A 57671-nucleotide genomic window follows, 5' to 3' on the forward strand; every position below is an offset into this window, starting at 1 on the left:
TGCAATTTCCAGCACGCCGATCACCGCGCCTTGGGAAGCGATGGGATCGAGCGAATAGGGCTCGGCGTTGGCGGCGATGCTCTCGATCGTCGAATCAGGGGCGATGAAGATCAGGTCGAGCGGAATGACCGTGTTCTTCATCCAGAAGCTGCGCGGCGCGGGCGGTGCGCCCGGGCTCATCACCTCGTTCGGGAAGATCATACCCTCGTTCGGCCCAAGCGACTGGCGGAACATCAGCCCCTTCATCTCGGACTTGGCGTCAGTGGTATATTCGACGTCGAAAAGAATGTCCTTGCCCCCGCTGGTGATGGTGAGGGGCACGACCGGGAGGCCGGAAACCGGGTGGATGACAGATGCCTCGGCCTCAGCCGCGCTGGTGGCGGGCGCTTCGGCCTGGGTGCAGGCGGATGCGCCAAGCCCCAGCAGCATCGAGCCGGCCACAGCCAGCGGGAAAGCACCCGTTTTCAATGAGATCACGTCCAGTATTCCTCGTCAGGCTCTTGCGGGCGCATTTCCTCGGCCCACTCCAGCGCAATTTCCTGGCTGGCGGCATTGACCAATTCGCGCGCACTGTCCAGTGCATGTCCGGCGCGCAACATGGATGCGATCTGCTTTTCGCGCAAAGCCCGCTCGGCAGGCGGCTCGCCCGATGCGGCGAATGGTCCGAAACCCTTTTTCTGCGCCATGCGAAGCGCGGCGCTGCGTGCTTCGAATTCGCCGATTTCGCGTCGGTCATCCCAATCCACGCCCGCCTGGTCGAGTGCGGCATTGATCCGCCGCTCGCCATACCCGCGGCGCAAAAGGCCGCCGGTCCTGGCCCGCGCGAACACGGCATCATTCACATAGCCATGCTCGACAAAGCGGGCGACCAGCGCGTCGATGTCCGGCAAAGCCTCACCTTCGGCCCATTCGTGTTCGCGGATTTTGCGCCGGCAATAGCGTTCCAGCGCCTTTGCCGTGGTGGCGAAACGCGCGACGTAATTCAGCGCCATCTCCTCCAACGAAGCCGAATCGAGCGGCTTTCGCCCCCTTGCGCGGCGATTTGTTCGTGGATAATGGCCCTCATCCGCTGTCATGACGCCTTAATCGTGCCACACTCCGGTAACAATGGGAACGACCCCGGAAGAATAAGCCGATAGATCGTTAATGGCGGCAATGCTTCACGGGTTGCAAAACAAGGGGAGTGAGCCAATGCCTCTCATCCTGCGCAGATCTACCCGTGGGGAGACGGACCGAAACCTGTCCTGCCCGAATGTATCGCCTCGTATTTCTTGCCGTGTCTTCACGCGGCGTTCAGCGGGCGATGGGCTAGGCAGCGCGCTTCATGGCCGGTCATGGATCGGACCGTGCACTGAAACGCATGTCTGGAATTTGGGCGGTCCCCCTGTGGATCGCCGGAACTGAAGTTTGAACGGGAAAAGCGACAGTATCATGACCGAGACCCCCCAGCGGGCCGAGGAAGCCCTCGCTGCCACCGAGATTCGGCCTACCCCCAATGCGGACGCGCTGCCGCGCCGTTTTGCCGATTTCGAGACCTTTGCCGACGCGCTCGATTATGCCGCGACCGGACAGCGTGGGCTGAATTTCCACGATGCGCGCGGCCGGCTCGTGCGCCCCTATCCCTTTTCCGAACTGCGCACCGATGCGCTGGATACGGCGCGCCGCCTGATCGACCATGGCGTAAAGCCAGGTGATCGCATCGCGCTGATCGCCGAAACCGGGACCGAATTCGCGGCCCTGTTCTGCGGCGCGGTCTATGCCGGCGCGTGGCCGGTGCCGCTGCCGCTGCCCACCAGCTTTGGCGGCAAGGAAAGCTATATCGACCAGCTCGCGGTCCAGCTTTCCAGCTCCGATCCGAAAATGCTGTTCTTCCCCGGTGAGATTTCGACGATGGCCGAAGCCGCCTGCGAACGTCAGGGCTGCGAGGCGCTGGACTGGGACGCATTTGGCGAGCGCGAAGTGTCTGATTGCGAACTGCCGAAGCTGTCGGGCGATGATATCTGCTATCTGCAGTATTCCTCCGGCTCGACCCGTTTCCCGCATGGCGTCGCGGTTACGCATACCGCGCTGCTGTCGAACCTTGCCGCGCACTCGCACGGCATGCAGCTCAAGGACCAGGACCGCTGCATCAGCTGGCTGCCTTGGTATCATGACATGGGCCTTGTCGGCTGCTTCCTGTCGCTGATCGCGAACCAGGTCTCGGGCGACTATCTCAAGACCGAGGATTTCGCCCGCCGCCCGCTCGCATGGCTCGACCTGATCAGCCGCAACGAGGGGGATTCGATCTCCTACTCGCCGACCTTCGGCTATGACATTTGCGCACGCCGCATCTCCAGCCAGTCGAACGTTTCGGAACGCTTCGACCTCGCGCGGTGGCGGCTTGCGGGCAATGGCGCAGACATGATCCGCCCCGATGTCATGCAGAATTTCGTCGACGCATTCGCCGATGCGGGTTTCAAGGCCAATGCCTTCACCCCCAGCTACGGCCTTGCCGAAGCGACGCTGGCTGTCACCATCATGCCGCCGGGCGAAGGGATCAGGGTCGAACTGGTCGAGGAAGAGCGCCTGTCGGGCGTGCCGCGCGACCTGTCGCGTCCGGCCCGCTATCGCGCCATCGTCAATTGCGGCAAGCCCGTGCGCGACATGGATGTCGAGATCCGGGGCGAGGACGGGCATGTCCTGTCCGACCACATGATCGGCAAGGTCTGGTGCGCGGGCCCCAGCGTCATGCACTCCTATTTCCGCGATCCCGAATCGACCGAGGCGTGCCTTGTCGGCGGATGGCTGGATACAGGCGACATGGGCTATATGGCCGATGGCTATCTGTTCATCGTCGGCCGTGCGAAGGACATGATCATCATCAATGGCAAGAACCATTGGCCGCAGGATATCGAGTGGGCCGTCGAACAGCTTCCCGGTTTCCACCAGGGCGACATTGCCGCCTTTGCCGTGCAGTCGGATAATGGCGAGGAAGTCCCGGCCGTGCTGGTCCATTGCCGCATTTCCGATCCGGTGGAGCGCGTGAAGCTGCACGACCAGATCCGCGACAAGGTGCGTTCGATCACCGGCATGAACTGCGTCGTCGAACTGGTCCCGCCGCGCACGCTGCCGCGCACTTCGTCGGGCAAATTGAGCCGCGCGAAGGCGAAGAAGCTCTATCTCGCAGGCGAGATCGAGCCTTACCGCATTGCTGCCTGATACTGGGCGGACTGAAACCGGGCGGCCTGAAACCGGGCTGCTTAGATCATAGCGCGACCGCTTTGCCAGCCAGTCGCCGCACCTCTTCGGGGTTGTGGCTGACATAAAGCATCGGCAGGGCAAAGCGGTCGCGTATCCGCTCTATCACCTGCAAGATCCCCTCGCGGCGGTCATCGTCCAGCGAGGCCAGCGGCTCGTCCAGCAAAAGGAACCGCGGCCCGCGCAGCAAAGCCCGCCCAATGGCGATGCGCCGCGTCTCACCACCCGACAACGCACGCGGCCGCCGCGCCAGCAAATGCGCGATGCCAAGCAGGTCCGCGCATTCCGCCAGCGTCGTCAGCGCCTCCCCTTCCGCATGGCGCAGGCCGAAGGTCAGGTTCTGTTCGACCGTCAGATGCGGAAACAGGCGGCTGTCCTGAAACACATAGCCGCAGCCGCGCTCCTCGGGTTTCAGGTCGATGCCCGATGCCCGATCGAACAAAACGCGCCCGGCGACCGCGATGCGTCCCTCCAGCGGGCGCAGCAATCCCGCGATCGCGTCCAGAACGCTGGTCTTGCCGATGCCAGACGGGCCGGTGATGGCGACCACGGATTCATCTGCCTGCAGCGACAAAGCGATCCGCCTGCCGGGCCGTTTCACCGTGATGTCGATATCGAAAACGCTCACAGCACATGGCCCTTTCGCTCACCCGCAGCGCCCCGCCGCGCCAGCCATTCCGACACCACCAGCGCGCCCAGCGACAACGCCACCGACACCAGCGCCAGCCGCGTGACCTGCGTCTCGCCGCCCGGCACTTGCAGTGCGGTGTAGATGCCCAGCGGCAGGGTGCGCGTTTCGCCCGGAATATTCGCGGCAAAGGTGATCGTCGCGCCGAACTCGCCAATGGATCGCGCGAACCCCAGCACCAGCGCGGCCAGCACTCCCGGCGCGGCCAAAGGCAGGGTCACGCGGCGAAACGCCTCCCACGGCCCTGCGCCCAATGTGCGCGCCGCGCTTTCCAGCCGCGTGTCGATCGCCTCTATCGACAAGCGGATCGCCCGCACCATCAAAGGCAGCGCCATGACCGCCGCCGCCAGCGCCGCCCCTGTCCAGTGGAACGAGAACGCCAGCCCGAAAGCATCATTCAACAGCCGCCCCACCGGTCCCCTCGGCCCGAACGAAAGCAGCAGCAGCCAGCCCGTGACCACCGGCGGCAGCACCAGCGGCAAATGCACCAGCGCATCGAGCAGCAGCATGCCGGGAAAGCGTTTCCGGGCCAGCACCCATGCCAGGGCGAACGCCAGCGGCAGCACGCAGGCGATCGCCACCACGCTGACCTTCAGCGAAAGCGCGACGATCTGCCATTCGGTCGGCGAAAGCATCAGTCGTGCGCAGCCTGCTCAGCCGGGCCGAAGCCATGGCCGGCCAGCACGGCCTGCCCGGCATCCGACAGCAGGTAATCGCGGAAATCCGCCGCCTCCGCCGCTTTCGACGTCGCCACCATGGCCACCGGATAGCGGATGGCAGGATGGCTGTGCGCCGGGAACGTGCCGACAACGCGCACCCTGGGTTCGGATGCGGCATCGGTCGCATAGGTCACGCCCAAAGGCGCGGCCCCGCGCGCGACCAGCAGCAGCGCGGCACGCACATTCTCGGCAGGAGCCAGCCTGTCTTTCACGCTGTCCCAGACACCCAGCTGGCTCAACGCAGCCTTTGCATAGCGGCCTGCGGGCACGCTCTCGGTTTCCGCCACGGCCAGTCGTCCACCATGCAGCGCATCGGCCAGATCGAACCCCGATACAGGATCGAGCGTCAACGAGCCATCGGACGGCCCGATCAGCACCAGCGCATTGGTCGCCATCACCGCGCGGCTGCCATCCCGGATGAAACCGCCCTCCTCCAACTCGTCCATCCATGCCTCGTCGGCAGACACGAACATATCCGCGGGCGCTCCCGCCTCGATCTGGCGGGCCATGGCCGAACTTGCCGCAAAGGAGAGGACGGGCCGCGCATGCCCCTGGCCTGCCCATTCATCCGCGGCCTCTTCCAGCGCGTCATGCATGGATGCTGCCGCCAGCACGACGGGCCCCCCATGTTTACCGTCATCGCTGGCACCGCCCGAACAGGCCAGCAGGGGAACCGCGAACAAAAGGGCCAGGAAGCGGCGCAACGAGAGGGAAAGGATCATGGAAAAAGCGCCTAGCCTGCCCGGCCCGTCAAGAAAAGCGCACATGCAGCGCGCCGGGGCTGGCACCACCGAATGAGAGCCGCTAGACCGCCAGCGACGACAGGCCAACAGGAGCAAAGATGCCGCAGGACGGACCGAATGTGGATGTAGAGATCGACCCCGCGCATTTCCGCGATGTGCTGGGCAATTATCCCACCGGAGTCTGCGTCATCACCGCCAGCCATGCCAGCAACGGCGCGGTGGGCATCGTCGTCGGCTCGTTCGGCTCGGTCTCGCTGGATCCGCCGCTGGTCGCGTTCTATATCGGCAAGGGTTCGGGCAGCTGGCCACAGGTGCGCGAATGCGGGCAGTTTTGCGTCAACGTATTGGGCGAGGACCAGCTGGACCTGTGCGGCCGCATCGCCAGCCGGCGTGAGGACAAGTTCCACGATGTTGCCCATCGGCTTACGGAAAACGGCATGCCGGTGCTGGATGACGTGGTCGCCTATATCGAATGCGCCATCGACGCAGAGATCGATGCGGGCGATCATTTCATCGTGCTGGGCCGCGTGATCAACCTGACGACCGAACGTGACGTCGGGCCACTGCTTTTCTTCCGCGGCGGCTATGGTCGTTTCAAAGAGCTGGATGAATAGTTCGCGCCGTTTCAAAAGCTTGCTCGGTTAATGCTTTTGCGACCTTTGTCTATGCCCTGAAATAGGCCGATTTCACCGCCTTTGGCTGGAAATATTTCGCACTTGCAGCTAAGGCAGCGGGCATGACGGCCTCGACCCAACAGCGCACGCGCCATTTTTGTGATACTTGCGCCATCCGCAATCGGGCGATTTGCGCCGATCTCGAAAATCAGGAAATCGACCTTCTCAACACCATCGGTCGCCGCCGTACGCTGGCACCGGGCGAACAGCTATTGTGGGAAGGCGATGAAGCGGTTTTGGTCGCCAATGTGATTGATGGCGTGCTCAAGCTCTCGACCCAGACGTCCGACGGGCGCGAACAGATTTTGGGTCTGACCTATCCGTCCGATTTCCTTGGCCGCCCCTTTGGCGAGACCACGCCTTATGGCGTGGAGGCGCTGACCGAGGCGCAGGTCTGCGTGTTCGAGCGCCGCGATTTCGACCGTTTCGCCCGCGAACATCCGCGGCTCGAACATCGCCTGCTCGAACGCACGCTGGCAGAGCTTGATCGCACGCGCCGCTGGATGCTGCTGCTTGGCCGCATGAACGCGGAGCAGAAGCTGGCCGCCTTCCTGCTTGAAATGGTCGACCGACTGGGCGTGAACAGTGCCACTGACAATGGCGCGGCCCTGACCCTGCCGCTCTCGCGCCAGCAGATCGCCGATGTGCTGGGCCTGACGATCGAGACGGTGAGCCGCCAGTTCACCCGTATGAAGAACGAAGGGCTGATAGACCTTCCCTCGCGCCGCGAAGTCGTGATTCTCGACCGCGGCGCGCTAGAGGACCGCGCCGCCTGACGGTGCTGACCCGCCGCGCAGCATTGGGCGCGGCCCTTGTCGGGGGCGCATTGGCGCTGCCGATCCCTGCGCTGCCGCGCGCAAATCCGGCAAAACCCCTGCCCCTAAAACCCCTGCCCCTGCGCCCCGGCGATGTGGTGGGCGTGATCGAACCGGCCAGCCATCTCGACGATCCCGCCGGGATCGAGCGGGTGCTTTACACCATTCGCGGCATGGGACTGGTGCCAAAGGTCGGCGCCAATGTGGAAGCGCGGCACGGCTATCTGGCGGGAACCGATGCGCAGCGCGCCGCCGATTACAACGCCATGGTCGCCGACCCGCAAGTACGCGCCATCTTCGCCGTGCGCGGCGGCTGGGGCAGCGCGCGCATGCTGCCGCTGGTGGATTGGGAAGCGGTGCGCGCCCATCCCAAGCTGCTGATCGGCTTTTCCGACATCACCGCCCTGCACCTTGCCATTGCGAGGCGGGCAGGATTTGCCACGCTGCACGCCCCCAATGGCGCATCGAGCTGGCCCAATCCCAGTTGGGAAAGCTTCTGGCGCCTGGCCTTTGCCGCAGAAACCCCGACCATCGCGCTAAAGCGCGAAGGAAGCGCGCCGCCTGTCACGCTGTCGCCGGGCAAGGCCCGCGGGCGACTGCTGGGCGGCAATCTGACGGTGCTATCGACATTGATGGGCACCAAATGGCTGCCCGATTTCACCGGTGCGATCCTGTTTCTGGAGGATGTGGGCGAGGACGAATACCGCATCGACCGCATGCTGACGCAGCTGGCGCTGGCAGGCGTGCTGGGGCAGGTGTCGGGCGTAATCTTTGGCCAGTGCACCAATTGCCGCGCCGATGTCGAAGGCTATACCGGCCTGACCCTGCCGCAGATCTATGCCGAACATCTGGGCAGCCTTGGCGTGCCGGTCGTGACGGGCGCGAATATCGGTCATGTCCGCGCGCAAGTGTCCCTGCCCAGCGGCGGCATGGTCGAACTGGATGCCGATGCGGCAGTCCTGCGCCTGACAGAGCCGATTACCGCTGCCCGTGAATGGTAGGCTAAGCCTCGCGCCCCGGCACGATCAGGTTCAGCACCACCGCGATCACGGCAGCGGGCAGCACTCCCGATCCCAGCAGCACGCCCCATGTCTCTCCCGCATGGGACAGCGCCGCAGGCTCAAGCTGCAAGCCCAGCGACACCGACAGCGCAATGCCGAAGATGAGCATGTTGCGCTGGCTCCAAGTCACCGATTGCAGGATCGACAGCGCCGCAGAGGCGACCATGCCGAACATCACGATGACCCCGCCGCCCAGCACCTCGATCGGGATGGTGGTAACGAGCGCGCCGATCTTCGGCACGAAGCCCGCAATGATCAGGAACACCGCGCCCACGGTGACGACATGGCGGCTCATCACCCCGGTAATCGCGATAAGGCCGACGTTCTGGCTGAAGCTGGTATTGGGCAATGCCCCGAAAATCGCGGCGAGGGCCGTGCCGAAGCCATCGGCCATGGTCGCGCCTGAAAGCTCCTTGTCAGTTGCCTCGCGCCCCGCACCGCCTTCGCAAATGCCGGAAACGTCGCCCACCGTTTCGATGGCCGAAACGACTCCCATCAGGCAGAAACCGAGGATGGCCGACGCCGAAATGGCAAAGCCGAAACGAAACGGATCGGGCAACGCCACCCAGCCGACCTGCGCCACGGGATCGAGCGACACCCGGCCAAGTAATGCCGCCACGCCATAGCCCGCGATCAACCCGATCAGCACCGCCGCCGTCGCCCAGATGCCGCGCGCGAAAAAGCACAGGCCCAGCGTCACGAAGGCCACCGTCCCTGCCAGCATCCAGCCGATCCCCGCGCCATAATCAGGCCGGTCCGCCGGCAGTCCGCCAGCAGCATATTGCACCCCCACCCGCATCAGCGAGAGGCCGATCATCAGCACCACCAACCCCGTCACCAAGGGCGGCAGCGCAAAGCGTATCTTCCCGACCACCAATGACAGCGACATGTGGAAGAGCCCGCCAAACAATGCCCCCGTAGTCAGCGCCGCCATGCCCGCCACGCCCTGCCCCGCGACAATGGGGATCATGATGGGCAGGAAGGCAAAGCTCGTCCCTTGCACGATCGGCAGGCGCGCGCCCATTGGCCCTGCGCCGATCGTCTGGAACAGCGTGGCGATCCCTGCGAACAGCATTGCCATCTGGATCATGTAGATCATCGGCGATGGATCGTCCGACCCGTACCCGAACCCTGCCGCACCCGCGACAATGATCGCAGGCGCAAGGTTTGACACGAACATCGCCAACACATGCTGGATGCCCAGCGGCACCGCGATGGCGAGGCCGGGGAAATATTCGGGATCGCGCGCCTGTTCGGGCGACATTATGCCGCGATAATCCTTGGCCGAGGGCGGGGTGCCGCCCTCCTCCAGCGTCTGGGCGAAATCGCTCATTCAGAACATCTCCATCAGGCGGGCGCGGGATCTGTTGGCGGCTTTCACAATGGCCTCTGCGTCCACCTGCGCCAGATGACCGGAGCGGACCGTCCAGCGCCCCTCCACCATGACGTCGCGCGCCTTTGGCGGCGGGCAGAGGGCGAGCGCGGCGATCGGGTCCCATGCGCCTGCCGTATCGACGCCGCCCATGTCCCAGACGGCGAGATCGGCACGCTTGCCGACCTCCAGCGATCCGCAGTCATAGCGTCCCAGAACCTGCGCCCCGCCGCGTGTCGCCAGCCACAGCGCCTCTCGCGGGTCGAAGCGGTCGGCACCATTCTCCACGCGCTGCAACAGCATGGCCTGCCGCGCCTCTTGCAGCAGATTGCCGCTGTCATTGCTGGCGCTGCCATCGACGCCTAAACCCACCGGCACACCCGCATCGCACATCGCCCGCACCGGCGCGATCCCGGAGCCAAGGCGGCAATTGGAACACGGACAATGCGCCACGCCGGTTTTCGTGCGGGCGAACAGGGCGATTTCGTCAGCGTCCAGTTGCACGCAATGGGCGTGCCAGACATCATCGCCTGTCCAGCCCAGCTCTTGGGCATATTCACCCGGACGGCAGCCGAATTTTTCAATCGAGTAGCGAACATCATCCGCGTCCTCGGCCAGATGGGTGTGCAGCATCACGCCCTTGTCACGCGCCAGCAGGGCGGATTCGCGCATCAGCTCGCGCGTCACCGAAAACGGCGAACAGGGCGCGACCGCGACGCGCAGCATGGCCCCATCGGACCCGTCGTGAAACCGGTCGATCACGCGGATCGTGTCGGCAAGGATCGCGTCCTCGTCCTCCACCACGGAATCGGGCGGCAGGCCGCCGTCGCTCTCGCCCAAGCTCATCGAACCGCGTGTGGCGTGAAAGCGCATGCCGGTCCCGGCGGCGGCATGGATCGTGTCGTCCAGCGTCACCCCGTCGGCGTAGATATAATGATGGTCGCTGCTCATCGTGCAGCCCGACAGGGCGAGTTCGGCCAGGCCCAGTTGCACGGCTGCGAACACGTCATCGGGCGTATAGGCCGCCCAGATCGGATAGAGACGCTTGAGCCAGCCGAACAGCGATGCGCTTTCGGCACCCGGCACGGCGCGCGTCAGGCTCTGGTAGAGATGGTGGTGCGTGTTGACGAGGCCGGGGGTGACGACACAGCCCGAAGCCTCGATCACCTCGTCCGCGCTCGCGATCTCTTTGGCGAAATCATCCGCGCCGCCAACGCCCGCGATCACGCCATCGCGCACCAGCAGCACGCCATCCGCGATCTCCCGGCGGGCATCGTCCATGCAGGCCAGCGTCGCCCCGCGAATGATCGTCAGCGGCACGCGGTCCCCCTCAGGGCGTGTTCTCGGCGTAATGGTCCCAATCGGAAAGGATCGTATCGACCACTTTCGAGCCGACGATATACAGGCTCTCGACCGATGCCTTCAGCCCGGCATAGCCCTCGTTTTCACCCAGCAGGTAGGTCGCGGCATCCACGCCCGGCGGGGGCATGGTGAAATTGCTGCCTGCGCGCAGCACCAGCATGCGGTCCTTGTCGGCACGGCCAACGCGATCGAGGTAAGTCATCGCGGTCATCACGCCTGTATCCTCCATCGCGGAGGTCACGAATTCACCCTTCCCTTCGGTCCAGTAATCGACCCACTCATTGGCCCAGTCGGTCATCAGCTTGCCGTGCCAGAAGGTCATGGCGGCAAGCTGCTCGCCCTCCAGCACGAAAGGCGGCTTCTGCGCATTGGGATAGCCGGTGTAGTGGGAGCGCTCTTCGGCGATGGCCTCGTCGTCGGGAAGCTCGATGTCCTTGGTCAGCTCATAGGCCCAAGCGACGAGCGAAGGGTTCACCTGGAACATCTCTCCACCCGAAGGATCGACAGGTGTGGTGCGGTCATTGGGCCCCTTGGTGTGGCGCGGGAAATAGCCGAACTTCCAGTCGGCCGGAATTTCACGCGGATCGATTTCGTGTGCGAGGTCGCCATCGACCAGATAGCGCGCCCATGCGGCGCTGCCGATGGATGCGTCTTCGGGGTCGATCCCGGCGATGCCGGCGACCAGCCAATAGCTTTGCGTCAGGTCGAAACGGTCATCGAGGCCCAGCGCCATGGTGGCGGAGGTGGAGCGCGCGGTGCCGATGCCGGTCACCATGCCCAGCACCTGCGTTTCGGGATTATAGTAGAGGTCGTGGAACGACTGCGGGAAAGGAATGCGCGTATCGAGCCCGCGGCGTTCCCGCCACAGCTGGAACTCGCCCGCGACATCGCCTTCGTCATCGCCGATCTCGAACAGCGAGACGATGACCATCTTCACCGGCAGCGGCGTTTCGCACGGGGCGGCGGGCTGGCAGGTTTCGAGCACCTTGGCCACGTCCTCTTCGGGCGTGGCATAGGCGGGCGTCGTAAGGGCGAAGAGGGCCGCGGCGGCGGCGATGGCGCGGGTAAGCCGCTTCATGAGCGCATCCTTGGGAAAGCTGGTGATGCGAAGAGCGGGCGGGCCCTTCGCATCGAAAGCGGGCGCCGAAGCCGTGATGGCCCCGGCGCCCGGATCAACATCAGAACTTGAAGACGAGCGATGCCTGATAGCTGCGGGGCTTTTCAGGCAGGGCGATCGTCGAGCCGAACAGCTCGGTGAAGTTCGCGCGGAAGTAATCCTCGTTCGTTGCGTTCTTCACGACGACGCGGAACAGCCACGGGCCGGTTTCATAGGTCGCGCCCACGTCCACCAGCGTATAGCCCGGCAGCTTCACCGCGCGCGACTGGCCCGAATAGACCGAATCGACGAAGGAAGCGGCGGCGTTCAGGGCCAGGCCGAAGTCGAACTTGTACGTGCCGGTGAGCGAGTACAGGTTCGTCGGGATACCGGCGCGGCGGCTTTCGGCCTTCGAGCTGATCGGGACGAGGCCGATCGGCTGACCGCCCAGATACAGCGTCGGATCCGACACGTTCACGAGGTCTTCGATACCGAAGAAGCTGAACAACACGCCATCGTTGAGACCGGTGAGGTTGAACACCTTGGTCCGCGTATAGGCGCCGGTCAGCAGCAGGTTGTCGGTGGGCGAGTAACGGAATTCCGCTTCGAGGCCCTTGGTCTCGACGGCCTGGTTCACCGTGATCGACTGCGAGGAGTAGTCGGTACGCTCCTGCTTGTAGACTGAGACGGCGGCATAGAGCGTGTCGCCCAGCCAGCTGCCCTTTACGCCGCCTTCATACAGCTTCGAGGCCGACAGCCAGGTACCGGCAACGAGGTTGTCGGGGTCAAGCTCTGCGCCCTGGCCCGCGATCACGACCGACTGACGCGCGGCGGTGACATAGGGGATCAGGCCGAAGGGCAGCTTGTACGACGCGCTGGCCGACCACGACCAGTCGCCGTCCTTGTCCTTGGCGCCCGCATAGCCCGGGTCCGATTCCATCTTGGGGATGTTGTAATAGGATTCCCCGTCCAGCCAGTCGTAACGCGCGCCCAGCGTGATGTTGAGCCCGAAGTCGAAATCGAAATCGGCAAGGCCGGCCAGCGCGTAATCGGTGTAATTGCCCGACACATAGCTGGTGTAATTGCAGTCGCATTCGAGCGAGAGCAGGCGATCCGACAGCGGAGTATAGCCCGTGGTCAGGTCGACGCGGTGGAAATATTCGTAGTTGAAATCCTCGCCATGCTTGAAATCCGTGTAACGGATCGAAGGCGAGAACTGGAACGAGAACGTCCCCATGTCCGTCATCAGCTTCTTCGCGACGACGAGCTTGTTTTCAAAGACATAGCTGTCGTGAAACTGCGAGAAGCCGTAGGCGTTGGTATTGTAGTTCTCGTAGCTGTCATAGAACATCTGGTTCTTGATCTCGAGGTCGGCCGGACCTTCCCAGATGAAATCGGCATAGAGCGTGGTCGAGCGGTTATCGAGCCGGTCGTCCGTGCCGGTCAGCGTGTTCCGGCGGCTGAGCTTCGTCGTGCCGGTGTCGGTCAGCGCCAGTGCCGGATAGGTCGAGGTGAAGCACTCATCGGTGAACGCGGTTGCGAACGGGCTGAAATTGCCGCAGCCAAAGCCGCCGAAGATCGACAGGCCGCCATCGATCACCGCATTGATCTCACCCTGCGAAAGCTGGCCGTCGCCATCCATGTCGATGGGCTGCGCCGAACCGGTGATATAGGTGCCGTTGTCGACGAGGTCCTGCGTCAGGCGGTTCCAGCCACCGTTCTGCTGGCCCTTGTAGTTCTGGTACATGCCGCCGAATTCAAGGCGCAGGTCAGGCGTGATGTCGGTATCGAACGAGCCCTGCAGAATGGTCTGCTTGGTGCTCATGTTGCGATAATACGAACCCGAATCCTCGACTTCAGCATAAAGGCTGTAGCCGAACTCCTGGGCGCCGATGCTGCCCGGACCGCGAAGATTGGCCGACAGGACCATCTTTTCCCAGCTGCCGGTCGTGACCGAGACTTCGCCCTCGGGGCTGGAGAGGTACGAGCCGCCCTGCGCGCGGCCCGATTTGGGCACGAAGTTCATGTAGCCGCCGGTCTTCGACGGACCGAAGATCGGCGAGGCGGGGCCGCGCACGATGTCGATGCGCTCTGCCGCGGCGATCGGGGTGGGATAGTTGCCGGGGTTGTCGAGACGACGCACGCCGCGGAAATAGACTTCGCCCGGAGTGCCGCGAATGTCGAGCGCGCCGCCGACGCCGAAGAACGAGTTGGTGAAGGTGCCGGGCGTCTGCGCCATCAGGTCATAGATGTCGGTGATGCCGAAACGCTCCATCTGCTCGGAGCTGATCGACGAGGCCGAACGCGGCGTTTCCACCAGCGTCTTGTCGAAACCGAAGACCGAGCCGACGTCCTGCACCGGAAGAGCGCCCAAAGCGCCGGTCACGACGATTTCGCCGGTTTCCTCTTCCTCTTCCGCGTCCTGCGCCATGGCCGGCACGGTCAGCGCGGTGCAGGCCAGCAATGCGCCCGCAGCTGCCAGCATGCGGCTGCCCCGACGCTTATTCCCTTCAAATTCGATCGCAGTGAAATTCATTTTGGGGTCCCCCATGAAACCGGCAGGGGGAAGTCTTTTCCCTTGCTGCCGGGCCTGATGTCCGTTGCCCGATTGTGCAGGCCCCCTCCCCGGGACGTGCTCGCACCTGCGATACATTGCCGCGATGCGTTCTCTGGTATTTCCGGCAGCCTAGTCCCCGGCCGCCTCTTTCTACTCCGACCCGGCTTCGTATGCTGCGCCGGCAAAGCGCGCAGACGACCGTTCGAATTCCTCGAATTCTTGCTCCAATGCGAGTTGAAGGCGAGCCTTCTCGCTATTTGCTAATGCTGTTTTGCACATGCGAGATACGAATGTTGCGCTGCACGCGTCGATTGGCGTCCCTACGTTGCCGTCGCGCCACAGGCTGGTACCGGGCAGGAAAGCGTATTCCAACCCATTGCGCGAAACTTGCTTCATCGCGGCATAATCGAATCCGTGTTCTGTGACCGCGCGCTCGTATTCGCCGGTGAGATCGGTGCGCAATATGCCCTGATCGTCAGTTGAAAGCGTCACCGGCACGCCAAAGCTGCGATAAAGATCGATGGGATGTTCATCCCCCTCGACCCCAAGGATGACGGCATTGCTGGTCAGGTTCACCTCGACCGCAATGCCCTCGCTCGCCATTCGGGCCAGAGTCGCGGGTGCGTCAGCCTCATAGGCGATGCCGGTGCCATGGCCGATACGCTCGGCGCCGCTGGCGATAGCCTTGGCCATATGGTCTTTCATCGCGGCAGGCGGGACCAGCCCGAACGCCAGCTCTCCGGCGTGCATGGTGACATGCACATCGGGGTAGCGTTCCTCCAGCAGGCGGAACATCGCCATGTGGAGGTCATAGTCGCGCATCGCCACGGCCCAGTCCTCGGGCATGACGATATTCACGCCAACGAAACGCGGATCGGCATCGGACAGGGCAAAGGAGAACAGCAGCGAGCGAAACACCTGCTGCGGCGGCAAGGCGCGAAGTGCACTGCCCAGATAGCGGATGGCGACATCGCAGGCCGCCTCGGCACCCTCCGTGCCGCAGCCCAGCCCCGTGCGCGTCTCCGCTTCCTCGGCATCCAGTTCGCTGCGCGCGGCGGCGATGTGGGGTGCGATTGCCGGGATCTCACGGTCGAGCCATGCCGCCAGATCCGCTTCCCCCAGCGGATCGGCGGAAGCGCCCATGACATAGGGCCCCATCACGACCGGATTATGCATCAGTTCGAGATAGGTGAGATTGTCGCCCGCCGCCGTGCGCAGCGCGACCATCATCATTGGCGCGACGTTGTCACGCGCGACCATGCCGAACAGGTCGAAGCTCTTGAAGAACTGCGTGTGCCCGGTAACCTCATCGCTATCCACCCCGGCCTGCCAGCCGCGGGTCGAAAGCCGGTCGATGAGCCGGGCATAGAGGAAGGGCCGCTCCGCCGCGATGCGCCCGATCTTGTCCGCGCCCTCGCAAGGAGCGGGGACGAGACCGAGCGTAGCGGGATCGGCGCAATAGCCTTCTGCCGCAGCCCAGCCGAGGTAGTCTTCCGCCGATGGCGTGCCGGAAAGGTGATTGTGCAGGTCCGCACCCTTGGGCATCGCCTGCAGGAACATGCGCAGCATCTGCGGTTCTTCGCGGATGGTGTCGAAGACTTTCGCCGCCTCGGCCTCGCTCGCGCTGTCGGCCATGGCGGCACTGGGCACGGCAAGCATCGCGCTGGTCATAAGGGCGGCAATGGCACGCCTCACTGCGTCTGGCCGGTCGTGTCGGAAATAAAGGATGCCGTGACCAGGGAGATCATGGAAATCGGACAAAGCGCGACTGCCGCGGGTAATACCCGCTGGCCAGCATCAGTCCCTGCTATCGCGCTCAAAGCCCGAACCCCCATGATAAGTCCCATCTGCAGCGCGTCCCCCGCTGCGAAACCTGTAATCCCTGGTCACGGCAAGCACCCGGCATCAGAGAGGGAGCGATGCCGAAGGCCGCGGCGTTCCTAGGGCACTTGACTCTACCCGCGCAAATGCAATGAATCCCACGCATCGTTGCAAAAATGAGCGCACCCCCTTTTTCGGATCGGAGCACCACCCCATGCCCGCCTTTTCCCGTTTCCTGCGCTATTTCCTCGCAGTCGGTCGCCTCGGTTCGATCCGCAAGGCAGCCGATGAGCTGAACGTCTCCGCCTCTGCCATCGACCGGCAGATCCTGAATGTCGAGGCAGAGCTTGGCACCAAGCTGTTCGAACGGCTCCCCACCGGGCTGAAGCTGACCGCGGCGGGCGAGATGATGATGCCATCGGGCATCGGCTGGCAGCAGGGGATGAGCAGCCTGCGCGCCCGGATCGAGGATCTGAAGGGCCTCAAACGCGGTCATGTCGAAATCGCGATCATCGATGCGCTGGCCAAGGGTTACATCCCTGAGACCATCCACCAGATCCAGCAGCGCTATCCCGGCGTCACCGTGGGCGTGCGGGTGCTGGGCAATGATGACGTGCGCCGCGCCATATCCGATGGCGATGTCGATTTCGGCATTTTGTTCGAACCCAATTCCTATCGCGACCTGACCGTGCGCGCCTTTGTCGACGTCGAACTGGGTTTCATCACTCCGCGCGGCCACCGTTTCGACGGATTGGCAGAGGCGCGCTTCTCCACCTGCGTCGGCGAGCCGGTGATCGCCCCGTCGCAGCCGCTGGCCGTATGGCAGCAGGTCGCCGTGCTGGAAGCGGCGACCAATGTCGCGCTGGAAAGGAAAGCCACGTCGGATAATATCCAGTTCATCACCTCCATGGTGCTTCAGGGCGCAGGCGTGGGCATATTGACGTCGCTGGATGTGATGACCGAACTTCAGCGCGGCCTCCTTGCCTTCACCCGCATTTCCGATCCGCTGCTCAGGCCGATGACATTGGCGCTGTGCACCGCCTCTGCCCGCACCCCGTCGTACGCCGGGGCGATGGTGCTGGGCGAGATCGAGAACGGGTTTAGCCGCCTCGCCTATCCGCCCGCCCCATTGCCAGAGTGAGCGATGGGCAAAACCGCAGCCCGGCAAATTGCCCCCGCCAGCCGCAGCCGATACTCTGCGAGGCGAATCTGATCACGCCGCCAGCAGGAGCGACAATCGCATGAGCGACACGTCCACAACGGAGACGGGCGAACCGCAACTCCACTACCTCGAATATTACGAGGACTTCCTCGCCAAGGTGCGCGAATTGTCGCGGCAGGTGGCAGACGGCGACTGGAAGCCCGATTTCATCATCGGCGTGGGGCGCGGCGGGCTGGTGCCTGCGGTCTATATCTCGCATCAGCTGGAACTACCGATGCTTTCCATCGACCATTCGTCGAAAGTGCCCGGTTTCGCCGACGAACTGCTGGCCAGGGTGGCGAGCATGACCGCCGAGGGCACCAAGATGCTCTTTGTCGACGACATCAACGATTCAGGCGGCACCATAGCCTATATCCGCGAGCGGCTTGGCGAAGGCGGCTGCGAGACGGCGAACATGCGCTACGCCGTGGTCATCAACAACCAGTCCTCCAGCGTAAGCGTCGACATGTGGGCGGACATGATCGACCGGGCCGAAGACAAGCGCTGGTTCGTCTTCCCGTGGGAATCGGTCGGCACGCGCGAAGCCATTATCGAGGAAGCGCAATCGGTCCCCGAACGACTTTCCTGATACCCTCCCTCCCCTCCCTCTCGCGAAAGTAATCCTCCCCATGAGAATTTGCGTCTACCTCGGCTCCTCGCCGGGCCGCCTTCCTGTGTATTCGGAAATCGCCCATGAATTCGGCACGCTGCTGGCCAAGCGCGGCATCGGGCTCGTCTATGGCGGGGGCAAGGTCGGGCTGATGGGCGTGATCGCCGATGCGGTCTGCGGTGCCGGCGGCGAAGTCATCGGCGTCATCCCCGAAGCTTTGCGCGCCCGCGAGCGCGACCACCAGGGCATCACCGAGCTGCATGTCGTGAAGACCATGCACGAGCGCAAGGCGATGATGGCGAACCTCGCCGATGGTTTCGTCACCCTGCCCGGCGGCATCGGCACGTTCGAGGAAATGTTCGAGGCATGGTGCTGGTCGCAGCTGGGCTATCACGACAAGCCGGTAGGTCTGCTGGACGTGGGCGACATCTTCGATGGCCTCAAAACACTGATCGACAAGGTGGTGGAGGAAGGCTTCCTCCAGCCCAAGCACCGTTCCATGCTGCTGGTGGAAAAGGACCCCGAAGTCCTCCTCGACCGCATCATCAGCTATATCCCGCCCGCGAACGAGCACTGGCTCGGCAAGTCGGACGTCTGACCATGGCCCGGCGCCTCGCCCTCGCGACCTTGCTGGTGCGCGATTACGACGAGGCGCTGGCCTTTTACGTCGGCACTCTGGGGTTCACGCTGGTCGAGGATACAAGGCTTTCGGCGGAGAAACGCTGGGTCGTGGTATCGCCGGGGACAGGCGCTTCGCTGCTGCTGGCACGGGCGTCGGGCGAAGAACAGGTAGCGCAAATCGGCCATCAGGCGGGCGGCCGCGTCGGCTTTTTCCTTGAGACCGACGATATCGCCCGCGACCTCGCCGACTGGCGCGCCAAGGGTTTGCGCGTGCTGCGCGAACCGGCAGAGCAACCATATGGCACGGTCGCGGTATTCGCCGATCTTTACGGCAACAAGTGGGACCTCATCCAGCCTGCGGGGTGAAACCGGCAGTAGCCAGCAACCGCCCCAGCACCGCGTCGCTCTTTGCGGACAAAGCGGCCAGCGCCGCATAGGGATCACCCTCGACCCCCAGCACCTGCGCGAATGCAGGCTCGGTCTTTGCCCCCGTCTGCCGGGTAGCCATCACCGCGGCATGAAAGCGATCACCGCCCAGTTCCAGCAATCGCTGCTCGACAGTGAAATGCAGCCAGCCTTCCTGGCTTTCCACCGGACGCGGATCGCCGAATATTTCGAAGGGCAGATCATCAATGGTGAAGCTGGCGATCACGGCCCGCGTGCCGCCTGTCCATTGCCGCATGGTGAAATCGGGGTAGCCGCTGGCAACACCCCACAACAAGCGCGCAAACGCATCGCCATCGGGCGCATGACAGAGCAGATCGATATCGCTACTCCGCAGGTCCAGACCCAGCGGGAAAGTGCCCGCCACATGCGGATCGTGATCTCGCAAGGCGTCCAGCAAAGCCGAACCGGCCAATACCGCCCGCCAGCGCATTAGCGAGCCGCCGTATTACCTTCGGCCATGGCTTCCACCATCATCGCTTCCAGCTTTTGCGCATCGATGGCGCGCACGACATGCGCCTTTTGCTCGCCCAGCCCCGGCTGGTAATGTTCGCGCCAGCTCAGCGTATCGCCATAGCCCGGCCCGAACTGGGTGTTGTAATCGACATAAAGATCGTCGCCCTCGGTCTCCAGCGACGGGTCGAGGACATAGGCGGCGGCGATCTCGTCCCACATCGGAAAGCCAGTCTCCATGCCGGAGATGAATTCGGCGACCTCTGGCGTGGCGACCTTTGCCATGCGCGCGATCAGTTCGGGCGTGAGCTGCGCGCCGGTCGACGGATCGGACGGGATCATCACCAGTTTCGGCCATGGCGCGCGTGAGACGATGCTGGCGGCCTCGGGATCGAAACGGGCGTTGAATTCGCGGCGCGGCGAATTGACGAATTCGCGCGCGAATTCATCGGCGGAGACATTGTCCAGCACCTGCCGCGGATTGAGCGAGCCGCCCATATAGACCAGCTCCTTCACCAGCGACGCGAATTCAGGGTCCAGCCTTTGCGCCAGCGCCAGATTGGTCAGCGGACCGCAAGCAACGATGGTGATCTGGTGCGGGTTTTCGCGCACCATGCGGATCAGGAAATTGGCCGCGATCTCGTCCGATTTTTTCAATTTCGCATTGCCGCCGGGCAGCTCCACCGGATCATGCGGGCCGTAATAGGCGGGCGTCGACTGCACCGTCGGCTCGACCCATTCCTTCATCCACGCGCCCTTCCAGGTGAGCTTGCCGTACAGCGCTTCCCACCGGTCGGTCATCGCCTCTGTATTGACGAGGGGGAAGGTCGCGCCTTCGGCGACGGGGATCTCTTCGTCCTGCGTGATCTCAAGGCCTTTCAGCTGCATGGCGGTGGCGCGATTGGCCCAGACATTGCCCGATACGCTGGTCAGGCCAACGACATCGACCTTGTCGCTTTCGATCAGCATCAGGTGCATCAGGGCAAAGCCCTCGTCATCGATGATGATCTTGGGCCTTTCCTGCGCCTGCGCGCCTGTGGCCATGAAGGCCAGAGCCAGAACCGCGAGGAGCCGCCGCCAGGAGCGCATCACGGCTGCGCCGCCAAATATGCGTCAAGCTTTGCGACCAGAGCCGCCGCCTTGTCCGCAGGCAGGAACGAGCCGGTAAAGCTGTTGCGCGCCAAGGCGATCACATCGTCGCGGCTCAGCCCCCGCGCATCGACGACGGCCCGGTAATTATCGCCGACATAGCCGCCGAAATAGGCCGGATCGTCGCTATTCAGTGTCGCCTTCAGCCCCGCCTCCAGCATGCGGTCGATGGGGTGGTCCTTGATATCGTCGATGACGCAAAGCTTGAGATTGGAGAGCGGACACACCGTCAGCGTCATCTGCTCCTCTCCCAGCCGCTCGGTCAGCTTTTCGTCCTCCAGCGCGCGATTGCCGTGGTCGATGCGGTCGACATGCAGCTGATCGAGCGCCTGCCAGACATATTCGGGCGGCCCTTCCTCACCCGCGTGGGCGGTGATCTTGAGCCCCTTTTCCTTTGCCGCGGCAAAAACCTGCGCGAATTTGATCGGCGGGTGCCCCACTTCCGAACTGTCGAGCCCGACGGCGGTGATATGCTCGATCCAAGGCTCGGCCATCTTCAATGTCTCGAACGCCGCCTCTTCCGAAAGGTGGCGCAGGAAGCACAGGATAAGCAGGCTCGACATGCCCAGCTCTTCCTCGGCCTGTTTCCGCGCCGACAGCAGACCCTCGATCACCTCTTCGAAGGCGATGCCGCGATCGGTGTGGGTCTGGGGGTCGAACATCAGTTCCGCATGGATCACCCCGTCAGCGGCAGCGCGGCGGAAATAGGCCATCGCCATGTCGTGGAAATCGGCGCGGGTCTGCAGCACGTTCGCGCCCGCGTAATAGATGTCGAGGAAGTCCTGCAGACGGCTGAAATCATAAGCCGCCTTCACCTCCTCCACGCTGGCATAGGGGATGTCGATCCCGTTGCGCTTCGACAGCTCGAACATCAGCTCAGGCTCAAGGCTGCCTTCGATATGGAGGTGGAGTTCGGCCTTGGGCAGCCCGCGGATGAAATCGTCGGTTACGGTCAATTTGTTCTCCGATGGTCGGAATTTTCGGGGCGGCGCCATGCGCATTCGCCCATGATATAGGTGGCCGCGATGGCGCGGTCGTCCCCCAGGATCTGGAGAGCGAAGAGCCGCTCGGCAAGGGTGGCGCCCGCGGTGCGGCGTGCGAGCAGCGGCGTTGACGCAGCGTCCAGCACGGTGAAATCCGCCTCCTGCCCCTCAGCCAACGCGCCGACGCGATCCTCGATATGCATCAGCGCGGCGCTGCCCGCCGTCGCCAGCCACAATGCGCGGAAAGGGTCGAGCCGGTCCTCCCGCATCAAGGCCGCCTGATAGGCAAGGCCGGAGGTATGGAGCATGGAAAACGACGTTCCCGCTCCGACATCGGTGCCAAGCCCCAGCCTTACCCCGTGCCGGTCCGCCTGCCCGAAATTGAAGTGGCCAGAGCCGAGGAACAGGTTCGAACTGGGGCACACCGCGATGCCCGCTCCGCTTTCATGCAGCCGCGTGCAGGCCCTGTCGTTCAGATGGATGCCATGCGCGAAGACCGATCGATCCGTGACGAGCCCGAAACGGTCATAGGCGTCGAGGTAATCGGCCGCTTCGGGAAAACGCTCGGCCACGGCGGCGCATTCGTGCAAATTCTCGGCCAGATGGGTGTGCAGCAGCGCGTCTGGATGATCGGTCAGCAATCCGGCAGTCACATGCAGCTGTTCGTCACTGGAGGTCAGGATGAAACGCGGGGTAACCGCGTATCCCAGCCGCCCGCGCCCGCGCCAGCGGCGGATCAGCGCATCGCTTTCACCCCTTGCGGTTTCGGGCGTGTCGCGCAGCCCATCGGGGCCAAGATCCATCAATACCTTGCCCGACACCATCCGCATGTTGCGTGCCAGAGCCGCTTCGAACAGCGCATCGACCGATTGTTCGTGCACCGTGGGATAGACCAGCGCGCTGGTGGTGCCGTTCCGCAGCAATTCGCCAAGGAAGAAGGCTGCGACCTCATCGCCATAGGCCCGATCGACGAAAGCCTTTTCCGCCGGAAATATGTGCCGGTCCAGCCAGTCCAGCAATTGCTCGCCATGGCTGGCGATGCGGTCGGTCTGTGGGTAATGCACATGCGCGTCGATAAAGCCGGGCACGATCAGGCCCGCGATCTCCTGCACCGGCACATCAGAGAACTGCTCCCCCAGATCGGCATAGGCCCCGCGCGCGACGATAATGCCGTCTTCGACCACCAGCAGGCCGTCATCCTCGTGCCGCACGGCCTGGGCATCGCCGCGCGGGTCGGTGCCGACCGAAAGGATCTCACCGCGAAAGGCGCGTATTTTTCCCATGACTATTGGCCCCTCAATTGCAGGAGCTGCGCAATGACGGCGATAGCGATGACATCGGGTTCCTTGCCCTTAACCCCCGGCACGCCGATGGGCGCGGTCAGGCGGGAAAGCGCCTCTTCGGGCACGCCATCGCCGATCAGGCGGGAGCGGAAGCGGGCGATCTTTGTCGACGATCCGATCAGGCCGATAAAGGCCACCGGATCACGCTGAAGCGCGGCGAGCGTGAGCGCGTAATCCAATGGATGGTCATGCGTCAGGATCAGGATCGCGGCATCTTCGGGCGCTTCGGCAATGCAGCCTGCGATTTCCTCGACCGGCATGATGGTGACACCGTCGATGTGCCCCTGTTCCTCTCGCGTGTCGAACCATGCCAATTGCAGCGGGAGGCCGGTGATGTGGCGCGCAATCGCCTGCCCGACATGGCCCGCGCCGAACAGATAGACGGGGCGCGGAACCTCACCCACCGGCTCGATAAAGCGCGCGCCTTCGCCGGGCCGGTCCCCGCGTGCGGATTGGCGGGTGGCGGTTTCGCGTTCATGGATGCGCCGGGTGACGGCATCGGCCTCCAGCACGGTTTCCAGCATGCGCCCCGGCTCGGCCTCTACCGCCCAGCCCAGCGCGGCGGGATCGACATGCTCGACCAGCAGCCGCACGCGGCCGCCGCAGCATTGGCCCAGCAGCGGCCCCAGCGGATAATCCTGCACCCGCCATGCGCCCACCGGCAGGCCAAGGATCGCGCGCGCCTGTTCGATGGCGCGAAACTCCAGCTGCCCGCCGCCGATGGTGCCCTTTTGCCCCTCCGCCGTAACCAGCATGCGCGTGCCCGCGCCGCGCGGCGCGCTGCCCTCTGCGGCCAGCACCGATATCATTGCGGTCGGCGTTTCGCCCATGCCGCGCAGCCATTGCACCCATGCGCTCATGCGTGCCCCTTGATCGCTTTCAGGATCGCCTCGGGCGTGGTGGGGGCGTTCAATGGCGGGATCGCGCGCTTTTCGGGATTGGTCGCGGCGATGGCCCGCCCGATGGCTGAAAAGACCGAGATCGCCAGCATGAAGGGCGGCTCGCCCACTGCTTTCGAGCGGTTGATGGTCGGCTCGACATTCTCGCCGTCCCACAGTTCGATAGTCATGTGTTTCGCGCGGTCTGACGCGGTCGGGATCTTGTAGGTCGCGGGGCTGTGGGTGAGGAGATGCCCGTCATCGTCCCAGACCAGCTCTTCTGTCGTCAGCCAGCCTTGCCCCTGCACGAAACCACCCTCGATCTGGCCCCGGTCGATGGCCGGGTTCAGCGAACGGCCCACGTCATGCAGGATGTCGACGGCCAGCACCTTGTGCTCTCCGGTCAGCGTGTCGATGGCGACTTCGGACACCGCTGCGCCATAGGCGAAATAATAGAAAGGCCGACCCTTATGCGCTTCACGGTCATAGGCGATGTCGGGGGTGGCATAAAAGCCGGTCGAGGACAGCGAAACCCGCCCGATATGCGCCGAGCGGGCCGCCTGTCCGAAGCTCATCAATCCGCCTGCGACCATGACGCCTTCGGGGGTGTAGCGCACCTCTTCGGGCGCGCAATCATGGCTGCGCGCAAGAAACGCGGTAAGCCTGTCGCGAATTGCCATCGCCGCTTCATGCGCCGCCATGCCGTTCAGGTCCGCACCCGAACTCGCCGCCGTGGCGCTCGTGTTGGGCACCTTGTCGGTGCGGGTCGCGGTGATGCGCACGGTTTCGATGGGTACATTGAAGACATCGGCCACGACCTGCGCGACCTTGACATAAACGCCCTGCCCCATCTCGGTCCCGCCATGGTTCAGCTGGATCGAACCGTCGGCATAGACATGCACCAATGCGCCAGCCTGATTGAGATGGGTGGTGGTGAAGCTGATGCCGAATTTCACCGGCGTCAGCGCAATGCCTTTCTTGATGACGCGGTTCTTGGCATTGAACGCGTCGACCGCTTTGCTGCGCTCGTCATAACGCGCCGTTTTGCGCAGCCGGGCGATCATTTCGGGCGCGATATTATCCGCGACCTTCATCGCATAGGGCGTAACATCGCGGCCCGGCACGTAAAGATTCGCCAGCCGCACCTCCAGCGGGTCGAGACCGAGATGCACGGCGATGTCGTCGACGATGCGTTCGATGGCCAGCATGCCCTGCGGCCCGCCGAAACCACGGAACGCGGTAGCAGAGACGGTATTGGTGCGCAGACGTTCGGAAATGATCTCTACATCGGGTAGGAAGTAGCAATTGTCCGCATGGAACATCGCACGGTCATTGATGGCGGGCGACAGGTCGACCGTCGCGCCGCAGGGCGATGACAGGAAGAGCGACAGCGCATTAAGCAGACCGGTGTCGTCAAAGCCGACCTCGTATCGCACGTCGAAGGGATGGCGCTTGCCCGTCATCACCATGTCATCGTCGCGGTCGGCGCGGAATTTGGCTGGCTTGCCGGTCTTCGCCGCGACCAATGCTGCGGCCGCGGCGAACAGGGCCGCCTGCGTTTCCTTGCCCCCGAACGCACCGCCCATGCGGCGGACCTCTACCGTCACGTCGGCGCTGGTCAGGTCGAGCATGTCGGCGACGAGGTGCTGAATTTCGGACGGGTGCTGGGTGGAGGACAATATATGGACCTGTCCATCCTCCATCGGTGTCGCCACCGCGATCTGGCCTTCCAGATAGAACTGTTCCTGTCCGCCCATCGAAAAACTGCCCGACAACCGATGCTGCGCAGCATCGAGAGCCGCCTTGGCATCGCCCCGGCGCATGTGCTGTGTCGGCTCGATCAGGTTCTGATGCTCGCGCGCAGCTTCCGCCGTGATAAAGGCGGGGAGCTTTTCATATTCCACCTTGGCCAGCCGCGCCGCCTTGCGCGCCAGCTTCTGGCTGGTCGCGGCGACAAGGAAGATCGGCTGCCCCTGGCTAACCACCACCCCATCGGCCAGCAGGCGGTCGTCCTTGGCCACGGGGCCGACATTGTTCGATGCCGGAATATCCTCCGCCGTGAAAACATGGAGCACGCCCTCGGCCTCTCGCACGGCGGAAAGGTCCATGGCGGTGATATGGGCATGCGCCTCGCTCGACTGGCCGAAAGCCAGGTGCAGCATTCCATCGGGTTCGGTCACGTCATCGGCGTAATAGGCCGCTCCGCTGACATGCAGATGCGCGCTGTCATGCGGGTGCGCGGGCTTGATCATCGCCGCCCATGCTGCGTCGCGATCAGCCATCGAGATCCTCCAGCACGGAGATTGTTTCACCCTGTTCGCGCAGCCACAAACGGCGCAGCAGGTTGCAGGCCGATGTCACGCGGTAATCGCTGCTGCCGCGCACGTCGGTCAGCGGCTCGAAGTCGCCCTCCAGCGCCCTGGCTGCCGCCTCGATGGTCGCCTCTGTGAAAGGTTGCCCCGTCAATGCCGCTTCGCAGGCGCTTGCCCGCCGCGGGGTCGCCGCCATGCCGCCGAATGCCACGCGGGCAGAGGCGATGGTGCCGCCTGCGACCTGCAGCATGAACGCTCCGCACACGGCGGAAATATCGCTGTCGAACCGGCGTGAAAGCTTGGCGATGTGGATCGCCGCATCGGGGCCGGGACGTGGCACGAAAACGCTCTCGACGAATTCGCCCGGCCTTCGATCCTGCTTGCCGTAATCGAGAAAGTAATCCTCCAGCGGCATCGACCGCGTACCCGACTTGCTGCGCAGATTGAGCGTCGCGCCCAGCGCGATCAGCACCGGCGGCCCGTCACCGATGGGCGATCCGTTGGCGATATTGCCGCCCACGGTCCCGGCATTGCGCACCTGCAGACCCGCAAACCTGCGCCAGAGTTCATCGACATCGCCATGCAGCCGCCCCAGCGCGCCATGCGCATCGGCATGACGCACGGCAGCGCCAATGGTCAGCCCCTCGGCGGTTTCCTCGATCCCCGACAGATCCGCGACATCGCCGACGAAGATCACCGTATCAAGATTCTTCAGCCCCTTCGTTACCCAGAGCCCCACATCGGTAGCGCCCGCGACCATGCGCGCATCCGGATATTGCGCCAACAGCTCGGCCAGCTCATCCGCCGTGCGCGGCGCGAACCAGCGGCGGTTTCCCCATTCGCCCGACGCGCTGCCAGCCGCCATCGCCTGCAGGGCGGCCACGGCGGCCGCATCGTCCTGCGCGATTTCAGCCACCGTCTCCCCCGCCTCGATGATCGGGCCATAGCCGGTGCAACGGCACAGGTTTCCAGCGATCACGTCTTCGACCGGCAGATCGCTGCCGGCGGCACCAATGGCGCGGCCATGCAGGCTCATCACGAAACCCGGCGTGCAGAACCCGCATTGCGAGCTGCCGTTGGCTGCCATGCATTGCTGTAATTCGTTCAGCTGGCCGCGCGGGGCGAGGCTTTCCACCGTCATCAGCGCCTTGCCATGCAGCATGGGCAGGAACATGATGCAGGCATTGACCGCTCGCCATGCGATAGCCTCACCATTCAGCGATCCCACCAGCACGGTGCACGCGCCGCAATCGCCCTCGGCGCAGCCTTCCTTGGTGCCGGTGCGGCGCAAGCGATAGCGCAGATAATCAAGCACGGTGCCGGTCGGATCGACCGCGTCCAGCGTAATCGTCTCGCCATCAAGGGTAAAGGTCACGCTCATTCGGGCGCTCCTTTCGCGATCCATGCGCCCAGCGTGGCGCGTTCTTCCTCGGTCATGCCGGTCATATTGCCCAGCGGCATGACATCGCTGTCGACCGCCATCGCCTTTACCTTGTCGCGGGCGGCGTGGACTTCGGCATAGGTCTCCAGCTTCAGCCCCAATGGCGGTTCGCTGAAAAGATCGCTGGTCGGCGCGGCGGCGTGACATTCGGTGCAGTGCTTCTGCATGATCGGCTTTATGCTCGCATAATTCAGCGTATTGGCCTGCGCGACCGGGGCAGCCGGCTTCGCACCCGCCTTCTCCATCGAAACATAGGTGACGCTGGCCAGCGCCAGCACCACGGCCAGCGCGATCCACTTGCCGGTCTTGCCGTCGTGGTGCCGAACGTTGAACACATGGCGCACCGCGATCCCCGTCGCGCCCAAAAGCGCCAGCACAAGCCATGGCCGGTCAGCGCCATAGGTCATCGGGTAATGATGGCTGATCATGATGAACAGCACCGGCAGCGTCATGTAGTTATTGTGCACCGACCGCTGCTTGCCCTCTGCCCCCAGCTTCGGGTCGATGGGCTCGCCCGCGCGCAGGGCGGCGACGACCTTTTTCTGGTTCGGGATGATGACGAAGAAGACATTGCCGACCATGGCCGTGCCGATGATCGCACCAATATGCAGATAGGCCCCGCGCGAATTGAACACGCTTTCCAGAAACGCCGCCGCGCCCACCAGATAGGCGAACCAGATCGCTCCCATCACTCGCGGATCGCGCCCCAAGGGCGATTTGCAGACGAGATGATAGAACAGCCAGCTGACGATCAGCGAACTGATGCCCAGCGCAGTCGCATCGTCGACAGCAAGATTCGCCTTCGACGGGTCGATCAGGAAGCTGCGCGCGCCGATGTAATAGACCAGCACCAGCATCGAGAAACCCGATAGCCAGGTGACATAGGCTTCCCATTTGAACCAGTGCAGGTGCTTTGGCATTTGCTCCGGCCCGACAGGGTATTTCTCATTATGGTAGAACCCGCCCCCATGGACGGACCAGAGATGGCCGGAAACGCCCGCGGCTTCCGCATCGGCGGGCGCTTTTTCAAGGCTGTTGTCGAGCCAGACGAAGTAAAAGGACGCCCCGATCCACGCGATGCCGGCTGTCAGATGCAGCCAGCGCACGGCGAGGTTCAGCCATTCAAGGAAGTCGATCTGCATCAGCTGCCCCGATAGGTCGAATAGGACCACGGCGAGACCAGCAGCGGGACATGGTAATGCCCGTCCTTGCCGTCGGTCGCGATGCCGAAATCGATGGTCACCACGTCAAGAAACGGCGGATCGGGCAATTCCACCTTGTGCGCCCGGAAATAGGCCGCGACTGCAAAGGCGAGGCTGTAATGGCCGCTTGGCAATGGGCCGGATACAAGATCGGGGCAGCGCCCGTCGCTGTTGGTGTGGCTGCGCGCGATCTCTCCATCGGGGCCGGACAGCACGACGGTCATGCCTGATGCGGGCGTGCCGTGCATCGTGTCGAGGACGTGGGTGGAAAGCGTGCTCATGAATTCATGTCCTGAAGCCGCAGGCGCACGATTTCGCCGATCTGCTCGATGGCAGTGGCGATCTCTGTCTCGCGGTCGTTGGCAAGCCGCGCCTGCATCGCGGCAAGGATGCCCGCCTTGTCGGTCAGGCGGACGCAGATGATGAAAGGAAACCCGAATTTCTCGCGATAGGCGGTATTGAGCGCATGAAACCGCGCGAACTCCGCCTCGGTCAGCCGGTCGAGGCCCGCACTCGCCTGCTCCGCCGCGCTGGCGGAGGTGAGCGTCTTGTCGACCGCAGCCTTGCCAGCAAGTTCCGGGTGCGCGCGGATCAGTGCCAGCTGCTCTTCGGGCGCAGCGTCATGCACCACCGCCATCAGATCGGCATGGCGGTCCCCGGAAGAGGCCCGCGCATCGGCACGCTCTTCCACCCATGGGCTGTGTTCGAAAATGGCTTCTGTCTGCGCCATCAGTGGGTGCTGCCCTCAAGGCTGACATGCGCGGAAACGACCTTCCAGCCGTCCGGAAACTTTACCCATGCCTGCGTCTGGCGGCCACGCCGGTCACTGTTTTCGCGGAAGAATTCGGCATCGGCGGTGGCGTATCTGTCGCCGTAAACGGTGATCGCCACCTTGCCCAACTTACGCTGCGGCGAACCGCCGCGCCCTTTGCGAAATTCGCGGATCTCCTCAATCCCGTACAGCACCTCACCCACGCCATAGCGGTTGGTGGTGGGGGCATCGTGGAACAGCTGGTCCATCGCCTCCACGTCGTCTTCCATCAGCGCGCGCTCATATTCCATGAAGGCAGCCTTCATCTCGGCGAGCAATTCGGGGTCGTCGATGGTCATGCGGCGTCTCCTGTGTAGGGATGATGCTGGATCCAGTGGCGGGCGATGTCTTCGCGGCGGGCGACCCACGCCTCTTCGCTTTCCATCACATGGTCGAGGAAGCGCGCCACCCAGCGGGCGCGCGCCGGTTTGCCGGCGATCCGGCCATGCAGGCCGATACTCATCATGCGCCCGCCCTCCTCGACCAGCTGGTCGAACGTGTCGCGCATATGGCGGAAGAACTGCTCGCCCTCGGTAAAGCCGTTCAGCGCAACGATCTTCATGTCATTGACGTCGAGCGTATAGGGCACGACCAGCTGCGGCCTGTGGTACTTATCGTCCCAATAGGGCAGATCGTCGGCATAGCTATCGGCATCATAGAGGAAGCCCCCCTCCTCTGCCACCAGCCGCGCCGTGTTGGGAGAGGTGCGCCCCTGATACCAGCCCAGCGGACGGCTGCCGGTCAGCTTCTCGTGGAGCGCGATAGCCTCTGCGATATGGGCGCGCTCGACCTCCTCGGGCACATATTGGTAATCGATCCAACGAAGGCCGTGGCTGGCGATTTCCCAGTCGGCGGCTTTCATCGCGGCGACGGCTTCGGGGTTCATCTCCATCGCCTTGGCTACGCCGAACACAGTCAGTGGCAAGCCGCGTTCGGTAAAGATCCGGTGCAGCCGCCAGAACCCGGCGCGGCTGCCATATTCATAGAGGCTCTCCATCGCCATGGCCCGGTCGGGATGGCTGCCCGCGCCGACCATTTCGGAAAGGAAAGCCTCCGACCCCTTGTCGCCATTGAGGACGGAGTTCTCGGCCCCCTCCTCGTAATTGATGACGAACTGCACGGCGACGCGCGCGCCATTGGGCCAGTTCGGCTCCGGCGGATGGGCGCCATAGCCGACGAGATCGCGGGGCTGGCTCATGCCGCATCCCACGCCTGCATCGCAGCGGGCACAGCCTCACCCAGCGGCAGCGCAAAGCCCTGCATCCGCAGGCACACTTCCAGCGCGCCCAAAGTGATCAGCACCTTGTGCTTCTGGGCATTGTAACCCATCGCGCCCAGCCGCCAGATGCGCCCGGCGAGCGGACCGAAAGCGGTGCCGATCTCGATCTCGAATTGGGTGCGCATGGCGGTGCGCACGGCTTCGCCATCGACGCCATCGGGGATGTAGACGCCCGTCACATTGGTCATGCGCGTGGCGTCGGCCCCGAACACGGTCAGCCCCATGGCGCGCAGCCCCGCCGTCATCGCGCGGCCCGCCTCGGCATGGCGCGTAAATCGCGTCTGCAGCCCCTCACCCAGAGCAACCCGCGCACATTCGCGCGCGGCATAGAGCATGGAGGTCGCCTCGGTATGGTGGTTGAGGCGCTTTTCGGACCAGTAATCCATGATCATGGCGAGATCGAAATAGTTGGAGCCAATGCGCGGACCCTGCCCGTCGGCGATATCGTCGCGCACGATCCCCTTCTCGACATGGCGGCGCGAAAAGATCAGCTCCGCCGCGCGGTCCGAAATCGTGATCGGCGCGCTGCCCGACGGCCCGCCAAGGCATTTCTGCAGACCGCCCGTCACCACGTCCACGCCCCAGCGGTCGGCGGCAATCTCCATGCCGCCGATGGTCGCGGTCGCATCGACATAGCTGTATGCACCGGCTGCGCGGCACAATTCGCCCAGCCCCTCCAGCGGCTGCGCCATGGTGGTCGAGGTATCGCCATGCACGGTGGCGACGACTTTTGCGCCGGTGCGGGCAAGGGCCTCGGCGATTGCCTCCATCGGCACGGTCTCGCCCCATGGTGCTTCCACCGTTTCGATTTTCGCGCCGATGCGCTGCAGGATCTCGATCAGGAGCAGCCCGAAACGACCGAAGTTCACCACCAGCACCGTGTCGCCCGGCGTGACGAGGCTGACAAGCGAAGCCTCGATCGCGGAACGCGCGGTGCCGTCGACCAGCATGGTCCATTTGTTCTCAGTCCCGAAAACGGGGCGATAGAGCGCCATGACCTGGTTCATGAATCCGGTCATTTCCGGGTCGAACTGGCCCAGCAGGTCCGCGCTCATCGCGCGCAGCACGCGTGGGTGCGCGTTGATCGGGCCGGGGCCCATCAACAGGCGCTGGGGCGGATCGATCTCTCCGAACAGCAGCGGATCGAGTTCAGACACAGGTCTCTCCCAGACGTTCGATAAAGCGCAACATCACGGCCAGCGCGATGGCAGTATCCTCGGCCGTGACATGTTCGGCCGGATTATGGCTGATGCCGTCGGTGCAGCGGATGAAAAGCATGGCGGTGGGGCAAATCGCGGCAAGGTTCATTGCATCGTGCCCCGCGCCCGAAACAAGGCGGCGGACAGGCTGGCCCGCATCCTCAAGCGCGGCATCCATCAGTTCCATCAACCCGGCATCGCAGGGGCTGGCGGGCAGGTCGTGGATCCGCTCGATGTCGCATTCCAGTTCGCGCGCGGCGGCGATTTCGGCCAGTCGGGCAAGAATCTCCTGCGCCACGCGGTCGCGGCGGTCTTCGTCGCCGGAACGCACGTCGACGGTAAAGCTGACCGCACCGGGAATGACATTCGCCGCGCCGGGTTTCGCCTCAAGCACGCCGACGGTGGCGACCGCATCGCCATCGTCATGCCGCGCCGCCTGCTCGACGGCCAGCACCATGGCCGCAGCGCCCGCCAACGCATCGCGGCGCAGACGCATCGCCGTGGTCCCTGCGTGTCCGGCCATGCCGCGCACCTCGATCCTGTAGCGGAGCTGGGCGGCGATCCCGGTCACCGTGCCCACGGCAAGGCCGTCGGCTTCCAGCACCGGCCCCTGCTCGATATGCGCTTCGAGATAGGCGATTAATTCTTCCGGCCTGCGCGCCGCATCCAGATAGCTTGCCGTATCGACACCGCTGTCGGCCAGCGCCACGCCTGCGCGGTCGGCTATTTCCAGCGCTTGCCGATCCAGCGTCCCTGCAACCGCCCGGCTGGTCAGCATGGCGGCGGGAAAGCGCGATCCTTCCTCGTCTCCAAAGGCATAGACCTCGATCGCGAAAGGCATGCGCTTGCCTGCGCCGTGCAGCGCTGCGACGCATTCGATGCCGAGCATGATGCCCAGCGGCCCGTCGTAATGCCCGCCATCGCGCACGCTATCGATATGACTGGCAATCATCAGTGCGGGCGCGCCGGGCGTGGTGCCCTCGTACCGCCCGACGAGATTGGCCGCGGGATCGCGGCGGACAAGCATGCCCGCTTCCTGCATCCAGCCGCCCACTTCGCGCAGCGCCGCGTCATATGCAGGCGTCAGATAGCCGCGATATAGCCCGCCCTCCATGTCGGAGAACGGTGCGACGCCGAGGAGGTCGCACCGGTCGACGGCGCGCTTGCCGCCATGCATTATCTCCGCGCTCACCATGCGATTGCCGCCCCGTCGCTGCGCGGATCGCTGGCGCCGATGAAGGTGCCGTCGGCCAGACGCACGATTGCGCCCGCATGGCCCATGGTCGCGGTCAGCGGGCCGATACGCTCGACCTCATGCCCTGCCACGGCCAGCCCGGCGTAAAGCTCGGGCGCGAAACCGTCTTCCAGCTTCAAGGATGTCGACTGCTCACCCCATGTCCGACCCAAGAGCCAGCGCGGCGCGCTGATCGCTGCCTGCAGATCCTGCCCATATCGCGCATAGCGGGTGAAGATCGCCGCCTGCGTCTGCGGCTGGCCTTCGCCGCCCATGGTGCCATAGGCCATCACGCGGCCGTCATCGAACACCGCCAGCGCCGGGTTCAGCGTATGAAACGGCTTGCGCCCCGGCTTCAGCGCGTTCCAACCGTCTGCGGCCAGCCGGAACGAACTGCCCCGGTTTTGCCAGGTGATGCCCGTTTGCGGCAGCACCAATCCCGAACCGAATTCGTGATAGGTCGACTGGATCGCGGACACCACGCGCCCCTCGCCATCGGCGGCTGCGAACCAGCATGTATCGCCCCATTGCGAAGGCTGCGGCCATGCCAGCGCCTTGGCCGGATCGATCTGCGCCGCCAGCGCATCCAGCGCTGCGGGATCATCCAGCAGCCCCTGAAAATCGTAATCGGTATGGGCAAGGTCGCCGACATGCGCGTCGCGCAACAAAAACGCCTGCTTCGTCGCCTCCACCAGCCCGTGGACATGGGCGAAGCCATCAGCCTCGTCAGCGGTCAGCCGGTCGAACAGAGCGAGGATAAGGAGCGAGGCAAAGCCCTGCGTCGGCGGTACCGAATTATAGAGCCGCGCGCCGGTGATCGGCACCGTCAGCGGCGGGCAAGTCGTGGCTTTGTGCATGGCGAGATCGGCCGCGGCGACCGGGCTACCCAGTTCCGCCAGGTCGGCAGCAATCTTCTCGGCCAGTGCGCCGGTATAGAACCCGTCCAGCCCATCCTCCGCCAGAGCGCGCAAGGTTGCGGCCAGCGCAGGCTGGCGCAGCGTATCGCCTTCGCGAAGGGGGCGGCCTTCGGGTTCGAAATTCGCGGCATAGGCACCCGGCTGGACGCGCAATTCGCCGCCCTTGCCCTCGGCGATGCCAGCGCCGCCAGCCGTCACCGTCACGCCGCTTTCGGCATGGGCGATGGCATCGCGCAAAAGGCGCGAGAGGGGCAGCGTTCCCGTGCCGCTGGCCAGCACCGCTTCCCATGCGGAAATCGTGCCAGCCACCGTGTTCGCCGCCAGCGGCCCACGGCTAGGCACCAAGTCGTGCCCGGCATAAAGCGCGAGATCCGCCGCAGCCGCCGCGCCGCCGCAGCCATTGACGGAATGGATGCGCCCATCTGGTTCGCGCACCAGCCAGAACCCGTCGCCGCCGATCCCCGTCATATGCGGATAGACCACCGCCAGCGTGGCCGCGATGGCGACGCTCGCCTCTACCGCCGTGCCGCCATCGGCCAGCACGTCGCAGCCCGCCTGCGCCGCCAGGTGATGCGGGGCGGTGCAGATGCCATGCGTGCCTTGGACGGTTTCCATCGCTTCAGCTCCTCAATCAGGCAGATCGGCAAGGAATGCGCGCACGACATGGGCGGAATTGACCGACGCCAGCGCCATGAAGGTTTCCATCTGGTTTTCGCCCTCGTCCCCGCCGGCAAGGTCGGACAGGCTGCGGAACGCGATGGTGGGCACGCGGTTCGCATAAGCGACCTGCACCACGGCTGCACTTTCCATGTCGAGCACGCGGGCATTCCACGCGGTCTGCAGATATTCGCGGAATTCCTTGTTGTCCGCAAACACGCCCGCGCTGACCCCGGTGCCGCCGACGACGATCCTGGGTTCCTCGTTCAGGCAGTCACCGTTTTCTTGGGTAGGCTTTTCAAGGCAGCGTTTGAGCGCCGTATCCGCTGCGACCTCGCGCGCCACGGCCAGCAGGTCCGGATCGACCGCCATGCGGTACTGCCGCGTCGGTGCTTCCTCGGCATTGCCCACGCGCACGCCGCGCGGGAACATCATGCCCCAGTTTGGCGGCGCGATGTCGTCAACCGGCTCGGGCACCTTCCACCCGTCCGCAGTCTGTCGCGCAAAGGACACTTCGAGATATTGCGCCCAGTCCTCGGCCACGATGACATCGCCGATGGAAAGATCGGGATCGACCCCGCCCGCGATCCCCGAAAACACGATGCGCGAAACGTTGAAACGGTCGATGACAAGCTGGGTGTTCATGGCAGCGTTCACCATGCTCACCCCGCTGGTCATCAATATGATCGGCTTGCCTTCGAGCGTGCCGGTAAGGAATTTGAGCCCGTTGATCGCATATTCGGTCGGCTCCTGCACGGCTGGGGCAAGCGCGTCCCATTCAGGAGAGAACGCGGTCATCACCACGGTTCGCGGCGTGGCATCCAGCTTTGCGCCGGCCTCGCTGGCCGCATGGTGATTTGCCAGGGCAGGCGTGGCCGTGCCAAGCGCCAGTGCCAGCGGGGCAAGCAGGGTCAAGGCGCGCATCAGGCGGCTCCCATCCAGACGAAGCGGATCACGAACAATGCGGCGAGCACCAGCAGGAACCAGTCCGTCCTGGTAATCGTGCCGCGTACCAGCTTCAGCAGCGCATGCGCCGTGATGCCAAAGGCCAGCCCGTTCGCGATCGAAAACGTCAGCGGGATCATCGCCACGGTCAGGAACGCCGGGATGGCCGAGAGCGGATCTTCCCACTCCACCTCTGCCAGCGGCAGCAGCATCAGCCCGCCCACGATGATCAGCGCAGGCGCCGTCGCCGACAGCGGAATAAGCTGCGCATAAGGCGCAACGAACATCATGGCGAGGAAGAGCACGCCCGTCACGATGGCCGTGAGCCCCGTGCGCCCGCCCGCCTGCACACCGGCGGCGCTTTCGACATAGCTGGTCACCGTGCTGGTGCCCGCCATAGAACCCACGACTGTCGCGGTCGCATCGGTAAAGAGGATGCGGTTGAGGCGCGGGATCTTGCCGTCGGGGGTCATCAGCCCGGCGCGCTTCGTCACCGCGACCAAAGTGCCGATATTGTCGAACAGGTCGACGAAGAGGAACACGAAGATGATCTCGACAATGCCCAGCCCCGCCGCGCCGTCGAAACCGAACACGCTGCCAAGGTCCAGCTGGAAGATCGTGGCGGTCATCGCTTCCAGCGAATAGGGTTCGGGGTTGATCGTCACCATGCCGAACGCCCAGCCCAATACGGTGGTGGCGACGATGCCGATCAGCATCGCGCCCTTCACGTTCCAGACCGACAGCGCCGCGATCAGCAGCAGGCCGAAAATGGCGAGCGCCGCGCCCGGTTCCTTCAGATCGCCCAGCGCCACGAAGGTCGCCGGATTGGCAACGATGATGCCTGCGTCCTTGAAGCCGATGAAGCCGATGAACAGGCCAATGCCGCCCGCGACGGCTGCGAACAGATAGTTCGGGATGGCCGAAACGATCAGCTGGCGAATGCCGGTCAGCGTCAGCAGGAAAAACGCGATACCCGAAACAAATACACAGCCCAGCGCCGTCTGCCAGGGCACGCCCATCTGCTGCACCACGGTGAAGGAGAAATAGGCGTTGAGGCCCATCCCCGGCGCCATGGCCAGCGGAGTATTGCTGGTGAAACCCATCAGGATCGAGGCGAAGGCCGCCGCAAAGCAGGTCGCCGCCGCCACCGCCGCGATGGGCATGCCCGCCGCGCCCAGAATCGCGGGATTGACCAGCACGATATAGGCCATGGTGAGGAAGGTGGTGATGCCCGCCAGCACTTCCGTGCGCACATTGGTGCCGCGTGACGCCAGCTCGAACATGCGTTCCAGTCTGCTGTCGGTTGCGGCTGCGGGCGGTGCCCCTGTCGGCATGGTCGCTTCGGTCTCGCTCACGCAGTTACCCCCTCTTGCGCCGATGTCGGCACGATTGATCCGATGATGCCCGCAGCCTCAAGCGTGCGGGCATAGGCAAACAGCAGCCCCTCCGATCCGGGCTTGCCGATAAGCTGCAGGCCCAGCGGCAGTTCGCCGGGCCGCTTCAACGGCACCGCCAGCGAAGGCCAGCCGGTGAAAGTGATGGGCTGGGTATGGATGCCCAGATCCGCCCGCGCCGCCGACATGGCGCCGTCGATCATGATGCGCGGATCGTCGACCGGCGGCGCAGTGCATGGGGTCGCGGGGGCGAGGATCACGTCGTAGTTCTCCAGCGCCTCGGCAATCTGGGCGCGGAAAGCGTCGCGATATTGATAGGCTTCGTCCAAGAGGCCCTGCGGCAGCAACGCGCCCGCGATCAGCCGGTCGCGGACCTGCGGGTCGAACTTCATCGCCTTCGATGCCAGCGCCTCGCGGTGGAGCGCCCCGCCCTCACCCGCAGTGATCAGAAACGCCGCCGAACGGGCGCGGGCGATATCGGGCAGTTCGACCAGCGGCGCATCTTTTGCCAGCGTGTCGATCGCGGCGATTTGCGCCGGGTCGACATTTTCGCGGAAGCGCCCGCCGAACCGGGCCAGACGCGGCGTAATACGCGGCTCGCCAAACGGCTCTCCCGCCAGCACGCCGCAGACCAGCGCCATGTCTTCCATGCCCAAAGTGAAAGGCCCGATGTCGTCGAAGCTTTCCGCAAAGGGGAACACGCCTGCCATCGGCAGGCCGTCATGGGTGGGTTTCAGCCCATAGATGCCAGTCAGGCTCGCCGGAACGCGGATCGATCCATTGGTGTCGGACCCCAGCGTAAAGGGCAGCAATCCCGCCGCCACCATCGCTGCGCTGCCGCCCGAAGAACCACCGGCAAGCCGGTCGGCATCGTGCGGATTGCGGGTGGTGCCGTGCTTTGCATTGATGGTCGCAAAGCCATAGGCGAACTCGTCCATGTTGAGCGTTGCCACCAGCACCGCGCCCGCCGCATTCAGCCGCCTTATCGCCTCGGCATCCTTTGCCGCACCGGGCGCATCGCAATAGATGGCCGAGCCTGCCGTGGTGGGCAGGCCCTTCACGTCGAACAAATCCTTTACCCCATAGGGCACGCCTGCCAGCGGGCCGGGATCTTCGCCTGCCGCTATCTTAGCATCGACGGCATCGGCCTCGTCGCGGGCGCGGGCAGCCAGCAGGCGCGTGATCGCCACCAGCGGATCGGCCTTGATCGTGATCGCTGCCAGCGTTTCTTCCAGCACCTCGCGCGCCTTGACGCGGCCGGCGCGGACATCGGCGGCGATCCGGGTCGCGGGGTTCACGGGCGCTCTCCCCGCAGCGTCGCGGCATGGCGGGACAGCAAGGCGAGATTGCTCTCGACCCCGGCCTCGCACTCCGCCGGAATCGCAATCCCGCGCGCCTTCGCGGCAGCGGCGATTTCGTCAGCCCCGTGCGGGATCGTGTCGCCCTTGGGAGCGTCCAACACTTCGCCCTGTTTCGCGAACCGCCCTGCCAGCCATGCGCAAACGAACAGCTGCAACTGGTGGAAGATCATCAGCGGGATCACCACCATGCCGACCTGCGCCGGGGCGAACAGCGCGCCTGCCATCGGCACGCCCGATGCCAGCGATTTCTTCGATCCGCAGAACAGGAGGACGATAAAATCCTCTCGCGGCAGGCCCGCGATGCGGGCGACCACCACATTGACCACCATGACAATGGCAAGGATCACCGCGCTGACCACCAGCAGCAACAGCAGGTCGGCGATGCCCAGCGAATTCCAGATGCCATCGACGACAGCCGCGCTGAAGGCGGAATAGACGACCATCAGGATCGACCCGCGATCGACCGGCTGCAGCATCTTCTTGTGCTTGTCGACGAAGCTGCCGATCAGCGGCCGCAGGAAATGCCCGGCAAGGAAAGGCACCAGCAATTGCAGCGTGATCGACTGCACCGCGCCCCAGTCGAAACCCTGCCCCGTCTTGCTCGACGCGATGAACAGCCCGACCAGCAGCGGCGTGATGAAAATGCCAAGAAAATTGGAGATCGAGGCCCCGCACACCGCCGCCGCGACATTGCCGCGCGCGATTGCGGTAAAGGCGACCGACGATTGCACGGTCGAAGGCAACAGGGTGAGAAACAGGACGCCTGTGACCAGCGCCGGATCCATGATCCCTTTCAGTGCCGGATCGATGGCAAGTCCCGTCAGCGGGAACAGCACATAGGTCGAAGCCAGCGCCAGCAGGTGCAGCTTGAGCTTTCCCAGACCCTGCATGATCGCCTGCCGCGACAGCTTTGCGCCCTGCAGGAAGAACAGGAGCGCGATGGCGAGATCGGCCAGCACCTCGAACACGCTGGCGAACGCGCCGCGCGCAGGCAGCAGCGATGCCGCCGTCACGACCCCGACCAGCCAGAGCAGGAACGGGTCGACGTTAGGTATGGTAAAGCCCCGCCGCATGTTTCGCCCTTTGCCTTTGCTTGCCCTATCGATCAAATGCAATGATCTGCACGGATGATTGCAAAAATTCGTACACCCTGATGCTGTGCAGCATTATCAGACCCCTGCCCCGTCAAGTCCCGGCCTCTTCCGCAGGGGCAAAACTCGGCTCGAGCGCTATCGGATCGGACAGGCGCACCCCGTCCAGCAGTTCCGCGGTGCGATCGCGAACCTGAAGCATCAATGCGCGGGTGCGGCACTCGTGCTCCTCCACGCAATTCTTGCAGCATTCATGCGCGTGTCGGCTGGCGCAGGGCACCAGCGCAAGACTGCCGCGCATGACCCGGATCAGGTCGCCATAGGTGATGTCGACCGGGGGGATCGACAGGCGATAGCCGCCCGCCTTGCCCCGCTGCGATTCCACGATGCCAAAGCGCGTCAGTTCCGACAGGATGACGGTCAGGAATTTGGGCGGAATATTCTGCTTCGCCGCGATCTCGGACAGGGGCACGGTTTGCTGGCCGTAACAATCGGCCAGGTGCTGCATGGCGCGGATCGCGTAGCGGGTCTTTTGTGAAAGCACCCCCGATCATTGCCGCAAGCGCGAGCGGCCCGCAAGACGGGCTGCAGGCCATCGACAGTCATGTTCGCACCGCGCCTGCGTCAGGCGATCTGCTCGGCAATCGCCGTCACATGGCGCAGGTCACCACCACAGCAGGCGCCAAAAACATTTAGCCATGGCATCGCCTGCTTCAGCTGCGCATATTGTTCGCCCAGTTCTACCGGATCGCCGGGGTCGAGATCGGGCGCCTCGTCCAGCTCGGCATGACTACGACGCGAGGCATTGGCCCTGATGCCGCGAATTCTGCGCCGCCAGTCCCCGCCCTGCAGCACGCCGGCGAAATGATCGGGGTGCGCGCAATTGACCATGAAATAGGCCGGACCGCCATCGGTGCCCGCATCGACCTGCGCGATCGCATCCTCCAGCGGCTGACCAGTGGGCATACGGCCATCTGTTTCCAGCGTAAAGGAAATCACGCAGGGAAATCCTGCGTCCTGCGCGGCCCGGACCAGCCCTTCAGCCTCTGATGCCTGCGTGAACGTCAGCCCGGTCACCATGTCGAGCGGCGTTTCGGCCAGCCAGCCGAGCTGCTCGGCATAATAGGCGGCCGCATCGTCGGCGCCGATCAGGTCCTCTGGCGCATAGGCATCGCCGCGCGGGCCGATGGGCGCGTTCAGCACGATGGGCCGGTCATTCGCCGCCCTGTCGCGCAGACTGCGAATAAGCTCGACCGCATCGATATTGGCGCGACGCAGATATTCGATGCTCTCGCCCAGATCCGCCGCCCAATGACGATGCGCCTTCCACGTCACCGTATCCAGGATCAGCCCGGCCCCACGACGACCGGCCAGATCGATGAACCCCTGGAAATAATCTTCCAGCGCCCGCCGCCCCTCAGGCTCGGGCAGCAGGGTATGCGCGGCGAATTCCCTGATTTCGATGCCATGGTTGAAGATCAGATCGGTTTCGATTCCTGCGTCGGTCAGGAATATGCTGCCATCAAGTTGCGGCAGGCTTCCACGGTATTTCTGCATGGCCACATCCCCCTGTGTCGGCGACCTTGTGAACTCCGTCCTGTCGGGCGATCATATCCCAAATTCCGGCCCGCGGGTTCATTTGAATGGGCAGCCTGCCGCAAGTTCGGAACATGTTGGCCGCACGAACATGCGCCGGGAACTGCGACGTGCGCCATTCGTCAGGCTCTCGAGAACTTCAAACGAGAGAAACTGAAACATGAGCTATTACATCGCCAAGACAATCGACCTGCCGATGGACGCCGCAATCGATGCGGTGACCGAAGCCCTGAAGACCGAAGGCTTTGGCGTGCTGACCCGCATCGACATCGCCGCCACGCTCAAGGAAAAGATCGGCGTCGATTTCCATCCCTACACGATCCTTGGCGCCTGCAATCCCAAACTCGCGCATGAAGCGCTGGAGCTTGAGGACAAGGCTGGCCTGATGCTGCCGTGCAATGTCGTCGTGCAGGAAACTGGCGAAGGACACAGCGAGGTCGCCGCGATCGACCCGGTCGCGTCGATGAAGGCGATCGACAACCCCGCCCTGCACAGCGCAGCGGCCGAAGTGCGCCAGAAGCTGACGCGGGTTATCGAGGCGCTTTGAAGAGGTTGGAGCGGGTAAGGGGAATCGAACCCCTCTAGCTAGCTTGGAAGGCTAGAGCATTACCACTATGCTATACCCGCCCATTCGCATCGGGCCCCAAGGCACACGATCAGGCGAAGTGGCCCATTGCCACCAGTTGGCCCTTCCCGTCAATCTCGTATCGCACCGTGCCCACTGCAATAGGGGCAAGAAAAAAGGCCGCCCCGGATTATCCGAAGCGGCCTTTTCATGTCTGGTCGCGTGAACCGGGCCTTGCGGCTCAGTGCTTCACGTTCCGCCACACGTTGCGATAGGCAAGGAATGCCAGCACCGAGGCGAAGATCAGGAACAATACCACCGGGAAGCCGGTCGCGTGACGCTTCTGCAGCGTCGGTTCCGCCGTCCACACCAGGAATGCCGCGACGTCCTTCGCCATCTGGTCCAGCGAAGCCTCGGTTCCGTCGGCATAGGTCACCTGACCATCCGAAAGCGGTGCCGCCATCGCGAGATTGAGGTTCGGGAAATACGGATTGAAATTGAGACCCGTGGGCGTCGTGAAGTCGGGGAATTCCTCCTTCAGCGACTTTCCGTCATGCGTGTAGGTTTCGGGATCGGCATAGCCGGTCAGCAGCGAATACACATAATTGCCACCGTCATGACGCGCCTTGGTGATCAGCGAAAGATCGGGCGGCACGGCATTGTTGTTCGCGGCAGCCGCGGCAACGGCGTTCGGATAGGGCGACGGGAAGTAATCGGTGGGCGAACCCTCGATCAGCGTGCTTTCGCCGGTGTTGGGGTCGATGCCCGGGACCATCCAGCTCGAAGCTTCGGCCTTCACCTCTGCTTCGGAATAGCCCAGCTCGCCCAGGTTGCGGATCGCAACATGGCGCAGCGAGTGACAGGCCGAGCAGACTTCCTTGTAGACCTGGTAGCCGCGCTGAACCTGCTGGTAGTCGAACGTGCCGGTCCAACCCGCGCTCTGCAGGTGGGCGTCGCGCGGGGTCAGGTGGAACTCGTGCTCCGCGGTCACCTCTGCCTTTTCGGTGGCGGCGGTATAGGCGCCGACCGCAAAGGTGTAGAGCAGCACCACGACGAAGCCGAGGCCGACGATGATTGAAATAAGGCGTGCCATCTTACGCGTCTTTCTCTTTTCTCGTCTGCGTCAGGCCGAAGCCGGTGCATCGTTGGTAGTTGCAAGCGGCACCGCATCGTGCCCGCCCGTCTTGTCGCCCAGCACCGCTTCGGTGATCGAACCGGGCAGCGGCTTCGGCGTTTCGAACGACGAGACCAGCGGCAGGATGATGAGGAAGTGCGCGAAGTAATACATCGCGGCGATCTGGCTCAGCATCACATAGGGTTCCTCTGCCGGAGCGCCGCCGCACCAGAACAGGACCGCCATGGCCACGAGCAGCGCATAGAAGAACTTGCGGAACACGGGGCGATAGAGACCTGAACGAACCGGCGAACGGTCGAGCCAGGGGAGGAAGAACCAGACCAGGATCGATGCGAACATCGCGATCACGCCCATCAGCTTTGCGGGAATGAACAGGAAGTCCTGGGTAAAGGCGCGCAGGATCGCGTAGAACGGCCAGAAGTACCATTCGGGAACGATATGCGCCGGCGTCGAGAGCGGGTTTGCCGGGATATAGTTATCCGGGTGACCCAGCGAATTCGGCATGAAGAACACGAAGAGCGTGTAGATCACGAGGAACACGCCAAGGCCGAAACCGTCCTTCGCGGTGTAATAGGGATGGAACGGCACCGTGTCCGATTCCGACTTCACTTCCACGCCGGTCGGGTTCGACGAACCCGGAATATGCAGCGCCCAGATGTGGAGGATGACCACGCCCAGGATCACGAAGGGCAGCAGGAAGTGCAGCGAGAAGAAGCGATTGAGCGCGGCGTTATCCGGCGCATAACCGCCCAGCAGCCAGATCTGCAGCGGTTCGCCCACCAGCGGGATCGCACCGAACAGACCGGTGATCACCTTCGCGCCCCAGAAGCTCATCTGCCCCCAGGGAAGGACATAGCCCATGAAAGCGGTTGCCATCATGAGGAGGAAGATCACGACGCCCAGCAGCCAGATCATCTCGCGCGGGGCCTTGTACGAGCTGAAGAACAGCCCGCGGAAGATGTGGACATAGACGACCACGAAGAAGAAGCTTGCGCCATTGGCATGGCCGTAACGCAGCATCCAGCCCCAGTTGACGTCGCGCATGATGTGCTCGGTCGAATCGAAGGCGACAAGCGCGTTCGGCGCATAGTGCATCGCGAGGATGACGCCGGTGACGATCTGGATGACGAGGCAGAAGCCCGCCAGGACACCGAAGTTCCAGAAATAGTTGAGGTTGCGCGGGACCGGATAGCCGGCGCCGACCGCATTATAGACGAAACGCGGAAGCGGAAGCTTCTCGTCGAGAAACTTCATCAAAGGAAGCTTCGGCTCGTACTGCTTTGCCCAGGGGAAGCTCATGTCTGTCTACCTCAGCCGATCTGCACGGTGGTGTCGGAGGTGAATTCATACTCCGGCACTTCCAGGTTGAGAGGGGCCGGACCCTTACGGATGCGGGCAGCGGTATCGTAGTGCGAACCGTGGCAGGGGCAGAAATAGCCGCCGAACTCGCCCTTGTTCTCACCCTCGCCCGCGCCCAGCGGCACGCAGCCCAGATGGGTGCACACGCCCATGGTGATCAGCCAGTTTTCGTAGCCTTCCTTGGTGCGTTCAGCGAGCGACTGCGGATCGCGCAGGCTGCCGGTCGGCACCGCATTGGCGGCCTCGATCTCTGCCGGGGTCAGGTTGCGCACGAAGACGGGCTGCTTGCGGAATACCGCCTTGATCGCCTGTCCCGGTTCGATCGCGGAAACGTCGACTTCGGTCGTCGATTCGGCGAGAACGTCCTTGGACGGGGCCATCTGGCTGATCAGCGGATAAAGCACCGCAAGGCCGCCGACGCCAGCGGCGCTGACCGCCGCTATTTCGAGGAAATCGCGGCGACGCACTTCGCCCCCGCCTTCACCTTCGACCGTATCATGCGTGTCGATGGTCGTCTCTGCCATGCCACATCCCTGATTGACCGCTCGTCCGGCAGGATGCCGCACGTGCTTGCTTCGAATTATTCACGAGAGTTGCGACGAAGTATAAGTCCCCATCCAGCCCCCGCCTTGATCCATGCCAAACGGGCACGAAACATGGCCAGGGCAAACCTCGCTCCGGGGACCCCATAAACAGCCGAACGCAATTTTCCAACAGCGATTTTGCGGCAGGCTTGTGGATTGACGGGTCAGGCCGTGAAATAGGCCCCTTGCGGCCAGCCGGTCGAATGCCCAGCAAGCACCTTGAAAAGCGACCCCATGCGGGTTGGCGAAACAAGCCGGTCGAGCGCCTCACCCAGCGATTTTGCCTGCGCCGGATTGGCCTTTGCCAGCATGGATGCGCGTTGTGCGATGCCCAATGCGAGGAGAAATTCGCCCTGTGTCGCCATTGCGATGGCGATCCCCTGCGCCTTGGCCGTATCGGCCAATGCCGAAAAATCGACATGCGCCGTCAGATCCGCCTCTCCCGCATGGGCGAAGGGATCGACTTTTTCATGGGCGCGCACGGCTTGCAGGCTCGATCCGGTGAACGGCTTCAGGTGCCCATAATCGAAACACAGGATCGCCCCGCCCTGTTTTTCGATCCGCGCGGCCAGATCGGCCATGATGGCAGAGGCCGCGGGACAGGCCTCGATGATTGTTTCTTCGGGCAGGTCGCGCCGGGATTCGGGTACGGCTGCGTCCATCGGCCTGTCACCGGGCACCGGGTGGAACGCACCGCTCGCGTGCCCGACCACGATTTCGCGCCAGCCTTCGCCGGTCTTGACCAGCTGGCGGATCGGCAGCGCGTCGAAGAATTCATTGGCGAGAACCAGCAGCGGGCGATCTTCGGGCAGGGATCCGGTGTCATCGTGAAAAACGACCTCACGCCCGGCCAGCGTCTTTTCCTGCGCACCGCGCAGCACGGGCGACCCTTCCACCAGATGCACGCCCGACACGGGGCCGGCGCGGTCCAGCACCCGCAGCGCGTCCTTTGCCAGAGTGCCGCGCCCCGGACCCAGTTCGACATAGGCGGCATCGGCAGCGCCCGGCACGCCTGCCGCCATGGCGCGGGCACGAATGTCGGCGAGCCAGCCGCCCGCCATCTCGCCGAACATCTGGCTGATTTCGGGCGCGGTGGTGAAATCGCCGGTGGTGCCCAGCGGATCACGGCTGGCGTAATAATGCGCGTTCGATTCCGCCATGAACTGCGCCAGCGGCATGGGCCCCAGATGGCCGATCGTGCGCGCCAGCTTCGCGGCGAATTCGGTCCCGCTCATCCTGTCGGCTCAGGCCGCCGGGGCGGTCGCCCGCGTCGCGTGCTGCGGCGGACGCTTCAACGCGACCGCGATCAGCACCAGCCCGATCAGGATCATCGGCATGGTCAGCCACTGCCCCATGGAAAAGCCGGTCTGCGCCGCGAACTCCTCCAGCTGGGCATCGGGCTCGCGGAAAAACTCCACGGTGAAGCGCGCCAGCCCATAGCCCAGCGTGAATACGCCCACGAGCAGGCCCGGACGCCAGCGCGCCCGCGTCTTCCAGAACAGGATGAGCAGAATGGCGAGAAGAACCACGCCTTCGAGCAACGCTTCATAAAGCTGGCTGGGGTGGCGGGCCAGCGGGCCTGCTGTGGGGAATACCATCGCCCATGGCACGCCCTCGCCCGCCGGGCGGCCCCACAGCTCGCCATTGATGAAATTGGCAACGCGCCCCAGCGCAAGCCCTGCCGGCACGTTGACCGCGACATAGTCGCACACCCGAATGAAATTGAGCTTGCCGCGCCACGACACCCACGCGATCGCCAGCAACACGCCGATCAGCCCGCCGTGAAAGCTCATGCCGCCATCCCAAAGGCGCAAAAGGTCCCAGCTCACGGTTTCCGTATCGGTCCAGCCGGTCCAAAGCGAAGGCTCGTAAAAGGTCGCATAGCCCAGACGCCCGCCGATGATGATGCCCAGCGTACACCAGAAGAAAAGGTCCTCGGCATGGCGCTGCGCCAACGGGGCGCCCGGCGCCTTGATCATGCGCGACAGGTGCCAATAGCCAAAGATGATGCCGGTAAGATACGCCAGCGAATACCAGCGCAGCGTGAAGAAGCCGAGCTCGATCCCCGGCCTGAGGCCGAGATTTTCCCAATAGATCGGCTGATTGCTGGCCGCGATGGCGGTTTCGAGAAGCACGTGCTGGCTTTCCTTGGACTTGAGGGCGTGTATGGCCTGACGGCGCATTCGCGCGGCTCTTTGGCACAGTGGATGCCGCGATGCCAGTGCGCCGCGCATGCGTGGGAACGCAGGCGATAAGACATGCGTGGTTTTGCGAGCCCTTCAATTCGGGCTATGGCTGCCGATATTGGGTCGATACCCTGATCTGTCGCAATATTTCCGAAAGCCCCCGCCGCATGTCCCAGACCCGCATCCCCAATCAGCGCGCCATCGTCGACCGCAGGAAGGTTTCCGCCGCGGTCGATGCGCTGATCGAAGAAGCGGAAGGCAAGGTCCCGCGCATGAAGATCGTGGGGCTTTTGAAGGACACGCTGGCCGAAGGGCGCGAGGAAGTGGCGCGCCGTTTGGAAGCGGAACCTGCCGCCGGGCACAAGGTGGCAGCGGCGCAGGCCTTCCTGATCGACCAGCTGATCCGCGTGATCCACGATCATGTCATCACCCATGTCTATCCTGTCAGCAACCGGTCCAAGGGCGAGCGCCTGCTGCTGATGGCGGTGGGCGGATACGGGCGCGGCGAAATGGCGCCGCAATCCGATGTCGACATCGCCTTCATCACGCCGATCAAGAACACGCCATGGTGCGAACAGGTGATCGAGGCGATGCTCTATTACCTGTGGGATCTGGGGCTGAAGGTGGGCCATTCCAGCCGCAGCCTCGACGATATGGTCAAGATGGCGAAGCAGGACCTGACCATCCGCACCGCTTTGCTGGAGGGGCGGTTCCTGTGGGGCGATCAGGATCTTTACGAACAGGCGCGCGTGCGTTTCTGGAACGATGTCGTCGCAGGCAGCGAAAAGCAGTTCGTGGCCGAAAAGCTGATGGAGCGCGAGCAGAGGCACAAGCGCATGGGCGATTCGCGCTATGTCGTCGAACCCAATGTGAAAGAGGGCAAGGGCGGGCTGCGCGACCTGCACACGCTTTATTGGATCGGCAAATATATTCATAAGGTCCGCACCGCATCCGAACTGGTCGATGCGGGGCTTTTGACCCGCGCCGAATATCGCGCCTTCCGCCGGGCGGAGAATTTCTTCTGGGCGGTGCGCTGCCATTTGCACACCATCACGGGACGCGAAGAGGATCGCCTCACATTCGACCTCCAGCGCGAGGTTTCCCAGCGGATGAATTTCGTCGACCGCCCCGGCAAAAGCGCGGTCGAGCGGTTCATGCGCTTTTACTTCCTGCAGGTAAAACGGGTCGGCTCGCTGACCGGCGTGTTCCTGGCAGAACTGGACGAGCAATTCGCCAAGACCAAGCGCAATTCGCTGATGAGCCGCCTGCGCGAGCGCGCCCGCACGGTTCGCGGGTTCGAAATCGCGGGCGGGCGCATCAATGTGCCCAGCGACAATTTCTTTCAGAAGGACCCGGTCCGCCTGATCGAGATCTTCACCCTTGCGAACCGCGAGGGGCTGGAGGTGCATCCCAATGCCATGCGGCTGGCCGACCGCGACAATGCGCTGATCGACAACAAGATCCGCCGCGACAAGCGCGCCAATGCGCTGTTCCTTGATCTGCTTGCCAGCCACGACAATCCCGAACTGGCGCTGCGCTGGATGAACGAAGCAGGCGTTTTCGGGCGCATCGTTCCGGAATTCGGCCGCGTCGTCGCCCAGATGCAGTTCGACATGTATCACCATTACACGGTCGACGAACACACGATCCGCGCCATCGGCCTCTTGGCGAAGATCGAGGCTGGCGAGATGGCCGATACGCACCCCACCGCTGCCGAGCTGATCGGCAAGATCAAGCATCGCCGCGCGCTCTATGTCGCGGTGCTGATGCATGACATCGCCAAGGGGCGCGGCGGCGATCATTCGGTGCTGGGTGCGGAAGATGCGCTGAAAGTCGGCCCGCGCCTCGGCCTCGATGACGAGGAGACCGAGTTCGTGTCATGGCTGGTGCGCCAGCACCTGTTGATGAGCGCCACCGCCTTCAAGCGCGACCTCGCCGATCCCAAGACGATCAGCGATTTCGTGACCGAGGTGCAATCGCTCGACCGGCTGCGCGCGTTATTGGTGCTGACCGTGGTCGATATCGGGGCCGTCGGGCCCGGCACGTGGAACAGCTGGAAGAGCCAGCTGCTGAACGACCTCTACTACGCCGCGGAAGAGCGCATCCGCCTTGGCCACAAGGCCTATGGCCGCGAACAGGGCGTGGAGGCGAAGAAGGCCCGCGTGGCCGAGATCCTGGGCGGCGATGCCGCGCTGATCGACACCGCGGGCGGCGCGATGCAGACATCCTACTGGATCGCCGAAACGCCCGAGGTGATCGCGCAGAATCTCAGGCAGGTCGATGCAATGCACGGGCATCGCAACCTGTCGATCGAGACCCATTATTCCGAGACGCGCGGCGCCACGCTTGTCACCGTGATGGCGGGTGACCACCCCGGCCTGTTCAGCCGCATCGCGGGCGGCATCCATCTGGCCGGCGGCAATATCATCGATGCGCGCATCCACACCAACCGCAATGGCATGGCGATCGACAATCTGCTGGTGCAGGACCCGCTGGGCCGCCCCTTCCGCGAGGAAACGCAGATCGCCCGGCTGAAGCAGGGGATCGAGGATTCGCTGGCCCATCGCGGCGAGCTTGTCCCGCAGCTGGCCGCCCGCCCGACCCCGCGCCCGCGCGCCGATGCATTCGAAGTGCGCCCGCGGATCGAGTTCGACAATGACGCATCCAGCCGTTTCACCGTGATCGAGGTGAATGCCCGCGACCGTCCGGCGCTGCTCAATCGCCTTGCCCGCGCCTTGTTCGAAACACGGCTGATGATCCAGTCCGCCCATGTCACGCTTTATGGCGAACGGGCGGCGGATACGTTCTATGTCACGGATTTGCTGGGCGACAAGATCACGTCCAAATCGCGGATGAAGGCGATTGAGGCGAAACTGCTGGAGGCCGTCCGCGCGACCGAAGACGCTGCGGCCTAGGCGTCGAGCAGGATGGCGATAGCCGCTTCCAGCTCAGCATCGCCGAGATTCAGCGCCGCGCTGCCGATCGTGATTTCGGTGCGTGCGCCCATGTCGGCTTCATCGCCCGGCATTTCGACCGCCCTCAGATGGCCGAACAGCCAGATTCCCGTCTCACGCGCCGCGCGGTCGCGTGCGGCCAGCAGCTCGTCCACTTCGCCGCGAAGCGTCAGGTGGAACATATTGGTATGCGGCGGGTCGGGCAGCACCTGCGCGCGCGGCACCTGCGCGAACATGGCCGCCACTTTCCTCGCCCGCGTGATCCTGCGCGGCATCTGATCGATGCACGCGCCCAGCCGCATGCGCGCCGAGACGATATTGCCCATGGCCGTGAACAAGGTGCCGCCCTGCCGCCGCTGCCAGATTGCCGCTTCGTCGATGAAATCCGCAGGCCCGATCAGCATGGCACCGGGCAGCGCGCCGATATCCTTGTAGAAAGAGACATAGATCGAATCGAACAGGGCACCGATTTCGGCAAGGCTGCGGCCATAGGCGGGCGCGGCCTGCCAGATGCGGGCGCCATCGAGATGCAGGCGGATGCCACGCTCCCGGCATAATTCGCACAGCGCGACCAGTTCGTCCCAACTCGGCAATTGGCCGCCGATCTCGCGGGCAGGAAGCTCTAGCAACAGGCTGGCCAACGGCTTTTCTCCCGCCGCGCTCAGCGCGTGCAGGTCATCCGCAACGATCGGCCTGTCCGCTTCGCCGATCAGCCGCGCCTGCAGCCCGTGCAGGGCGCGATAGCCATGCTCTTCATGCAGTTCGAGATGGGAGGTCGGGTGAAAACCCGTCGTCATGTTGCCGGCCCGATCGGCCCAGACCCGCAGGGCGATAGGCTGCGCCATGCAGCCCGACGGCATGAAGCGCGCAGCAGGCTTGCCGAACATTTCGGCCAGCTCGCGCTCGAAATCCTCGACCAGCGGGCCGTTGCCGTACATGTCCGGCTGAATTTCGCGATCGCGCAGCCACGCGGCGACCGCTTCGAATTCCTCGGCAGAGTGCCGCACCCCGTCTCCGGCAAGCGGGCGTGAATCGAGACGCAGCTTCAGCCGCTGTGCTGCAAGGGAATCGGTATCGCTCATAAGCGCGGGATGCGCAGATGCCGCGCTTCCCGCAAGCCCTGCCCGTCAAGGCGGGGCATCGCCGTGGACAAGGCAGCGATTGCGGGAAGCGTTGCGCGACCTACAGCGCGAGGCCGATGACGCCTTTGCCGGTGTAGCCACTCGAAGGATCGCCGGTCAGTTCCAGCGTCATCGCCGCAATGCGTTCATCGCCATTATCGCCGAACACATTGTCAGTGGAGATGTCCTTCATCTTTTCCCACACCGGCTGGCTGTCGGCATAGGCATCGGTCGCATAAGTCGCGGCGCAATCCTCGGCGGGCAGCGCCAGCTGCGAGATGAGCGAGGCATATTTGCCGCCCGTCGCCTTTTCCTCGCTGGAAAACACCTCGAAATGGATGTGCGGATAGCGGCCCATGTAACAGCCGGGGAAGATCGTGGTGAACTTAAGCGTACCGCTATTGTCGCTGACCTGCAGCCCGCGCAGCCATGTTTCCTGCGGCAGGTCGTAAAGCGAATAATTGCCATCGGCATCGCAGTGCCAGATATAGATCGCATAACCGGCCAGCGCCTTGCAGTCGGCGTTGACGTCGACCAGCGTCAGTTCCAGCTCCAGCGGAATGCCGGGCGCGGTGTCGCTGGTCCCGATGGAAGTGCGCACATCCGATCGCATGATGCCGTCATCGGTCAGGATGTTCGACGTCGCACCCTTGGACTGGTTGGTGCCGTCTGCGGGATAGGGGCCATTGGTCTCGGTGGTGTAGGCAGTGCAGACTTCGCCATTGGTAGAGGTGCCGGTGACGACTGGTCCATTATCGACCTGCGGCGGCGGTCCCGGCGGGCCATTGCCCATCGACCCGCCCGCGCCTGACTGTTCGGTCGTGCCGCTTTGCGAACCGCAGCCGACCAGCAGCGCCGCGCCACCCAGCGCGCCAAAGGAAAGGAGTTTGCGGCGACCGAGGCCGCGTTCTTCCATGGCCTCCAGATCGCGTAGCAGGCCTTCGCCGCTGTGATCGTGTTTTGTGACGCTTTCGTCATGCATAATTGATCGTCCCTTCGCAGCACCCATTCACAATGGGCTATATGCAAAGAGAACAGCGATCACGCAGGTTTTATCCGCGCCTGTCGGTCGCATTTTGTAACGGGGCTGATACGTCCCGCGGTCAGCCAGCCGCCTTCTGCAACCTTTCGACTGCCCGGTCCGGCCCGATCAGCGGCAGAAGCGCATTCATATCGGGCCCGTGGTCCATGCCCGTCAGCGCCAGCCGCAGCGGCAGGAACAATGCCTTGCCCTTGCGCCCTGTGTCAGCCTTGAGCGCATTGGTCAGCGCCTTCCACGCGCCGCCTTCCGCCTGCCAATCGATGGTGGCGGCCGCCTGCGCGGCCTGCGCGGCGAAGGCGCGGTCCTCATCGGAAAGCTCGGGCGTGGCGACGGGGCCAGTGACGACCTGCCACCATTCATGCGCCTCGGTCACTTTTTCAAGGTTCGGGCGAATGGCAAGCCATGCCGCCTCGTCCATGCCTTCAGGCAGCAGTCCGGCGACATCGGCGTAAGCCATCGCATGCACCAGCGCCGCATTCAGGCGCAGCATTTCGGCTTCGTCAAATCGCGCGGGCGCGCGGCCAAAGCTCGACAGGTCGAAACCCTGCGCCAGCGCCGCCATGTCATGCTGCGCCTCCACCGGCTGCGAAGTGCCAATGCGCGCCAGCAGCGAATTCACCGCCATCGGTTCCAGCCCCTGTGCGCGGAAATCCTCCACCCCCGTGGAGCCGAGGCGCTTCGACAGCTTGCCTTCCACACCGACCAGCAGCGCCTCATGCGCGAATGCCGGGGGCTGGGTGCCCAGTGCAGTAAACATCTGAATCTGCACGGCAGTATTGGACACATGATCCTCACCACGCAGCACCTGCGTGACGCCCATGTCAATATCATCGACGCAGCTTGGCAGCATGTAGAGCCACGATCCGTCGGCACGGCGCACCACCGGATCGGATAGCAGCGCGGGATCGAAATGCTGCGGCCCGCGAACGCCGTCTTCCCATGTGATCGGCTCTTCATGATCAAGCTTGAAACGCCAATGCGGGGCGATGCCTTCCGCAGCGAAACGCTTATGATCTTCCTCTGTCAGATCCAGCGCAGCGCGGTCATAGATCGGCGGCAGCTTGCGCCCCAGCAGGATCTTCCTTTTCAGCTCCAGTTCCTGCGCGGTTTCGTAAGCGGCATAGACCCGCCCCTCGGTCTTCAGCCGTTCAAACGCGGCGTCATAAAGCGCAAGGCGCAGCGATTGGCGCTCCTCGCCATCGGGCGCGATGCCCAGCCATTGAAGATCGGCGCGGATCGCATCGACATGCTCCTCCCGGCTGCGCTCTGCATCGGTGTCGTCGATGCGCAGCATGAAGCGCCCGCCGGCTTTCTTCGCCAGCAGGTAATTATGCAGCGCCGTGCGGATGTTGCCGACATGCAGACGGCCCGTGGGCGAGGGAGCGAAACGCGTAATAATCATGCCCCGCCCTATAGCGCCAATCAGCCCGAACGGAAGCTATGCGTGATCGGATAGCGCCGGTCGCGCCCGAAATTGCGCGACCCCAGCTTCACGCCCGGAGGCGCCTGCCGCCGCTTGTATTCGGAAAGGTGCAGGAGTCGCTCGATCCGGGTCACGGTTTCGCGCTCGAACCCCTCGCCCACCAGCTGGTCGACGCTCTTCTCATGCTCCACCAGCCCGTGAAGGATGCCATCCAGCACGGCATAGGGCGGGAGCGAATCCTCGTCCTTCTGGTCGGGGCGCAGTTCGGCACTGGGCGGCTTGGCGATGATGTTGGCCGGGATCACTTCGCCCGCAGGTCCCTTGCCGATCTTGGGCCGGGCGCGATTGCGCCAGTCGGCCAGCTCGAACACCGTGGTCTTGTAGGCATCCTTCAGCGGGTTGTAGCCGCCCGCCATGTCGCCATAGATCGTGGCGTAGCCGACGCTCATCTCGCTCTTGTTGCCGGTGGTGACCAGCATCGGGCCAAACTTGTTCGACAGCGCCATCAGCGTCACGCCGCGAATGCGCGACTGGATGTTCTCCTCGGTGATGTCGACGTCCTTATCGGCGAAATCATCCTCCAGCATCTGGTCGAAACCGGTCACGGCAGGCTGGATCGGAATGGTCGAGAGGCGAACGCCCAGCGCCTTGGCGCAGGCCTCGGCATCGTCGAGGCTTTCCTGGCTGGTATAGCGGCTCGGCAGCATGACGCACCACACCCGGTCTGCACCCAGCGCATCGACCGCAACGGCAGCGCATAGCGCGGAATCGATGCCGCCCGACAGGCCGATCAGGACGCCCGGAAAGCCATTGTGGTCGACATAGTCGCGAAGGCCGGTGACCATCGCGCAATAGATGTCTTCGGGATGGTCCGACAGCCGGTGCAGCGCGCCCGGAACGCACGACCAACCCTGCTTGCCGCGCACCCAGCGGGTCGCGATCTCGACCTCTTCCCAGTCGGGCATCTGCGCGGCCAGAGTGCCATCGGCGTTGATAACGAAGCTTGCCCCGTCGAAGGCCAGCTCGTCCTGTCCGCCGACGCGGTTCAGATAGGCAAGCGGGACGCCGGTATCGATTGCCCGGCGTTTCGCCACGCCGTCGATGCGCAAAACGTCCTTGTCGATCTCGTAAGGGCTGCCGTTGATGCAGATGAAGATTTGCGCACCCATATCGGCCAGGTGACGGCACACGTCCTGGTGCCAGATATCCTCGCAGATCGGCAGGCCCAGCATCGCCCCGCGGAAAAGCACCGGATCCGGCAGGCCGCCGGGCGTGAACAGGCGCGCCTCGTCAAACGTGCCATAGTTGGGCAGCTCATGCTTGAAACGGGTGGCGGTGATGCGCCCGCCGTCCAGCAGCGCCACGCCATTATGCAGCGCGCCATCGCGCACGAACACGGAGCCGACCAGCATGCCCGGCCCGTCGCTCGCGGTCGCCTTGGCCAGCTTCTCCAGTTCCTCCGCCGCGCGTTCGATCAGCGCGGGCTTCAGCACCAGATCCTCGGGCGGATAGCCGATCAGGTGCATTTCGGGAAAAACGATGAGGTCGCTGCCTGCCTTCCGTGCCCTCTCGCGGGCCTCCAGCATGGATGCGGCATTGCCGGCGATGTCGCCGACCTTTTGATTGTGCTGTGCGAAAGTGATCGTGAGCGTATCGGCCATTCGCTTCGTCTAGGAAGCGGCGGGCGAACCGACAACTGCTAATTCGCGCCCGTTGCCACCAGAGGGTGCGAAAGCGGGGTCAGGCCGCATTGGTGAGGCGCCGCGTGCCGCGCCGCCAGTCGTCGTCGCGCTTGCCCTCGAACGGGCGACCATCGCTCAATTCCTCCACGTTGAAGGGGTAGGAGATGTAGAAACCCTGCACTTCGGTCACGCCCGCACCCTGCAGCCAGTTGAGCTGCTCCTCGCGCTCGATCCCCTCGGCCACCGTATCTATGCCCAGCGTCCCTGCGAGCGAGGTGACGGCACGGATGATCGCCTGACAATCCTCGCGCCGTTCGAGATCGTTCACGAAGCACTTGTCGATCTTGATCTTGTCGAAAGGAAAGCTGCGCAGGTAATTCAGCGAGGAATAGCCCGTCCCGAAATCGTCAAGCGAGATGCGCACGCCAAGGTCGCGGATCTTGTGCAGGGTCGCGATATTGACCTCCGAATCCTGCATCAGCACATTCTCGGTGATCTCCAGTTCGATCCGCGAAGGATCCATGCCCGTTTCCGCGATGGAATTGATCAGCATGGGCAAGAGACGCGCGCTCCTCAGCTGGATCGGCGAAAGATTGATCGCAACGCGCTGACCGTCGCGCCAGCCTGCTGCCTGTTTGATCGCATTGCGCATGATCCATTCGCCCAATGGGATGATCAGGCCCGTATCCTCGGCAATGGGGATGAATTCGCCGGGCATGACAACGCCGAAACGCGGATGTTCCCAGCGGACCAGCGCCTCGAAACCTGCGATCCTGCCATTTTCGATTTTGATCAACGGCTGGAAATGGAGCGCGAATTGCCCTTCCTGTATCGCTGTGCGCAGGTCCGCCTCAAGCGCGGCACGTTCGCGTTCCTTTTCCTCCATCCACGGCTCGAACTGCGCAAAACAGGAACGCCCCCGCGCCTTTGCGGCATAAAGCGCAAGGTCGGCCTGGCGAAGCAGGTCGTCGGCCTTGCCGCCCTGCCCCTTGAAAAAGGCGACGCCGACGCTGGTCGAGATATTGAGTTTCTGGCCTTCGATCCGGAAAGGCTCGACGATCGCGGCGACGATGCGCTCGGCCACGTTCAATGCCTCTTCCCGGTCACGGAACCGGGTCAGCAACACTGCGAATTCGTCACCGCCGAGCCGCGCGACGAGATCATGGCCTTTGACCTTGCTTGAAATCCGGCGCGCCGCCTCTGTCAGCAAGAGATCGCCGCAGCTGTGACCAAGCGTGTCGTTGATCGACTTGAAATGATCGAGGTCGAGATAGAGCAGCGCACAGATATCGCCGCTGCGCTGCCGGGCAAGCTGGCCTGAGAGGGTCTCCCCGAAGAGGAAGCGGTTCGCAAGCCCTGTCAGTCCGTCGTGATGCGCCATGAAAGCGACGCGCTGTTCGGTCCGGCGGCTGGCCGTCACATCACGGGCGACCCCGCGGATCGTGCCGTCGTCACGCGGCGTTGCCGACAGCGTCCACCAACGGCCATTGTCAAAGCCGTCAAGCTCCAGCGTGATATCGCGGAATGGTTCGCGCCGCAGCAGGCGGGAGGCAAGCTGCTCACGCTGCATCCCGGCGCGGAACAGCCCCACAATTTCGCGACCCTCGATCTCGCTCTTGGGCCGGCAGGCGGCTTCGCTGAAGCGGTCGGATACATCGATGAGACAGCCCGAACCATCCACCTGCCAGAGCCAGTCGGCGCTCTGTGCCTCATAGTCGTGCAGCAGCATGCGGATCGTTTCGGTGTTTTCGCCGACAGTGAATTCGGCTTTGAAGCGGGCCTCGTAATCGGCGGCATCGACGCGGATGCAGTGAAGCACGACCAGCGCATAAAACACGAGGACCGACATGGCGGCGAGATCCGCATGCCCGCCGCGCAGCAGCCCCGCCACGCATCCGCCAGCGGCAAGCGAAACGGTAAGCGCGATGCCCACCGTGGGCATGGACCTGAGATTAACCGTCGAGGCCGTCAACATACCGGCCAGCAGAACGCAGATCGTGACCAGCGCGGCAAGGTCGAGCATCGTCCCGATGAAGCCTAGTCCCAGCCCCCAGAACAGCGCATCGGCAAAGGCCAGCACATGGGCAAGCCCTACCTGTTTGCGGATATAGCCGAAATCGATCGTGTCATGCTGGATGCGCCCGGCCTGCCACACCCGCGCCACGCTGATTACCCCGATGATCGCCGGCCACAGCGCACACAGCCCATGCCAGAGCGAATGCGTCTGCATCGGAGCGATGGCGCAGGCGATCATCGCCGAAAGGCCGCTCAACATGGCCGCTATGGGTGCGCGCGTGGCATAATCCGCCAATCGCCGCGCAAGCAGCAATTCGTCGCGGCTGAAAACCGCTTCC

The 57671-nt window shown here is 63.9% G+C and carries 51 protein-coding genes and 1 tRNA gene (2 of these 52 cut by a window edge); 10 read left to right on the forward strand and 42 right to left on the reverse strand.

What is annotated here, in order from left to right:
* Window positions 1-477 carry the 5' portion of a DUF192 domain-containing protein gene (locus A9D13_RS12360; RefSeq protein WP_229665429.1) on the reverse strand. It extends 63 nt beyond the left edge of the window, so only the first 477 of its 540 coding nucleotides appear in the window; it begins with the start codon at window positions 475-477; the stop codon falls past the left edge of the window.
* On the reverse strand, window positions 474-992 hold the full coding sequence (locus A9D13_RS12365) for a regulatory protein RecX (protein WP_229665432.1): 519 nt from the start codon (window positions 990-992) through the stop codon (window positions 474-476). Before A9D13_RS12365 ends, A9D13_RS12360 begins: the two co-directional genes overlap by 4 nt.
* 439 nt (window positions 993-1431) lie before the next feature.
* On the opposite strand from A9D13_RS12365, the gene A9D13_RS12370 reads away from it, so the two are divergent.
* Window positions 1432-3198: a fatty acyl-AMP ligase gene (locus A9D13_RS12370; RefSeq protein ID WP_066774633.1), complete on the forward strand. Its 1767-nt coding sequence runs from the start codon at window positions 1432-1434 to the stop codon at window positions 3196-3198.
* Window positions 3199-3244: 46 nt separating this feature from the next.
* On the opposite strand, the gene A9D13_RS12375 is transcribed toward A9D13_RS12370, so the two are convergent.
* Genes A9D13_RS12375 through modA form a run of 3 tightly spaced genes read right to left on the reverse strand, consistent with a single transcriptional unit; the run spans window position 3245 to window position 5366 of the window.
* Window positions 3245-3865: an ATP-binding cassette domain-containing protein gene (locus A9D13_RS12375; RefSeq protein WP_066774224.1), complete on the reverse strand. Its 621-nt coding sequence runs from the start codon at window positions 3863-3865 to the stop codon at window positions 3245-3247.
* Window positions 3862-4560: a molybdate ABC transporter permease subunit gene (gene modB / locus A9D13_RS12380; protein WP_082922371.1), complete on the reverse strand. Its 699-nt coding sequence runs from the start codon at window positions 4558-4560 to the stop codon at window positions 3862-3864. Before modB ends, A9D13_RS12375 begins: the two co-directional genes overlap by 4 nt.
* A complete protein-coding gene (gene modA / locus A9D13_RS12385; protein WP_066774229.1) occupies window positions 4560-5366 on the reverse strand; it encodes a molybdate ABC transporter substrate-binding protein in 807 nt (268 codons plus the stop codon). Before modA ends, modB begins: the two co-directional genes overlap by 1 nt.
* A 119-nt stretch (window positions 5367-5485) precedes the next feature.
* On the opposite strand from modA, the gene A9D13_RS12390 reads away from it, so the two are divergent.
* The 3 genes from A9D13_RS12390 (at window position 5486) to A9D13_RS12400 (ending at window position 7877) form a co-directional block, all read left to right on the forward strand.
* Entirely contained in the window at window positions 5486-6001 is a 516-nt protein-coding gene (locus A9D13_RS12390; RefSeq protein WP_066774231.1) for a flavin reductase family protein, read from the forward strand.
* Between the two features lie 122 nt (window positions 6002-6123).
* Window positions 6124-6837, forward strand: coding sequence for a Crp/Fnr family transcriptional regulator (locus A9D13_RS12395; RefSeq protein WP_066774232.1), 714 nt, complete (start codon window positions 6124-6126; stop codon window positions 6835-6837).
* 2 nt (window positions 6838-6839) lie between these two features.
* Window positions 6840-7877, forward strand: coding sequence for a S66 peptidase family protein (locus A9D13_RS12400; RefSeq protein ID WP_156522048.1), 1038 nt, complete (start codon window positions 6840-6842; stop codon window positions 7875-7877).
* Between the two features lies 1 nt (window position 7878).
* Here the strand turns inward: A9D13_RS12400 and A9D13_RS12405 are convergent, their stop codons facing one another.
* From A9D13_RS12405 to A9D13_RS12425, 5 genes are all read right to left on the reverse strand, one after another.
* Complete coding sequence (locus tag A9D13_RS12405) at window positions 7879-9270, reverse strand: uracil-xanthine permease family protein (RefSeq protein WP_229665435.1); 1392 nt, start codon at window positions 9268-9270, stop codon at window positions 7879-7881.
* Complete coding sequence (locus A9D13_RS12410; RefSeq protein ID WP_156522049.1) at window positions 9271-10629, reverse strand: 8-oxoguanine deaminase; 1359 nt, start codon at window positions 10627-10629, stop codon at window positions 9271-9273.
* 10 nt (window positions 10630-10639) lie between these two features.
* Window positions 10640-11749 (reverse strand): purine nucleoside permease, encoded by a 1110-nt coding sequence (locus A9D13_RS12415; protein WP_066774236.1) that lies wholly within the window; start codon window positions 11747-11749, stop codon window positions 10640-10642.
* 100 nt (window positions 11750-11849) lie between these two features.
* Entirely contained in the window at window positions 11850-14303 is a 2454-nt protein-coding gene (locus tag A9D13_RS12420) for a TonB-dependent siderophore receptor (protein ID WP_172808170.1), read from the reverse strand.
* Between the two features lie 171 nt (window positions 14304-14474).
* Window positions 14475-15995, reverse strand: coding sequence for an adenosine deaminase family protein (locus A9D13_RS12425; RefSeq protein ID WP_082922374.1), 1521 nt, complete (start codon window positions 15993-15995; stop codon window positions 14475-14477).
* Between the two features lie 364 nt (window positions 15996-16359).
* Between A9D13_RS12425 and A9D13_RS12430 the strand changes: the two genes are divergently transcribed.
* The 4 genes from A9D13_RS12430 (at window position 16360) to A9D13_RS12445 (ending at window position 18943) form a co-directional block, all read left to right on the forward strand.
* Window positions 16360-17286, forward strand: coding sequence for a LysR family transcriptional regulator (locus tag A9D13_RS12430; RefSeq protein WP_066774644.1), 927 nt, complete (start codon window positions 16360-16362; stop codon window positions 17284-17286).
* A gap of 100 nt (window positions 17287-17386) precedes the next feature.
* Window positions 17387-17935: a phosphoribosyltransferase gene (locus A9D13_RS12435; RefSeq protein WP_066774240.1), complete on the forward strand. Its 549-nt coding sequence runs from the start codon at window positions 17387-17389 to the stop codon at window positions 17933-17935.
* A 40-nt stretch (window positions 17936-17975) separates the two neighbouring features.
* On the forward strand, window positions 17976-18554 hold the full coding sequence (locus tag A9D13_RS12440; protein ID WP_066774242.1) for an LOG family protein: 579 nt from the start codon (window positions 17976-17978) through the stop codon (window positions 18552-18554).
* A 2-nt stretch (window positions 18555-18556) separates the two neighbouring features.
* Window positions 18557-18943 (forward strand): VOC family protein, encoded by a 387-nt coding sequence (locus tag A9D13_RS12445; protein ID WP_066774244.1) that lies wholly within the window; start codon window positions 18557-18559, stop codon window positions 18941-18943.
* Here A9D13_RS12445 and A9D13_RS12450 read toward each other — a convergent pair.
* The 21 genes from A9D13_RS12450 to A9D13_RS12550 all read right to left on the reverse strand — a co-directional run bounded on the left by A9D13_RS12450 (window position 18924) and on the right by A9D13_RS12550 (window position 41227).
* Window positions 18924-19436 (reverse strand): DUF4269 domain-containing protein, encoded by a 513-nt coding sequence (locus A9D13_RS12450; protein WP_229665437.1) that lies wholly within the window; start codon window positions 19434-19436, stop codon window positions 18924-18926. The genes A9D13_RS12445 and A9D13_RS12450 overlap by 20 nt on opposite strands.
* Before the next feature lie 17 nt (window positions 19437-19453).
* The gene (locus A9D13_RS12455) at window positions 19454-20563 is read right to left on the reverse strand and encodes a nucleoside hydrolase (RefSeq protein ID WP_066774246.1); all 1110 of its coding nucleotides are present in this window, start codon (window positions 20561-20563) and stop codon (window positions 19454-19456) included.
* Window positions 20563-21579, reverse strand: a complete 1017-nt coding sequence (locus A9D13_RS12460) for an adenosine deaminase (RefSeq protein WP_066774247.1) — start codon at window positions 21577-21579, stop codon at window positions 20563-20565. The genes A9D13_RS12455 and A9D13_RS12460 overlap by 1 nt, the downstream gene beginning before the upstream one ends.
* Window positions 21576-22889: a guanine deaminase gene (gene guaD / locus A9D13_RS12465; protein WP_066774248.1), complete on the reverse strand. Its 1314-nt coding sequence runs from the start codon at window positions 22887-22889 to the stop codon at window positions 21576-21578. Before guaD ends, A9D13_RS12460 begins: the two co-directional genes overlap by 4 nt.
* A gap of 2 nt (window positions 22890-22891) precedes the next feature.
* Window positions 22892-23809 carry a xanthine dehydrogenase accessory protein XdhC gene (gene xdhC / locus A9D13_RS12470; RefSeq protein WP_066774249.1) on the reverse strand — a complete coding sequence of 306 codons (918 nt, stop codon included), beginning with the start codon at window positions 23807-23809 and terminating at the stop codon, window positions 22892-22894.
* The gene (gene xdhB / locus A9D13_RS12475) at window positions 23806-26109 is read right to left on the reverse strand and encodes a xanthine dehydrogenase molybdopterin binding subunit (protein ID WP_066774254.1); all 2304 of its coding nucleotides are present in this window, start codon (window positions 26107-26109) and stop codon (window positions 23806-23808) included. The genes xdhC and xdhB overlap by 4 nt, the downstream gene beginning before the upstream one ends.
* Window positions 26102-27520, reverse strand: a complete 1419-nt coding sequence (gene xdhA / locus A9D13_RS12480; RefSeq protein WP_066774256.1) for a xanthine dehydrogenase small subunit — start codon at window positions 27518-27520, stop codon at window positions 26102-26104. The genes xdhB and xdhA overlap by 8 nt, the downstream gene beginning before the upstream one ends.
* Window positions 27517-28722, reverse strand: coding sequence for a urate hydroxylase PuuD (locus A9D13_RS12485; protein WP_066774258.1), 1206 nt, complete (start codon window positions 28720-28722; stop codon window positions 27517-27519). The genes xdhA and A9D13_RS12485 overlap by 4 nt, the downstream gene beginning before the upstream one ends.
* Window positions 28722-29063 carry a hydroxyisourate hydrolase gene (uraH, locus tag A9D13_RS12490; RefSeq protein ID WP_066774260.1) on the reverse strand — a complete coding sequence of 114 codons (342 nt, stop codon included), beginning with the start codon at window positions 29061-29063 and terminating at the stop codon, window positions 28722-28724. Before uraH ends, A9D13_RS12485 begins: the two co-directional genes overlap by 1 nt.
* Entirely contained in the window at window positions 29060-29512 is a 453-nt protein-coding gene (uraD, locus tag A9D13_RS12495) for a 2-oxo-4-hydroxy-4-carboxy-5-ureidoimidazoline decarboxylase (RefSeq protein ID WP_066774262.1), read from the reverse strand. Before uraD ends, uraH begins: the two co-directional genes overlap by 4 nt.
* Window positions 29512-29892, reverse strand: a complete 381-nt coding sequence (gene hpxZ, locus A9D13_RS12500) for an oxalurate catabolism protein HpxZ (protein WP_066774264.1) — start codon at window positions 29890-29892, stop codon at window positions 29512-29514. The genes uraD and hpxZ overlap by 1 nt, the downstream gene beginning before the upstream one ends.
* Entirely contained in the window at window positions 29889-30791 is a 903-nt protein-coding gene (gene puuE, locus A9D13_RS12505) for an allantoinase PuuE (RefSeq protein WP_066774265.1), read from the reverse strand. Before puuE ends, hpxZ begins: the two co-directional genes overlap by 4 nt.
* On the reverse strand, window positions 30788-31972 hold the full coding sequence (locus A9D13_RS12510; RefSeq protein WP_082922413.1) for a pyridoxal-phosphate-dependent aminotransferase family protein: 1185 nt from the start codon (window positions 31970-31972) through the stop codon (window positions 30788-30790). The genes puuE and A9D13_RS12510 overlap by 4 nt, the downstream gene beginning before the upstream one ends.
* 49 nt (window positions 31973-32021) lie before the next feature.
* The gene (locus A9D13_RS12515) at window positions 32022-33266 is read right to left on the reverse strand and encodes an allantoate amidohydrolase (RefSeq protein ID WP_066774269.1); all 1245 of its coding nucleotides are present in this window, start codon (window positions 33264-33266) and stop codon (window positions 32022-32024) included.
* Complete coding sequence (locus tag A9D13_RS12520) at window positions 33260-34837, reverse strand: gamma-glutamyltransferase family protein (protein WP_066774271.1); 1578 nt, start codon at window positions 34835-34837, stop codon at window positions 33260-33262. The genes A9D13_RS12515 and A9D13_RS12520 overlap by 7 nt, the downstream gene beginning before the upstream one ends.
* Window positions 34838-34849: 12 nt before the next feature.
* Complete coding sequence (locus tag A9D13_RS12525) at window positions 34850-35803, reverse strand: 5'-methylthioadenosine/S-adenosylhomocysteine nucleosidase (RefSeq protein WP_082922375.1); 954 nt, start codon at window positions 35801-35803, stop codon at window positions 34850-34852.
* Window positions 35803-37158, reverse strand: coding sequence for an NCS2 family permease (locus tag A9D13_RS12530; RefSeq protein ID WP_066774648.1), 1356 nt, complete (start codon window positions 37156-37158; stop codon window positions 35803-35805). Before A9D13_RS12530 ends, A9D13_RS12525 begins: the two co-directional genes overlap by 1 nt.
* A 17-nt stretch (window positions 37159-37175) precedes the next feature.
* Window positions 37176-38516 carry an AtzE family amidohydrolase gene (locus A9D13_RS12535; RefSeq protein WP_066774273.1) on the reverse strand — a complete coding sequence of 447 codons (1341 nt, stop codon included), beginning with the start codon at window positions 38514-38516 and terminating at the stop codon, window positions 37176-37178.
* Complete coding sequence (locus tag A9D13_RS12540; RefSeq protein WP_066774276.1) at window positions 38513-39652, reverse strand: bile acid:sodium symporter family protein; 1140 nt, start codon at window positions 39650-39652, stop codon at window positions 38513-38515. Before A9D13_RS12540 ends, A9D13_RS12535 begins: the two co-directional genes overlap by 4 nt.
* Window positions 39653-39764: 112 nt before the next feature.
* A complete protein-coding gene (locus A9D13_RS12545; protein WP_066774279.1) occupies window positions 39765-40214 on the reverse strand; it encodes an RrF2 family transcriptional regulator in 450 nt (149 codons plus the stop codon).
* 80 nt (window positions 40215-40294) lie between these two features.
* The gene (locus A9D13_RS12550; protein WP_066774281.1) at window positions 40295-41227 is read right to left on the reverse strand and encodes a homocysteine S-methyltransferase family protein; all 933 of its coding nucleotides are present in this window, start codon (window positions 41225-41227) and stop codon (window positions 40295-40297) included.
* A 199-nt stretch (window positions 41228-41426) separates the two neighbouring features.
* On the opposite strand from A9D13_RS12550, the gene A9D13_RS12555 reads away from it, so the two are divergent.
* Complete coding sequence (locus tag A9D13_RS12555; protein ID WP_066774283.1) at window positions 41427-41813, forward strand: DUF302 domain-containing protein; 387 nt, start codon at window positions 41427-41429, stop codon at window positions 41811-41813.
* A gap of 6 nt (window positions 41814-41819) precedes the next feature.
* Here A9D13_RS12555 and A9D13_RS12560 read toward each other — a convergent pair.
* From A9D13_RS12560 to lgt, 6 genes are all read right to left on the reverse strand, one after another.
* Window positions 41820-41893: transfer RNA gene (locus tag A9D13_RS12560), tRNA-Gly, on the reverse strand.
* 179 nt (window positions 41894-42072) lie between these two features.
* Window positions 42073-42924, reverse strand: a complete 852-nt coding sequence (locus tag A9D13_RS12565; RefSeq protein ID WP_066774285.1) for a cytochrome c1 — start codon at window positions 42922-42924, stop codon at window positions 42073-42075.
* Window positions 42925-42954: 30 nt separating this feature from the next.
* Window positions 42955-44265, reverse strand: coding sequence for a cytochrome b (locus A9D13_RS12570; protein ID WP_066774290.1), 1311 nt, complete (start codon window positions 44263-44265; stop codon window positions 42955-42957).
* Between the two features lie 11 nt (window positions 44266-44276).
* Complete coding sequence (petA, locus tag A9D13_RS12575; RefSeq protein WP_066774292.1) at window positions 44277-44849, reverse strand: ubiquinol-cytochrome c reductase iron-sulfur subunit; 573 nt, start codon at window positions 44847-44849, stop codon at window positions 44277-44279.
* Window positions 44850-45073: 224 nt separating this feature from the next.
* Complete coding sequence (locus tag A9D13_RS12580) at window positions 45074-46144, reverse strand: class I SAM-dependent methyltransferase (protein WP_066774294.1); 1071 nt, start codon at window positions 46142-46144, stop codon at window positions 45074-45076.
* 9 nt (window positions 46145-46153) lie between these two features.
* Window positions 46154-47092 carry a prolipoprotein diacylglyceryl transferase gene (gene lgt / locus A9D13_RS12585; RefSeq protein ID WP_066774296.1) on the reverse strand — a complete coding sequence of 313 codons (939 nt, stop codon included), beginning with the start codon at window positions 47090-47092 and terminating at the stop codon, window positions 46154-46156.
* A 170-nt stretch (window positions 47093-47262) separates the two neighbouring features.
* On the opposite strand from lgt, the gene A9D13_RS12590 reads away from it, so the two are divergent.
* Entirely contained in the window at window positions 47263-50010 is a 2748-nt protein-coding gene (locus tag A9D13_RS12590; RefSeq protein WP_066774650.1) for a [protein-PII] uridylyltransferase, read from the forward strand.
* Here the strand turns inward: A9D13_RS12590 and A9D13_RS12595 are convergent.
* From A9D13_RS12595 to A9D13_RS12615, 5 genes are all read right to left on the reverse strand, one after another.
* Window positions 50007-51131 carry a threonine aldolase family protein gene (locus A9D13_RS12595; protein ID WP_082922376.1) on the reverse strand — a complete coding sequence of 375 codons (1125 nt, stop codon included), beginning with the start codon at window positions 51129-51131 and terminating at the stop codon, window positions 50007-50009. The genes A9D13_RS12590 and A9D13_RS12595 overlap by 4 nt on opposite strands.
* 100 nt (window positions 51132-51231) lie before the next feature.
* Window positions 51232-52152: a dioxygenase family protein gene (locus A9D13_RS12600; RefSeq protein WP_082922377.1), complete on the reverse strand. Its 921-nt coding sequence runs from the start codon at window positions 52150-52152 to the stop codon at window positions 51232-51234.
* Between the two features lie 121 nt (window positions 52153-52273).
* Complete coding sequence (gene gltX, locus A9D13_RS12605) at window positions 52274-53614, reverse strand: glutamate--tRNA ligase (RefSeq protein WP_066774298.1); 1341 nt, start codon at window positions 53612-53614, stop codon at window positions 52274-52276.
* A 20-nt stretch (window positions 53615-53634) separates the two neighbouring features.
* Entirely contained in the window at window positions 53635-55296 is a 1662-nt protein-coding gene (locus A9D13_RS12610; protein WP_066774301.1) for an NAD+ synthase, read from the reverse strand.
* A 79-nt stretch (window positions 55297-55375) separates the two neighbouring features.
* Window positions 55376-57671, reverse strand: partial view of an EAL domain-containing protein gene (locus A9D13_RS12615; protein WP_082922378.1) — the 3' portion only. The gene runs 29 nt beyond the window's last position; 2296 of the gene's 2325 nt are visible here — the last part of the coding sequence; its start codon lies beyond the right edge, outside the window — the gene reads right to left on this strand; it ends in the stop codon at window positions 55376-55378.

Origin of the sequence: Croceicoccus mobilis (assembly GCF_001661965.1) — a bacterium.
In the GTDB taxonomy this organism is placed as follows: Bacteria; Pseudomonadota; Alphaproteobacteria; order Sphingomonadales; family Sphingomonadaceae; genus Croceicoccus; species Croceicoccus mobilis.

Excerpts from the sequence above, each read along its gene's own strand:
- A9D13_RS12365 (WP_229665432.1), bottom strand. The coding sequence starts at position 992 with ATGGCGCTGAATTACGTCGCGCGTTTCGCCACCACGGCAAAGGCGCTG.
- A9D13_RS12370 (WP_066774633.1), top strand. The coding sequence starts at position 1,432 with ATGACCGAGACCCCCCAGCGGGCCGAGGAAGCCCTCGCTGCCACCGAG.
- modB (WP_082922371.1), bottom strand. The coding sequence starts at position 4,560 with ATGCTTTCGCCGACCGAATGGCAGATCGTCGCGCTTTCGCTGAAGGTC.
- modA (WP_066774229.1), bottom strand. The coding sequence starts at position 5,366 with ATGATCCTTTCCCTCTCGTTGCGCCGCTTCCTGGCCCTTTTGTTCGCG.
- A9D13_RS12390 (WP_066774231.1), top strand. The coding sequence starts at position 5,486 with ATGCCGCAGGACGGACCGAATGTGGATGTAGAGATCGACCCCGCGCAT.
- A9D13_RS12395 (WP_066774232.1), top strand. The coding sequence starts at position 6,124 with ATGACGGCCTCGACCCAACAGCGCACGCGCCATTTTTGTGATACTTGC.
- A9D13_RS12405 (WP_229665435.1), bottom strand. The coding sequence starts at position 9,270 with ATGAGCGATTTCGCCCAGACGCTGGAGGAGGGCGGCACCCCGCCCTCG.
- A9D13_RS12415 (WP_066774236.1), bottom strand. The coding sequence starts at position 11,749 with ATGAAGCGGCTTACCCGCGCCATCGCCGCCGCCGCGGCCCTCTTCGCC.
- A9D13_RS12420 (WP_172808170.1), bottom strand. The coding sequence starts at position 14,303 with ATGAATTTCACTGCGATCGAATTTGAAGGGAATAAGCGTCGGGGCAGC.
- A9D13_RS12425 (WP_082922374.1), bottom strand. The coding sequence starts at position 15,995 with ATGACCAGCGCGATGCTTGCCGTGCCCAGTGCCGCCATGGCCGACAGC.
- A9D13_RS12430 (WP_066774644.1), top strand. The coding sequence starts at position 16,360 with ATGCCCGCCTTTTCCCGTTTCCTGCGCTATTTCCTCGCAGTCGGTCGC.
- A9D13_RS12435 (WP_066774240.1), top strand. The coding sequence starts at position 17,387 with ATGAGCGACACGTCCACAACGGAGACGGGCGAACCGCAACTCCACTAC.
- A9D13_RS12440 (WP_066774242.1), top strand. The coding sequence starts at position 17,976 with ATGAGAATTTGCGTCTACCTCGGCTCCTCGCCGGGCCGCCTTCCTGTG.
- A9D13_RS12445 (WP_066774244.1), top strand. The coding sequence starts at position 18,557 with ATGGCCCGGCGCCTCGCCCTCGCGACCTTGCTGGTGCGCGATTACGAC.
- A9D13_RS12455 (WP_066774246.1), bottom strand. The coding sequence starts at position 20,563 with ATGCGCTCCTGGCGGCGGCTCCTCGCGGTTCTGGCTCTGGCCTTCATG.
- guaD (WP_066774248.1), bottom strand. The coding sequence starts at position 22,889 with ATGGGAAAAATACGCGCCTTTCGCGGTGAGATCCTTTCGGTCGGCACC.
- xdhC (WP_066774249.1), bottom strand. The coding sequence starts at position 23,809 with ATGAGCGCATGGGTGCAATGGCTGCGCGGCATGGGCGAAACGCCGACC.
- xdhB (WP_066774254.1), bottom strand. The coding sequence starts at position 26,109 with ATGGCTGATCGCGACGCAGCATGGGCGGCGATGATCAAGCCCGCGCAC.
- xdhA (WP_066774256.1), bottom strand. The coding sequence starts at position 27,520 with ATGAGCGTGACCTTTACCCTTGATGGCGAGACGATTACGCTGGACGCG.
- A9D13_RS12485 (WP_066774258.1), bottom strand. The coding sequence starts at position 28,722 with ATGCAGATCGACTTCCTTGAATGGCTGAACCTCGCCGTGCGCTGGCTG.
- uraH (WP_066774260.1), bottom strand. The coding sequence starts at position 29,063 with ATGAGCACGCTTTCCACCCACGTCCTCGACACGATGCACGGCACGCCC.
- uraD (WP_066774262.1), bottom strand. The coding sequence starts at position 29,512 with ATGGCGCAGACAGAAGCCATTTTCGAACACAGCCCATGGGTGGAAGAG.
- hpxZ (WP_066774264.1), bottom strand. The coding sequence starts at position 29,892 with ATGACCATCGACGACCCCGAATTGCTCGCCGAGATGAAGGCTGCCTTC.
- puuE (WP_066774265.1), bottom strand. The coding sequence starts at position 30,791 with ATGAGCCAGCCCCGCGATCTCGTCGGCTATGGCGCCCATCCGCCGGAG.
- A9D13_RS12510 (WP_082922413.1), bottom strand. The coding sequence starts at position 31,972 with ATGGGCCCCGGCCCGATCAACGCGCACCCACGCGTGCTGCGCGCGATG.
- A9D13_RS12515 (WP_066774269.1), bottom strand. The coding sequence starts at position 33,266 with ATGGTGAGCGCGGAGATAATGCATGGCGGCAAGCGCGCCGTCGACCGG.
- A9D13_RS12520 (WP_066774271.1), bottom strand. The coding sequence starts at position 34,837 with ATGGAAACCGTCCAAGGCACGCATGGCATCTGCACCGCCCCGCATCAC.
- A9D13_RS12525 (WP_082922375.1), bottom strand. The coding sequence starts at position 35,803 with ATGCGCGCCTTGACCCTGCTTGCCCCGCTGGCACTGGCGCTTGGCACG.
- A9D13_RS12530 (WP_066774648.1), bottom strand. The coding sequence starts at position 37,158 with ATGCCGACAGGGGCACCGCCCGCAGCCGCAACCGACAGCAGACTGGAA.
- A9D13_RS12540 (WP_066774276.1), bottom strand. The coding sequence starts at position 39,652 with ATGCGGCGGGGCTTTACCATACCTAACGTCGACCCGTTCCTGCTCTGG.
- A9D13_RS12550 (WP_066774281.1), bottom strand. The coding sequence starts at position 41,227 with ATGCAGAAATACCGTGGAAGCCTGCCGCAACTTGATGGCAGCATATTC.
- A9D13_RS12555 (WP_066774283.1), top strand. The coding sequence starts at position 41,427 with ATGAGCTATTACATCGCCAAGACAATCGACCTGCCGATGGACGCCGCA.
- A9D13_RS12565 (WP_066774285.1), bottom strand. The coding sequence starts at position 42,924 with ATGGCACGCCTTATTTCAATCATCGTCGGCCTCGGCTTCGTCGTGGTG.
- A9D13_RS12570 (WP_066774290.1), bottom strand. The coding sequence starts at position 44,265 with ATGAGCTTCCCCTGGGCAAAGCAGTACGAGCCGAAGCTTCCTTTGATG.
- petA (WP_066774292.1), bottom strand. The coding sequence starts at position 44,849 with ATGGCAGAGACGACCATCGACACGCATGATACGGTCGAAGGTGAAGGC.
- A9D13_RS12580 (WP_066774294.1), bottom strand. The coding sequence starts at position 46,144 with ATGAGCGGGACCGAATTCGCCGCGAAGCTGGCGCGCACGATCGGCCAT.
- lgt (WP_066774296.1), bottom strand. The coding sequence starts at position 47,092 with ATGCGCCGTCAGGCCATACACGCCCTCAAGTCCAAGGAAAGCCAGCAC.
- A9D13_RS12590 (WP_066774650.1), top strand. The coding sequence starts at position 47,263 with ATGTCCCAGACCCGCATCCCCAATCAGCGCGCCATCGTCGACCGCAGG.
- A9D13_RS12595 (WP_082922376.1), bottom strand. The coding sequence starts at position 51,131 with ATGAGCGATACCGATTCCCTTGCAGCACAGCGGCTGAAGCTGCGTCTC.
- A9D13_RS12600 (WP_082922377.1), bottom strand. The coding sequence starts at position 52,152 with ATGCATGACGAAAGCGTCACAAAACACGATCACAGCGGCGAAGGCCTG.
- gltX (WP_066774298.1), bottom strand. The coding sequence starts at position 53,614 with ATGATTATTACGCGTTTCGCTCCCTCGCCCACGGGCCGTCTGCATGTC.
- A9D13_RS12610 (WP_066774301.1), bottom strand. The coding sequence starts at position 55,296 with ATGGCCGATACGCTCACGATCACTTTCGCACAGCACAATCAAAAGGTC.